The 55,868-nt window shown below is 69.3% G+C and carries 60 protein-coding genes (1 of these 60 only partly in view); 15 read left to right on the forward strand and 45 right to left on the reverse strand.

From position 1 onward, the window contains the following. Positions 1-87: 87 nt before the first annotated feature. Together ABD164_RS11850 and ABD164_RS11855 are read left to right on the forward strand one after the other, a co-directional pair. Complete coding sequence (locus tag ABD164_RS11850; RefSeq protein ID WP_344296378.1) at positions 88-1,704, forward strand: DivIVA domain-containing protein; 1,617 nt, start codon at positions 88-90, stop codon at positions 1,702-1,704. Between the two features lie 26 nt (positions 1,705-1,730). Further along, positions 1,731-2,795, forward strand: coding sequence for an AI-2E family transporter (locus ABD164_RS11855; protein WP_344296380.1), 1,065 nt, complete (start codon positions 1,731-1,733; stop codon positions 2,793-2,795). Between the two features lie 9 nt (positions 2,796-2,804). Here the strand turns inward: ABD164_RS11855 and ABD164_RS11860 are convergent, their stop codons facing one another. The 9 genes from ABD164_RS11860 to rpsB all read right to left on the reverse strand — a co-directional run bounded on the left by ABD164_RS11860 (position 2,805) and on the right by rpsB (position 9,539). After that, on the reverse strand, positions 2,805-3,551 hold the full coding sequence (locus tag ABD164_RS11860) for an alpha/beta hydrolase (RefSeq protein WP_344296381.1): 747 nt from the start codon (positions 3,549-3,551) through the stop codon (positions 2,805-2,807). 5 nt (positions 3,552-3,556) lie between these two features. Then, complete coding sequence (locus ABD164_RS11865; RefSeq protein WP_344296382.1) at positions 3,557-3,865, reverse strand: hypothetical protein; 309 nt, start codon at positions 3,863-3,865, stop codon at positions 3,557-3,559. Positions 3,866-3,958: 93 nt separating this feature from the next. Continuing rightward, positions 3,959-4,624, reverse strand: a complete 666-nt coding sequence (locus ABD164_RS11870) for an aggregation-promoting factor C-terminal-like domain-containing protein (RefSeq protein ID WP_344296383.1) — start codon at positions 4,622-4,624, stop codon at positions 3,959-3,961. A gap of 54 nt (positions 4,625-4,678) precedes the next feature. Continuing rightward, positions 4,679-5,233 (reverse strand): DivIVA domain-containing protein, encoded by a 555-nt coding sequence (locus ABD164_RS11875; protein WP_344296385.1) that lies wholly within the window; start codon positions 5,231-5,233, stop codon positions 4,679-4,681. A 20-nt stretch (positions 5,234-5,253) separates the two neighbouring features. Then, the gene (locus ABD164_RS11880) at positions 5,254-6,240 is read right to left on the reverse strand and encodes a phosphatidate cytidylyltransferase (RefSeq protein ID WP_344296387.1); all 987 of its coding nucleotides are present in this window, start codon (positions 6,238-6,240) and stop codon (positions 5,254-5,256) included. 9 nt (positions 6,241-6,249) lie between these two features. Continuing rightward, positions 6,250-6,804, reverse strand: a complete 555-nt coding sequence (frr, locus tag ABD164_RS11885) for a ribosome recycling factor (protein ID WP_344296388.1) — start codon at positions 6,802-6,804, stop codon at positions 6,250-6,252. A gap of 33 nt (positions 6,805-6,837) precedes the next feature. After that, positions 6,838-7,569: a UMP kinase gene (gene pyrH / locus ABD164_RS11890; protein WP_344296390.1), complete on the reverse strand. Its 732-nt coding sequence runs from the start codon at positions 7,567-7,569 to the stop codon at positions 6,838-6,840. Positions 7,570-7,742: 173 nt separating this feature from the next. Then, positions 7,743-8,573, reverse strand: a complete 831-nt coding sequence (tsf, locus tag ABD164_RS11895; RefSeq protein ID WP_344296391.1) for a translation elongation factor Ts — start codon at positions 8,571-8,573, stop codon at positions 7,743-7,745. Positions 8,574-8,600: 27 nt separating this feature from the next. Next, positions 8,601-9,539, reverse strand: a complete 939-nt coding sequence (rpsB, locus tag ABD164_RS11900; RefSeq protein WP_344296392.1) for a 30S ribosomal protein S2 — start codon at positions 9,537-9,539, stop codon at positions 8,601-8,603. A gap of 262 nt (positions 9,540-9,801) precedes the next feature. Between rpsB and ABD164_RS11905 the strand changes: the two genes are divergently transcribed. Next, positions 9,802-10,422, forward strand: a complete 621-nt coding sequence (locus ABD164_RS11905) for a M23 family metallopeptidase (RefSeq protein ID WP_344296394.1) — start codon at positions 9,802-9,804, stop codon at positions 10,420-10,422. A 45-nt stretch (positions 10,423-10,467) separates the two neighbouring features. On the opposite strand, the gene ABD164_RS11910 is transcribed toward ABD164_RS11905, so the two are convergent. The 10 genes from ABD164_RS11910 to ABD164_RS11955 form a co-directional block, all read right to left on the reverse strand. Beyond that, entirely contained in the window at positions 10,468-11,376 is a 909-nt protein-coding gene (locus ABD164_RS11910) for a tyrosine-type recombinase/integrase (protein ID WP_344296516.1), read from the reverse strand. Positions 11,377-11,451: 75 nt separating this feature from the next. Beyond that, the gene (locus ABD164_RS11915; RefSeq protein WP_344296396.1) at positions 11,452-12,360 is read right to left on the reverse strand and encodes a phosphodiesterase; all 909 of its coding nucleotides are present in this window, start codon (positions 12,358-12,360) and stop codon (positions 11,452-11,454) included. Between the two features lie 98 nt (positions 12,361-12,458). Continuing rightward, positions 12,459-13,697: a DNA-processing protein DprA gene (gene dprA, locus ABD164_RS11920; RefSeq protein WP_344296398.1), complete on the reverse strand. Its 1,239-nt coding sequence runs from the start codon at positions 13,695-13,697 to the stop codon at positions 12,459-12,461. Continuing rightward, positions 13,694-15,244 (reverse strand): YifB family Mg chelatase-like AAA ATPase, encoded by a 1,551-nt coding sequence (locus ABD164_RS11925; protein WP_344296400.1) that lies wholly within the window; start codon positions 15,242-15,244, stop codon positions 13,694-13,696. The genes dprA and ABD164_RS11925 overlap by 4 nt, the downstream gene beginning before the upstream one ends. Beyond that, positions 15,244-15,600: a YraN family protein gene (locus tag ABD164_RS11930; RefSeq protein WP_344296401.1), complete on the reverse strand. Its 357-nt coding sequence runs from the start codon at positions 15,598-15,600 to the stop codon at positions 15,244-15,246. The genes ABD164_RS11925 and ABD164_RS11930 overlap by 1 nt, the downstream gene beginning before the upstream one ends. 114 nt (positions 15,601-15,714) lie before the next feature. Further along, the gene (locus tag ABD164_RS11935; protein WP_231046897.1) at positions 15,715-16,038 is read right to left on the reverse strand and encodes a DUF2469 family protein; all 324 of its coding nucleotides are present in this window, start codon (positions 16,036-16,038) and stop codon (positions 15,715-15,717) included. Between the two features lie 5 nt (positions 16,039-16,043). Next, positions 16,044-16,724 (reverse strand): ribonuclease HII, encoded by a 681-nt coding sequence (locus ABD164_RS11940; protein WP_344296402.1) that lies wholly within the window; start codon positions 16,722-16,724, stop codon positions 16,044-16,046. Continuing rightward, complete coding sequence (gene lepB, locus ABD164_RS11945) at positions 16,724-17,467, reverse strand: signal peptidase I (RefSeq protein WP_344296403.1); 744 nt, start codon at positions 17,465-17,467, stop codon at positions 16,724-16,726. The genes ABD164_RS11940 and lepB overlap by 1 nt, the downstream gene beginning before the upstream one ends. Before the next feature lie 82 nt (positions 17,468-17,549). Beyond that, the gene (gene rplS / locus ABD164_RS11950; protein WP_344296404.1) at positions 17,550-17,897 is read right to left on the reverse strand and encodes a 50S ribosomal protein L19; all 348 of its coding nucleotides are present in this window, start codon (positions 17,895-17,897) and stop codon (positions 17,550-17,552) included. A gap of 208 nt (positions 17,898-18,105) precedes the next feature. Continuing rightward, positions 18,106-18,627 carry a hypothetical protein gene (locus tag ABD164_RS11955; RefSeq protein WP_344296406.1) on the reverse strand — a complete coding sequence of 174 codons (522 nt, stop codon included), beginning with the start codon at positions 18,625-18,627 and terminating at the stop codon, positions 18,106-18,108. An 86-nt stretch (positions 18,628-18,713) separates the two neighbouring features. Between ABD164_RS11955 and map the strand changes: the two genes are divergently transcribed. Genes map through ABD164_RS11970 form a run of 3 tightly spaced genes read left to right on the forward strand, consistent with a single transcriptional unit; the run spans position 18,714 to position 20,112 of the window. Next, positions 18,714-19,484 carry a type I methionyl aminopeptidase gene (gene map / locus ABD164_RS11960; RefSeq protein WP_344296408.1) on the forward strand — a complete coding sequence of 257 codons (771 nt, stop codon included), beginning with the start codon at positions 18,714-18,716 and terminating at the stop codon, positions 19,482-19,484. Then, positions 19,481-19,675: a pyridoxine 5'-phosphate oxidase C-terminal domain-containing protein gene (locus ABD164_RS11965; RefSeq protein WP_344296410.1), complete on the forward strand. Its 195-nt coding sequence runs from the start codon at positions 19,481-19,483 to the stop codon at positions 19,673-19,675. Before map ends, ABD164_RS11965 begins: the two co-directional genes overlap by 4 nt. Further along, a complete protein-coding gene (locus tag ABD164_RS11970; protein WP_344296411.1) occupies positions 19,672-20,112 on the forward strand; it encodes a cupin domain-containing protein in 441 nt (146 codons plus the stop codon). The genes ABD164_RS11965 and ABD164_RS11970 overlap by 4 nt, the downstream gene beginning before the upstream one ends. Positions 20,113-20,175: 63 nt before the next feature. On the opposite strand, the gene nirD is transcribed toward ABD164_RS11970, so the two are convergent. Continuing rightward, on the reverse strand, positions 20,176-20,526 hold the full coding sequence (gene nirD / locus ABD164_RS11975; RefSeq protein WP_344296412.1) for a nitrite reductase small subunit NirD: 351 nt from the start codon (positions 20,524-20,526) through the stop codon (positions 20,176-20,178). A gap of 203 nt (positions 20,527-20,729) precedes the next feature. Here nirD and nirB point away from each other — a divergent pair, with 203 nt between their 5' ends. The 6 genes from nirB to ABD164_RS12005 all read left to right on the forward strand — a co-directional run bounded on the left by nirB (position 20,730) and on the right by ABD164_RS12005 (position 30,589). Then, positions 20,730-23,342 carry a nitrite reductase large subunit NirB gene (gene nirB / locus ABD164_RS11980; RefSeq protein WP_344296414.1) on the forward strand — a complete coding sequence of 871 codons (2,613 nt, stop codon included), beginning with the start codon at positions 20,730-20,732 and terminating at the stop codon, positions 23,340-23,342. Continuing rightward, on the forward strand, positions 23,339-24,115 hold the full coding sequence (cobA, locus tag ABD164_RS11985; protein ID WP_344296415.1) for a uroporphyrinogen-III C-methyltransferase: 777 nt from the start codon (positions 23,339-23,341) through the stop codon (positions 24,113-24,115). Before nirB ends, cobA begins: the two co-directional genes overlap by 4 nt. Then, complete coding sequence (locus tag ABD164_RS11990) at positions 24,112-25,242, forward strand: uroporphyrinogen-III synthase (protein ID WP_344296417.1); 1,131 nt, start codon at positions 24,112-24,114, stop codon at positions 25,240-25,242. The genes cobA and ABD164_RS11990 overlap by 4 nt, the downstream gene beginning before the upstream one ends. A gap of 138 nt (positions 25,243-25,380) precedes the next feature. Then, on the forward strand, positions 25,381-26,784 hold the full coding sequence (locus tag ABD164_RS11995) for an MFS transporter (protein WP_344296418.1): 1,404 nt from the start codon (positions 25,381-25,383) through the stop codon (positions 26,782-26,784). Positions 26,785-26,795: 11 nt separating this feature from the next. Beyond that, entirely contained in the window at positions 26,796-28,946 is a 2,151-nt protein-coding gene (locus ABD164_RS12000) for a molybdopterin oxidoreductase family protein (RefSeq protein WP_344296420.1), read from the forward strand. Next, positions 28,943-30,589 (forward strand): FAD-dependent oxidoreductase, encoded by a 1,647-nt coding sequence (locus ABD164_RS12005; RefSeq protein ID WP_344296421.1) that lies wholly within the window; start codon positions 28,943-28,945, stop codon positions 30,587-30,589. The genes ABD164_RS12000 and ABD164_RS12005 overlap by 4 nt, the downstream gene beginning before the upstream one ends. A gap of 19 nt (positions 30,590-30,608) precedes the next feature. On the opposite strand, the gene ABD164_RS12010 is transcribed toward ABD164_RS12005, so the two are convergent. From ABD164_RS12010 to rpsP, 5 genes are all read right to left on the reverse strand, one after another. Further along, complete coding sequence (locus tag ABD164_RS12010; RefSeq protein ID WP_344296423.1) at positions 30,609-31,382, reverse strand: sirohydrochlorin chelatase; 774 nt, start codon at positions 31,380-31,382, stop codon at positions 30,609-30,611. Positions 31,383-31,505: 123 nt separating this feature from the next. Further along, a complete protein-coding gene (gene trmD / locus ABD164_RS12015; protein WP_344296424.1) occupies positions 31,506-32,195 on the reverse strand; it encodes a tRNA (guanosine(37)-N1)-methyltransferase TrmD in 690 nt (229 codons plus the stop codon). A 7-nt stretch (positions 32,196-32,202) separates the two neighbouring features. Continuing rightward, complete coding sequence (gene rimM / locus ABD164_RS12020) at positions 32,203-32,847, reverse strand: ribosome maturation factor RimM (RefSeq protein ID WP_344296426.1); 645 nt, start codon at positions 32,845-32,847, stop codon at positions 32,203-32,205. Position 32,848: 1 nt separating this feature from the next. Next, positions 32,849-33,085 (reverse strand): RNA-binding protein, encoded by a 237-nt coding sequence (locus ABD164_RS12025; protein ID WP_056651189.1) that lies wholly within the window; start codon positions 33,083-33,085, stop codon positions 32,849-32,851. A 3-nt stretch (positions 33,086-33,088) separates the two neighbouring features. Continuing rightward, a complete protein-coding gene (gene rpsP / locus ABD164_RS12030; protein WP_344296427.1) occupies positions 33,089-33,502 on the reverse strand; it encodes a 30S ribosomal protein S16 in 414 nt (137 codons plus the stop codon). A 231-nt stretch (positions 33,503-33,733) separates the two neighbouring features. Between rpsP and ABD164_RS12035 the strand changes: the two genes are divergently transcribed. Then, positions 33,734-34,672 (forward strand): ornithine cyclodeaminase family protein, encoded by a 939-nt coding sequence (locus ABD164_RS12035; protein ID WP_344296428.1) that lies wholly within the window; start codon positions 33,734-33,736, stop codon positions 34,670-34,672. Beyond that, positions 34,669-35,655, forward strand: a complete 987-nt coding sequence (locus ABD164_RS12040) for a proline racemase family protein (RefSeq protein WP_344296429.1) — start codon at positions 34,669-34,671, stop codon at positions 35,653-35,655. Before ABD164_RS12035 ends, ABD164_RS12040 begins: the two co-directional genes overlap by 4 nt. Before the next feature lie 140 nt (positions 35,656-35,795). Here ABD164_RS12040 and ABD164_RS12045 read toward each other — a convergent pair whose 3' ends face one another. The 15 genes from ABD164_RS12045 to ABD164_RS12115 form a co-directional block, all read right to left on the reverse strand. Next, the gene (locus ABD164_RS12045; protein ID WP_344296430.1) at positions 35,796-36,125 is read right to left on the reverse strand and encodes a hypothetical protein; all 330 of its coding nucleotides are present in this window, start codon (positions 36,123-36,125) and stop codon (positions 35,796-35,798) included. 48 nt (positions 36,126-36,173) lie between these two features. Further along, the gene (locus ABD164_RS12050; RefSeq protein ID WP_344296432.1) at positions 36,174-37,202 is read right to left on the reverse strand and encodes an endonuclease/exonuclease/phosphatase family protein; all 1,029 of its coding nucleotides are present in this window, start codon (positions 37,200-37,202) and stop codon (positions 36,174-36,176) included. A 281-nt stretch (positions 37,203-37,483) separates the two neighbouring features. Beyond that, on the reverse strand, positions 37,484-38,971 hold the full coding sequence (locus ABD164_RS12055; RefSeq protein WP_344296434.1) for an aldehyde dehydrogenase (NADP(+)): 1,488 nt from the start codon (positions 38,969-38,971) through the stop codon (positions 37,484-37,486). A gap of 26 nt (positions 38,972-38,997) precedes the next feature. After that, complete coding sequence (locus tag ABD164_RS12060; RefSeq protein ID WP_344296436.1) at positions 38,998-39,999, reverse strand: proline racemase family protein; 1,002 nt, start codon at positions 39,997-39,999, stop codon at positions 38,998-39,000. Positions 40,000-40,021: 22 nt separating this feature from the next. After that, on the reverse strand, positions 40,022-40,939 hold the full coding sequence (locus ABD164_RS12065; protein WP_344296438.1) for a dihydrodipicolinate synthase family protein: 918 nt from the start codon (positions 40,937-40,939) through the stop codon (positions 40,022-40,024). A 64-nt stretch (positions 40,940-41,003) separates the two neighbouring features. Continuing rightward, positions 41,004-41,255: a hypothetical protein gene (locus ABD164_RS12070; protein ID WP_344296440.1), complete on the reverse strand. Its 252-nt coding sequence runs from the start codon at positions 41,253-41,255 to the stop codon at positions 41,004-41,006. Between the two features lie 91 nt (positions 41,256-41,346). Continuing rightward, positions 41,347-42,717, reverse strand: coding sequence for an FAD-dependent oxidoreductase (locus ABD164_RS12075; RefSeq protein WP_344296442.1), 1,371 nt, complete (start codon positions 42,715-42,717; stop codon positions 41,347-41,349). Further along, on the reverse strand, positions 42,717-42,965 hold the full coding sequence (locus ABD164_RS12080; RefSeq protein WP_344296443.1) for a 2Fe-2S iron-sulfur cluster-binding protein: 249 nt from the start codon (positions 42,963-42,965) through the stop codon (positions 42,717-42,719). The genes ABD164_RS12075 and ABD164_RS12080 overlap by 1 nt, the downstream gene beginning before the upstream one ends. Then, entirely contained in the window at positions 42,962-44,119 is a 1,158-nt protein-coding gene (locus ABD164_RS12085) for an NAD(P)/FAD-dependent oxidoreductase (RefSeq protein ID WP_344296445.1), read from the reverse strand. Before ABD164_RS12085 ends, ABD164_RS12080 begins: the two co-directional genes overlap by 4 nt. Before the next feature lie 25 nt (positions 44,120-44,144). Next, complete coding sequence (locus ABD164_RS12090; RefSeq protein ID WP_344296447.1) at positions 44,145-44,855, reverse strand: ABC transporter ATP-binding protein; 711 nt, start codon at positions 44,853-44,855, stop codon at positions 44,145-44,147. Further along, entirely contained in the window at positions 44,852-45,691 is an 840-nt protein-coding gene (locus ABD164_RS12095) for an ABC transporter ATP-binding protein (protein WP_344296448.1), read from the reverse strand. Before ABD164_RS12095 ends, ABD164_RS12090 begins: the two co-directional genes overlap by 4 nt. Then, positions 45,688-46,866, reverse strand: coding sequence for an ABC transporter permease subunit (locus tag ABD164_RS12100; protein ID WP_344296449.1), 1,179 nt, complete (start codon positions 46,864-46,866; stop codon positions 45,688-45,690). The genes ABD164_RS12095 and ABD164_RS12100 overlap by 4 nt, the downstream gene beginning before the upstream one ends. 1 nt (position 46,867) lies before the next feature. Further along, the gene (locus ABD164_RS12105; protein ID WP_344296518.1) at positions 46,868-47,755 is read right to left on the reverse strand and encodes a branched-chain amino acid ABC transporter permease; all 888 of its coding nucleotides are present in this window, start codon (positions 47,753-47,755) and stop codon (positions 46,868-46,870) included. A gap of 65 nt (positions 47,756-47,820) precedes the next feature. Then, a complete protein-coding gene (locus ABD164_RS12110) occupies positions 47,821-49,002 on the reverse strand; it encodes a branched-chain amino acid ABC transporter substrate-binding protein (protein ID WP_344296450.1) in 1,182 nt (393 codons plus the stop codon). Between the two features lie 144 nt (positions 49,003-49,146). After that, a complete protein-coding gene (locus ABD164_RS12115) occupies positions 49,147-49,812 on the reverse strand; it encodes a GntR family transcriptional regulator (protein WP_344296452.1) in 666 nt (221 codons plus the stop codon). Positions 49,813-49,979: 167 nt separating this feature from the next. Between ABD164_RS12115 and ABD164_RS12120 the strand changes: the two genes are divergently transcribed. Further along, positions 49,980-51,149 (forward strand): glutamate--cysteine ligase, encoded by a 1,170-nt coding sequence (locus ABD164_RS12120; protein WP_344296455.1) that lies wholly within the window; start codon positions 49,980-49,982, stop codon positions 51,147-51,149. A gap of 7 nt (positions 51,150-51,156) precedes the next feature. On the opposite strand, the gene ABD164_RS12125 is transcribed toward ABD164_RS12120, so the two are convergent. The 5 genes from ABD164_RS12125 to ABD164_RS12145 form a co-directional block, all read right to left on the reverse strand. Continuing rightward, positions 51,157-52,590, reverse strand: a complete 1,434-nt coding sequence (locus ABD164_RS12125; RefSeq protein WP_344296457.1) for a GH1 family beta-glucosidase — start codon at positions 52,588-52,590, stop codon at positions 51,157-51,159. Further along, entirely contained in the window at positions 52,587-54,173 is a 1,587-nt protein-coding gene (ffh, locus tag ABD164_RS12130; protein ID WP_344296459.1) for a signal recognition particle protein, read from the reverse strand. Before ffh ends, ABD164_RS12125 begins: the two co-directional genes overlap by 4 nt. Before the next feature lie 13 nt (positions 54,174-54,186). Continuing rightward, positions 54,187-54,666 (reverse strand): hypothetical protein, encoded by a 480-nt coding sequence (locus tag ABD164_RS12135; RefSeq protein WP_344296461.1) that lies wholly within the window; start codon positions 54,664-54,666, stop codon positions 54,187-54,189. 10 nt (positions 54,667-54,676) lie between these two features. Beyond that, the gene (ftsY, locus tag ABD164_RS12140) at positions 54,677-55,552 is read right to left on the reverse strand and encodes a signal recognition particle-docking protein FtsY (protein ID WP_344296462.1); all 876 of its coding nucleotides are present in this window, start codon (positions 55,550-55,552) and stop codon (positions 54,677-54,679) included. 115 nt (positions 55,553-55,667) lie between these two features. Beyond that, positions 55,668-55,868, reverse strand: the 3' end of a protein-coding gene (locus ABD164_RS12145; RefSeq protein ID WP_344296464.1) for a LuxR C-terminal-related transcriptional regulator. 2,295 nt of this gene lie beyond the right edge of the window; only the last 201 of its 2,496 coding nucleotides appear in the window; its start codon lies off the right edge, out of view; it ends in the stop codon at positions 55,668-55,670.

Raw genomic sequence — 55,868 nt, forward strand, 5'->3', positions numbered from 1 at the left:
CTGTGTCGGCGCGCCCGCCGATGCCCCATACAATCGAGGCATCCCGCATGAGCCCCCACAAACGCGGGTCAGACCCCGGAGGAAGAATTGGCCGTCGAAGAGACCGAGTTCACACAGGTGTTCCGCGGATACGACAAGGACGAGGTCGACAAGGCCCTCAACACCCTTCGTCGCGACATCATCAGCGCGAACACGCAGGCCGCTGACAACGCGAAAGACAACAAGCGGCTGCTCGCTCGCATCGAAGAGCTCACCGCCGAGCTCGAAGAGGTCGGCAGCCCCACCTTCTCGGGCCTCGGCACCAAGCTCGAGAACACGCTGCGCGTCGCCGAAGAACAGTCGACCCGCCTCATCGCCCAGGCCGACATCGATGCCGAGAAGCTGCGTCGGGCCGCCGAAGACGAAGCGCACCTCATGCGCTCCGACGCGCACGAACTCGCCGAGCGCACCCTCACCGAGACCCGCGCCCAGGCCAATCGACTGCTCGAGAACGCACGCGCCGAGGCCGACGACATGGTCGCGCGCGCCCACGAGACGAGCGAGCAGCTGCGCCAAGACGCCGCCCGCGATGCCGCGGCGATCCGCGGTTCGGTCGCCACCGAGGCCGCAGAGCTGCGCACCAGTGCCAAACGCGAGTCGACCGCGGCGGTATCCGCCGCCGAGCGCAAGGCATCCGAGATCCTGACCGCAGCCAACACCGAGGCGAACGAGGCCCGAGCGACGGCCGCCGGTCTCACGCAAGAGACCGAGCAGACGCGCGCAGAGGTCGCCATAGAGCTCGACCGCGCCCGGGCCGACCTCGCCCGCGAGACCGAGCAGGCACGCATCGACCTCGCCGCCGAGACCGAGCAGTCCCGCCTCGACCTCGAGCGTGAATCGGCCGAGGCGCGTGCCGCCATCGATGCCGAGATCACCGAACGCCGTGCGGCGCTCGTGCACGAACTCGAGCAGGCCCGCACCGATCTCGAGCGTGAGCTCGAGGCGTCACGCGCCGAACTCGTCGAGCAGCGCGATCAGAACAAGGTCGACCTCGAGCGCGAGGCCGAGGCCGCCCGCCTCAAGCTCCAGCACGAGCTCGAGCGCATCCGCGCGAAGCATGCAGCCGATCTCGACCAGATGCGCGCAGACCTGGCGCTCGAGCAGGAGCAGGCACGCGCCGACTTCGACGCCGAGTCCGAGCAGGCCCGCATCGACCTCGACAACCAATTGACCGCATTGCGCAAGAAGACGACACACGAGGTCAATCGGCAGAAGCGCGAGATCGAGAAGGCCCGCCTCGATCTCGAGTCCGAGCTGACGGCCAAGCGCGACGAGGCCGAGCAGGAGCTGCTCGCGGCCCACCAAGACGCAGTGGCGCAGACCCAGGCGTTCCTCGCCGACGCCAACGCCGAACTCGCCGACGCGGTCGCCCGCGCGGCCGAGAGCCGCGCCGAGGCTGACCGCCTCGAGTCCGAGGGTCGCGCCGAGATCGCCAAGGTTCGCGACCGGGCCGACGAAGAGGCGCGCGAGCGCATCGCGGCAGCGCACGATCAGGCACGCAAGCTCATCGCCGACGCTGAAGAACGCACACGCGCCCTCGTGGCAGACGCCGAAGACCGGCTCTCGCAGATTAGGATCGAGCGCGACGCGGTCGCCGGGTACTTCGAGAGCCTGCGCGGTGTGCTCACGCAGGCTGAGCAGGTGGCGGCAGACACGAAGAAGTAGTCCGGCGAAGGGAGCGCGGCGGTTCCATGAAGATCCAGAACGCGTTCCGCATCGGGCTGCTCGGCACCCTCGGCGTAGGTGTCGGCCTGGTCATCCTCACCTCGATCGCGAGCCTCTCGACGATCATCACGTACATCGGAGCGGCACTGTTCCTGGCCCTCGGCCTCGACCCGGCGATCAGCTGGCTCGAGCGCCGGGGGCTTCCGCGTTGGGCCGCGATCCTCATCGTGATGACCGGAGTCGGCCTGCTTGTCGCCGCACTCGTGCTCGCCGTCGCGCCGATCATCGTCGAGCAGGTGAGCCAGCTCGTCGAAGAGATCCCCCGCATCGTCGAGCGAGTCAACTCGCAGGAGTGGATCGACACTCTCAAAGAGCAGTTCCCGCAGATCCGCGTCGACGAGGTCGTCGAACAGGTCACGACCGGACTCACCGAGTTCGTCACCAATCCCGACAAGCTGAGCGAACTCGCCGGCGGGGTGCTGCTCGTCGCGGTCGCCATCGGCAGCGGCGTGTTCGCCGTCGTCATCGTCTTCATCCTGATGCTGTACTTCACGGCATCGCTCAACGCGATGAAGCGCGCGACCTACCAGCTCGTGCCCGCATCGAAGCGCGAGCGCTTCGCCGACCTCACCGAGCAGATCACGCAGTCGGTCGGGCGATTCGTGCTCGGGCAGACGTCGCTCGCCGCCGTGAACGGTGTGCTCAGCTTCATCTTCCTGTCGATCATCAACGCGCCGTTCCCCGCCGTGCTCGCATTCCTCGCGTTCCTGTTCTCGCTCGTGCCACTGGTCGGCACGCTCACCGGCTCAGTGATCATCGTGCTCGTCTGCTGGATCCCGGGCCTCGGGTCACCGCTCACCGCCCTCGCCGCCGCGATCTACTACATCATCTACATGCAGGTCGAGGCATACGCACTGAGTCCGCGCATCATGAACCGCGCCGTCAAGATCCCCAGCGCCCTCGTCGTCATCGCCGCACTCGCGGGCGGCGCGCTCGGCGGCATCCTCGGCGCGCTCGTCGCGATTCCGGTCGCGGCGGCCGGGCTGCTCATCATCAAGCAGGTCGTGATCCCCCGCCAGAACGAGCGCTGACGCGCCCGGTCAGCCGGTCGGCGAATCGGATGTCGCGGGCCACACCGTCGACAGTGGCAGGGCCGACGGGTTCACCACGGCGACGATCTCGTCGAGCACGCGCTTCGTCTGCGATTCGCCCACCCAGAGGTGCTTGCCACCCGCGACGTCGATGCGCCGCAGCCTCGGCAGGCCGGCGAAGCGCTCGGCGGCCTCTGCGGGCCGCAGGTAGTCATCGTGCTCGGGAATGAGCGCGACGAGTGAGGGAGCGGCAGCGCCGTTCCAGCGGGCGAGTTCCTGCTCGCTCGTGCGATGCAGCGGCGGCGACAGCAGGATCGCTCCGTCGATGCCGTGATCGAGCCCGTACTTCAGTGCGAGCTCAGTGCCGAACGACCACCCGACGAGCCATGGATGCGGCAGTGCGCGGGCCTCGACGAACGACATCGCCGCCGCGACATCCGCCCGCTCATCGATGCCCTGCCCGAACGAACCGTCGCTCGTGCCCCGCGGCGAGGTCGTACCGCGCGTGTTGAACCGCAGCACCGCGAGGTCTGCGAGTGCAGGAAGCCGCGCCGCCGCCTTGCGGATGATGTGGGAGTCCATGAACCCGCCGGCGGTCGGCAGCGGGTGCAGGGTCACGAGAGTGGCCACCGGCGGGCGGTCGACGGGCGTCGCGAGCTCGCCGACGAGCGTGAGCCCGTCTGAGGTGTGCAGCTCGATCTCTTCGCGGACCGCGGGCAGTTCGACACCCGCCCTGATCTCGACCGATTCGTTCATGCCGCTCATCGTTCGCCGATCCTCCAACAGTGGATGTGCCAGTGCCGGCGCGCCGCGAGGTCGGCGGCATCGCCGAGTACGCCGTCGGCGCGCCAGGCCACGAGGTGCGCGACCCCCGGAGCGACGTCGAGTCCGCAACCCGGACAGAGGTACGCCTTGACGGCCTGCACCTCTGAGACGGGCTGCACGTTCCATTCGCGCCCGGCGCGAACCTCGGTGCGCCGCCAGCCGGAAGTCAGCCGATCGACATCGAGTTCGGGATGCTCCTCACGTGCACGAGCTGCCCGACCCCGGGATCGGTTCGCGCGCGCCATGACACCAGTCTACGGGCGCGCGAGGCACGACCAGTCACTGCGACGGCCGCCGCGGCACCGAGCGCTTCGCACACCGAGGCGCTGCACCGAGGCTCAGTACCAGCCGACGGACTCTGAGTGCCCCCACGCGCCGCAGGGCGTGCCGTAGCGGCCCGAGATGTACCCGAGGCCCCATTCGACCTGCGTCGCGGCGTTGGTCTCCCAGTCGGCGCCCGCCGTGGCCATCTTCGAACCTGGCAGAGCCTGGGGAATACCGTAGGCGCCGCTGGAGGCGTTGTACGCGTTGACGCGCCAGCCCGACTCCTTGTTCCAGAGCGCGACGAGGCAGTCGAACTCTGACGAGGCCCAGCCGCGTGCGGCGACGGCGCCGGCGGCGTAGGCCTGAGCGGAGCCGGGATCGGGGGTCACTGCCGGCGGTGCCCAGCCCGAGCCGCTCGACGCCGGCTCGATGACGACCACGGGCTTCTTCTCGACGACGTAGTTCTCGGCGCCGCCGACGGCGATCGAGTAGTCGCCGCCCGCCTCGACCGACTGCGCCTTTTCGCCGCCGAAGCGCTGGCCCTCGGCGGCGAAGTTCGACGATGCCGTCGCACCCGAGTAGGGGTCGACGATGTTCACGAGCAGGAAGCTCGCGGCGGCACAGAACGCGAAGACCACCGTGGCGGCCTGCTTGACGGCGCCGCGGGTGCTCGTGCGGGTGGGCGGAGCAGCCGAGGGCCTCACGACGTCACCGTCGCCTGCGCCTGCATGCCTACCCACAATTCGTAGAGCCTAGCCGACGTCTGTCGCTTGACGCGAACGTCGATCGGCAGGTCACCGAACGGCCAGCATGACGTCGACGACCGCGTCGAGTACGAGGTCGACCTGCGTCTCGCGGTACCCTCCGCGCTGCGTGGCGAAGACCACGGTTCGCACGTCGTCGACCGAGATGGGCCACCCGTCGCGGAAGTACCGGGTGAGCTTGTCGGCGAAGCGGTCGACCTCGCGCACGTTGTACCCGAGCACGAGCGGGTTCATGCGGTCGAATCGCTGCGTCTCGGGCCGCGCGAGTCGGTTCGATACCACTTGGGCCGTCGTGCGCGCCTCACGCAGCCAGGCCTCGTCGCCGTGCAGCCGTGAGGCGACCTGCCGCTCCTGCGCGGCGAACGCGTCTTCGAGGCGCTCGAGCGCGGCATCGACGTGCGAGGTGGAGTACCCGCCCTTCTGCATCGCAAACGCCGTGAGCCGGATCTTCTCGGACGTCAACGGGGTATCGCCGGGCCGCTGAGCCCCGTCGTAGGCGCGGCGCGCGACGGCGAGGAACTCCTCGACCTGGGCGGTGTTGTAGCCGAGGCGGGGCTTTCGCGCGTGCGGGAAGATGGAATCCACCGCACCATTATCGCCGACGCTCACCCGAACACGAGGAAGGCCACGTACGCGACCGCGGCCGACGGCAGGATCGAATCGAGCCGGTCGAGGAACCCGCCGTGGCCGGGCAGCCACGAGCTCATGTCTTTGATGCCGATGTCACGCTTGATGAGCGACTCGGCGAGGTCGCCGAGCGTGGCGCTCAGAAAGATCGCGGCGCCGAAGATGAGGCCGAACCACCAGGTGTTGCCGAGCATCAGCGTCGACAGCAGCACGCCGGCGACGAGGCTCGCACCGGCACCGCCCGCGAAGCCCTCCCACGTCTTCTTGGGGCTGATGATCGGCGCCATCTTGTGCTTGCCGAACATCAGGCCGAACGCATACGCGCCGGTGTCGGCCGCGACGACGATGACGATGAACGCGAGAGTCCACCACTGCCCGCCTTCAGCGGCGGTGAGCACGACGGCGAACGTCGCGAGAAAGGTGACGTACGCCTGCACGAACGCACTCGCCGCGAGGTCGCGTACCAGCCCGCGGGCGCTGCCTGCGCGGTAGGCCGGTGCCGCCTGCTCGGCGAGCCGCCACACGGTGACGATCGCGGTTCCCCCGAGCACGGCGAGCAGTTGGCCACCCGCCCCGCCGTAGTACGCGAGCGGCACGGCAGCCACTGCGACGACGACCGAGGGAATGCGCGGCACATGATACTCAGCCTTGCGCAGGGCCTGCGCGAGCTCATAGCTGCCGAAGCCCACCATGACGGCGGCGAGCAACATGAACAGCTCTTTGATGACCAGCAGGCTCAGCAGCAGCACACCACCGAACGCGAGCCCGATCAGGATCGCGACGATGAGGTTGCGGCCCGTGCGTGCCTCGATCTTCTGCTGCGCCTCGTCGAACTGCGCCTTGCCGACCTCGAACTGGCGCTCGATGTCGGCCCTGCGCGCATGCACCTGGGCCTTGAAATCTTCACGCGCGGTTCGTTCGTGGCCCCCGGCGTCCGACTGTTCCTCTTCTGGGACGCCCGACATGATCGTGCCTCAGACCTCGAGGAGTTCGCCCTCTTTGCGCTTGAGCGCGTCGTCGATGGCGTCGACGTTGGCCTTGGTGATGTGCTCGAGCTCTTTCTCGCCGCGCGCGACCTCGTCGTCGCCCACCTCGCCCTTGAGCGCGTCGAGGTCGTCTTTCGCCTTGCGACGGATGTTGCGCACCGAGACCTTCGCGTCTTCGGCCTTCGTGCGCACGATCTTCACGTACTCCTTGCGACGTTCTTCGGTGAGCTCGGGCAGCGTCACGCGAATGATGTTGCCGTCGTTCGACGGGTTGGCGCCGAGGTTCGGAGTGTCGCGAATGGCCTGCTCGATGTCTTTCAGGGCAGCCTTGTCGTACGGCGTCACCACGAGTGTGCGCGCCTCGGGGTTCTGCAGCGATGCGAGCTGCGCGAGCGGCGTGGGCGTGCCGTAGTAGCTCACCATGATCTTCTGGAAGAGCTGGGGGTTCGCCCGCCCCGTGCGCACGGTTGCGAAGTCGTCTTTCGCGACCTCGACCGCCTTCTGCATGCGAGTTGTGGCATCGGAAAGTACATCCGCGATCACGGGAGCTCCTTTACGGTTCGCTGTTCGTTCAGTCTATCGACTGGAGGGCTCGACGCCGTTGCTCACGACCGTGCCGAGGTCGGCCCCGAGGATCGCGGCGGTCACGTTGCCGGCCGGCTCCATGCCGAACACCTGCATCGGCATGCCGTTGTCCATGCAGAGGCTGAACGCGGTGGAGTCGACGACCTTCAGGCCCCGCTGCAGCGCCTCTTGGTAACTGATGCGGTCGATCTTGTGGGCGTCGGGGTTCGTGCGCGGGTCGTCGGAGTAGACGCCGTCGACGCCGTTCTTCGCGACGAGCACCACCTGTGCGTCGATCTCGAGGGCGCGCTGCGCGGCGACCGTGTCGGTCGAGAAGTAGGGCAGGCCGGCACCGGCACCGAAGATGACCACGCGTCCCTTCTCGAGATGCCGCTCGGCGCGACGCGGAATGTAGGGCTCGGCGACCTGGGTCATCTCGATCGCCGACTGCACGCGCGTCTCGGCACCCGCCTGCTCGAGGAAGTCTTGCAGGGCGAGCGAGTTCATGACGGTGCCGAGCATGCCCATGTAGTCGGCACGGCCGCGATCCATGCCGCGCTGCGACAGCTCGGCACCGCGGAAGAAGTTGCCGCCGCCGACGACGATCGCGATCTCGACCGTGCGCGCGGCATCGGCGATCTCACGCGCGAGTGCGCTCACCACATCGGGGTTGACCCCGAGCGCTCCCCCGCCGAATGCCTCTCCTGAGAGCTTCAGCATCACCCTGCGCTTGCGTTCCGTCATCGCCGACCCCGTTCTTCGCTTGCCCGTGTCAAAACTAGTGGTTCACCCGGTGCGGCGCAGCCGGGTTGCGGATGTCTCGTGCGCTGCCCTGCGGCCGAAGTTCGACTCGCGACATCCGTGCACAGAAAAGGGAGCCCGGATCGCGTGTGCGAACCGGACTCCCTCACGTCGACTTACGCGCCGACCTTGAAGCGAGCGAAGTCGCTCACCGTGAGGCCGGCGTCGGAGAGGACCTTGGCGACCGACAGCTTGTTGTCTTTCGCGTAGTCCTGCTCGAGCAGCGCGACCTGCTTGAAGTAGGCGCCGAGGCGACCCTCGATGATCTTCGGAAGTGCGGCCTCGGGCTTGCCCTCGTCGCGCGAGATCTGCTCGACGATCGCACGCTCCTTCTCGACCGACTCGGCCGGCACGTCTTCGCGAGTGAGGTACTCGGGGTTCGCGAACGAGATGTGCTGGGCCACCGAGCGAGCGGTGTCTGCGTCGGTGCCGGCGTACCCGAGCACAACGCCGACCTGCGGGGGCAGGTCTTTCGACGTCTTGTGCAGGTAGATCGAGAAGTGTTCGCCCGTGACGAGGCGCACGCGACGAAGCTCGACCTTCTCGCCGAGGATCGCCGCCTCTTCGCTGATCACGTCGGCGACGGTCTTGCCGGCCGCGGGGGCAGCGAGACCGGCTTCGACAGTCGCGGCGCGCGCCGCAGCGACGCCCGCGAGCACCTGGTCGGCAAGCGCGACGAACTTGTCGCCCTTGGCGACGAAGTCGGTCTCGCACGCGAGCTCGATGAGCGTGGCGGTGCCGTCGCCGTTGTCGACGGCCGCGACGAGGCCTTCGGCGGTCGAGCGGTCGGCACGCTTCGCGTTGCCCTTCGCGCCCTTCAGGCGCAGCAGCTCGACGGCCTTCTCAAGGTCGCCGTCGGCCTCGACGAGTGCGTTCTTCGTGTCGACCATGCCGGTGCCGAGGCGCTCGCGCAGGGTCTTGACGTCTTCGAGGGTGAAGTTGGCCATAGTGTGAAGTCTCCTGGACTCGTGGGCTTACTTGGACTCGGTGGCCGCGTCGTCGGCGAGAGCCTCGACCTCGGCAGCAGCCTCTTCGACGACCTCAGCGGCAGCCTCTTCGACGACCTCTGCGGCCTCGGCGGAGGCCTCGACCTCAGCGTCGGCGACCTTCTCGGTCTCGGCCGACGACTGCTCGGGGGTGGTCTCGGAACCGGCCTGGAGCAGCTCCTGCTCCCACTCGGCGAGCGGCTCGACGGCCGAGACGTTGCCGGCCTCTTCGGGCTTCTGGTGGCGCTCGATGAGGCCCTCGGCGGCGGCGTCGGCGATGATGCGGGTGAGCAGGCTCACCGAGCGGATCGCGTCGTCGTTGCCCGGGATGGGGTACTGCACCTCGTCGGGGTCGCAGTTGGTGTCGAGAATGCCGATGACGGGGATGCCGAGCTTCTTGGCCTCGTCGATCGCGAGGTGCTCTTTCTTGGTGTCGACCACCCAGAGGGCCGACGGCGTCTTCGACAGGTTGCGGATGCCGCCGAGCGACTTGTGCAGCTTGTCGAGCTCGCGCTTCTTGATGAGCAGCTCCTTCTTGGTGAAGCCACTCGTGGTGCCTTCGAAGTCGAGCTCCTCGAGCTCCTTCATGCGCGCGAGGCGCTTGGAGACCGTCTGGAAGTTGGTGAGGAGGCCGCCGAGCCAACGCTGGTTGACGTAGGGCTGGCCGACGCGGGTCGCCTGCTCGGCGATGGACTCTTGAGCCTGCTTCTTGGTGCCGACGAAGAGGATGGTGCCGCCGTGGGCGACCGTCTCTTTGACGAAGTCGTACGCCTTGTCGATGAAGGCGAGCGACTGCTGCAGGTCGATGATGTAGATGCCGGAACGCTCGGTGAAGATGAACCGCTTCATCTTCGGGTTCCAACGGCGGGTCTGGTGCCCGAAGTGCACGCCGCTGTCGAGCAGCTGGCGAATGGTGACGACGGCCATGAGCCGTACTCCTTTGTTCTCAGTTGTCGCCCCGGCCGGCGGCCTGGAGCCCTGGTGCCCGGCACGGCTCCGCCCACCGCGAGGAGTGGGACTGAGTGGAGTCGTCTGCCGAAATGGCACGCGTAGTCACCCCGGCAGGCCGAGGTGCTCCCGATACTCTACCATCGGCACCCGTCCTCCCCAACCACGGCGGGCGGGCGGGCGCCGCACAGATCTGAGCATCCGATCAGCGGATGTCCCACGCCCGGCCAGCATCTGAAGCATGACCGATTCCGACGCCGTCTCCCGTTCCGTGCATCGCGCACGCCTCGCGCGCCGCCTCGAGTTCGGCGCCGTCGCGGTGCTGATCGTCGCACTCGGCGCCGGGCTGGTCGCGGTCTCGCCATCTGCGGCGAGCGCGCTCGGGTTCGCCCTGGTCGCCGGGTCGTCAACGGCGCCGCAAGCCCGCATCGCCATCGCCGCATCCAGCGCATCCGACGACTGGACCTGGCCCGTGCCCGCGCCGATCCGCGTCATCGCGCCGTTCCGAGCCCCTCCCACCCCGTACAAGGCCGGGCACCGCGGTATCGACCTGCTCGTCGAGCCCCGCGCCGCGGTCGTGGCGGCGGCCCCCGGAACCGTGAGCTTCGCCGGCATGGTCGCCGGCCGCGGGGTCGTGGCGATCGACCACGGCGACGGGGTCGTGAGCGCGATCGAACCGGTGGCGGCATCGGTGGCGCAGGGCGACGCCGTGTCTGCGGGCAGCGCGATCGGCACCGTCACCCAAGGTGGGCACTGCACCGGCGACTGCGTGCACTTCGGGGTGCGCGTGCACGGCGAGTACGTGTCGCCGTTCCTGTTCCTCGGCGGGCTGCCACGGGCCGTGCTGCTGCCGCTGGAGTGACCGATTGCGCCGTCCGCGGGCAGCGGTTGCGAGCACCACCCCGCATCACGCGCGCGGATGCGCCGTGCGATAGCTCTCTTTGAGTCGTTCGGCCGACACATGCGTGTAGATCTGCGTCGTGCCGAGGCTTGCATGGCCGAGGAACTCCTGCACCGCGCGCAGGTCGGCACCTCCGTCGAGCAGGTGCGTGGCGGCGGTGTGCCGGAACGCGTGCGGGCCGCTCGGGCCCGAGCCGGGGATGTCCTCGAGAATCGACGCGACGAGCCGATAGACGCTGCGCGTGCCCATGCGCGCGCCGCGCGCCCCCACGAAGGCAGCCGTTGTCGGCGTGCGACCCTCGAGCATCGCCGGTCGCGCCGACTCCAGGTATCGATCGATCGCGCGGGCCGCGGGCGCGCCGTAGGGCACGACGCGCTCCTTCGAGCCCTTGCCGGTCACGCGCACGGTACGGCGCCGTCGGTCGAAGTCGCCGACGTCGAGTCCGACGAGTTCTGAGACGCGAAGGGCCGACGCATAGAGCAGCTCGGCGATCGCGACGTCGCGCACCGCGACCGGTTCGCCGCCCACAGCCCGAGTCGCCAACCGCGCGAGGGCGGCGTCGAGCGCGGGCGCCCCGACGACTCTTGGCAGCGTGCGCTGTGCACGCGGTGCCCTCAGTCGCGCGCCCGAGTCGCTCGCGAGGTCGCCGCGTCGAGACATCCAGTGGGTGAATCCCCGGGCGGATGCCGCGCGCCGGGCGATCGTCGCACGTGCGAGGCCGCGCTCGGTCGCGGCCCAGAGCCAGTCGCGCAGCATGACGAGATCGATGCCGTCGGGCGTCGTGACGCCGCGCTGCTCGGCGAACGACAGCAGGTCGGCGAGATCGGCTCGATACGCGGCCACGGTGTGGTTCGAGTACCCGCGCTCGGACTTCACGTGCGCGAGGTAGTCGTCGAGGACCGCGTCGAGGTTCACCCCCTCAGGTTGCCCCCTCACGGGCGAGACGCTGCGACGGCACGCTGAACCGGGCGTGCTTCGCGCGTCGGCGGTTCAGTCGGCTGTCGGCTTGCGCGAGAACCGCTCGAGCCGTTCGTCTGGTGAGAGCGCCTCGATCTGGGCGAGGAAGTCGTCATCGAAGTTCGAGACCTGGGGGAATGCACCGACCGGCACGACCGAGGTCACGACGCCGTCGTCGAACAGGTGCACGAGGTTGAACGACCGCCCGCCGTCGACGCCGACGAGTTCGGGCGGCGTCGCCGACACGTCGATCGTGTAGGCGGTCGCGCCGGCGACCGCCACGGGAATACCGGCGAAGCTGCCATTCGTCGGGTAGTGCAGGTGTCCGCCGAGGATGAGCCGCACGTCGCGGTCGCGCACGACCTGGGCGAGCTCGTCTTGGCCGCGCAGTTCGAGCACATCCATGAGCGCGATCGGGGTGGCGATCGGGGCATGGTGCATCGCGAGCACCGTGCCGTTCGGCGCGGGCTGAGCGAGGGCGGCGTCGAGCCAGGCGATCGCCTCGGCGTCGAGCTCGCCGTGGTGGTAGCCGGGCACGGTCGTGTCGAGCGCGATGATGCGCAGTCCGTCGACGTCGACCAGGTGGTGCACCGGTGAACCTTCGGCGGGTGCGTCGAGCAGGTCGCGCCGGAACGGCCCGCGTTCGTCGTGGTTTCCCATGACCCAGACCAAGCGCGCCTCGGCGGCGGCGGCGAGCGGCTCGATCACGGCGCGCACCCTCGCATAGGCGTCGGGTTCACCCAGGTCGGCGACGTCGCCCGTGACGACGATCGCGTCGAGCGCGGTGCCGTATCGTTCGAGCTGTCGCGCGGTCTGCGTCAGTGCGCTCACGGTGTCGGCGACGCCGCCGAGTGGGGAACCGCCATCGAGCAGGTGGGTGTCGCTCACATGCGCGATCACCTGCTTCGCAGCCGGATACCTGCCCAGTTGTGGATGCACCATCTCGCCCTCCCCCAGCCAGAGTAGGGGCGCCACCGATTCACCGGGGCGAGGCGCGCGCTGCACCGTTGCACGGCCGGCGGCAGTGGCGTGCCCGGCCGTCACGCGGTGCGTCGCCGCAGCCAGCGGCCCTCGCGCCGCACGACGACGCCGTCGGCCTCGAGTTCGCCGAGCACCGACATGACCCGCGACGAGACCACACCGCTGCGCTGCACGATCTCACCGAGCTCGCGCGGGGTGCGCGTGCTGAGCTCGTCGAGCACCCGCAGGCCGTCGGGGGTCTCGGCCACTCCGGCCCAGCCCGTTCCGAGCCCGTCGAGGGTGGGCGGCGCCGACCCCACGACCAGCTCGGCCATCTGCGCCGCATCGACGACGCAGACGGCGTCGTACTCGCGGAACAGGCGGTGGCATCCGGCCGAGGCGGGGCTGGTGACCGGCCCCGGCACCGCGCCGAGCGGCCTGCCGAGTGCCGACGCATGGCCCGCCGTGTTGATCGACCCCGAGCGCAGCCCCGCCTCGAGCACGACCGTCGCGTCGCTCGCCGCGGCGATCAGGCGATTTCGTTCGAGGAACCTCCACTTGGTGGGCGCCGTGCCGCACGGCACCTCGGAGAGCACCGCGCCGTTGCTCGATGCGATGCGGGTGAGCAGCGACTCGTGGCCCATCGGATAGAACCGGTCGATGCCGCCCGCGAGGAATGCCACCGTGGTGCCGTCGCTCGCGAGCGCCGCGCGGTGCGCCATGCCGTCGATGCCGTAGGCGCCGCCCGACACCACGACGAACCCGCGGTCGGAGAGCCCCGCCGATGCCTCGCCCGCGACGTGCTCGCCGTACCCGGTCGCCGCGCGAGCGCCGACGAGGGCGATCGACCGTGACCCGCCGGCGAGCGCGTCGAGCCGCCCGCGCACCCACAGCCCGAGCGGTGCATGCCATCCGAGTTGATCGAGGCCGGCCGGCCATTCGGCATCGCCCGGAATCAGGAATCGCGCGCCGACGCGAGCGGCCTGGCCGATCGATCGGGTGAACAGTGCTTCGTCGATGCGCGGGGTCCATCGCTTGATGCCGTCGTCTGCGTCTTTCGACTCGACCGGTTCGCCCGCATCGCCCACGCGCTCGACGAATTCTCGCGGCGAGCATCGCCCGAGCAACAGGTCGGCCGTCGCGACCGGGCCGAGCGCAGCCACCGCCCGGCCGAGCACGCCGTCGCCAGGCTCGGAGAGCACACCGAGCACCATGCGGGCGGCCGGTTCGAGTAGCTCGCGAACATCGGCCGCCGGGCGCGGGCGAAGCGTCGTGAGCAGCTCGCGATGCTCGATGACGAGCCCGAGGATCGTGTTCATGCGTCGATTCCCTTCTTGAAGAACAGCGCTCGGGTCACATGCTCGGCGCGAGGCACGGCCGAGCCGTCGAGATCGGCCAGGGTCCAGGCGACCTTGAGTACCCGGTCATAGCCGCGCATGGTGATGCCCCCACGTTCGAGCGACCGATCGAGCGCCGCGACCGCGCGGCCACCGGGGTGGAGGCCACCTGCACCCCGCAGCCACGGCCCGGGCATCTCGGCATTGGTGCGCCAAGGTGTACCACGAAGGCGCTCACCGGCGACCGCTCGTGCCTCGATGACCTTCGCCCGCGCGTCGGCACTCGAGAGACCGGGCTTCTCGCCGGCGGCACGCAGCGCGGCCAGCGTGATGCGCGGCACCCGCAGCTGTACATCGACCCGGTCGAGAAGGGGGCCCGAGATGCGCCCGAGGTACCGGCGACGTGCGACCGGCGGGCACGTGCACTCGGCGGTGCCGTCGTTGCCGCACGGACACGGGTTCGCGGCGAGCACGAGCTGGAACTTCGCGGGGAAGCTCGCCACGGCATTCGCCCGGTGGATCGCGATGGTGCCCGACTCGAGCGGTTGGCGCAGCACGTCGAGCACGGCGGACGGGAACTCGGGCGCCTCGTCGAGGAACAGCACGCCGTGCGAGGCACGGGCAGCGGCGCCGGGACGGATGAGCCGGCTTCCGCCGCCGACCATGGCTGCCGCGGTGGCCGTGTGATGCGGCGCCTCGTACGGCGGCCGGAATGAGAGCCCCGAAGCGGGCCGCAATCCGGCGAGCGATCGGATGGAGGCGACCTCGAGTGCCGCGTCGGCGTCGAGGTCGGGCAGGATGCCGGGCAACCGAGAGGCGAGCATGGTCTTGCCCGCTCCCGGTGGGCCGAGCAGGTACACATGGTGTCCGCCGGCCGCCGCGACGAGCATGCCCTCGACGGCGTCGTCGTTGCCGCTCACGTCGGCGAGATCGCCCGGCGTGTCGACCTCGGCGCCTGCTGCGGCGGCCGCCGTGCCCGTCGTCGAGGGCACGGTCTCGACCTCGCGTTCGTCGTATCGCCCACCGTGCCAGATGGCGGCCTCGAGCAGTGATGCGACCCCCACCACTCGGATTCCGGGAACGAGCGCCGCCTCGGTCGCGTTGCCGGTGGGCACCATGACGGTGTCATGACCGGCGCGCGCCGCGGCGAGCACTGCGGGGAGGATGCCGTCGATCGGGCGCAGCCGCCCGTCGAGCCCGAGCTCGCCGAGATGCACCACACGGTCGACCGAGCCCGTCGAGAGTTCACCGGATGCTGCGAGGCAGGCGATCGCGATCGCGAGGTCGAACCCCGACCCGTGCTTGGGCAACGCTGCCGGCGACAGGTTGACGGTCAGCCGGCGTGACGGCAGGGGGCAGCCGGCGTTGATCGCGGCCGAGCGCACGCGGTCACGCGCCTCGCCGAGGGCCGCGTCGGGCAGGCCGATGATGATGAAGGCGGGAAGCTGAGGCGAGAGGTCGGCCTCGACCTCGACGATCGAGCCGGTGAGCCCGAGCAGGGCGACTGAGCGGGTGCGGGCGACGGGCATCAGCTGATGCCCTCGAGGTGCTCGATGAGCGCCGGAGACTCGGCAGGCACGAGCACGGCGACCGCGTCGATGCGGATGCGCGCCGTCGTCGACTCGCTCGCCTCGCACCAGGCGATGGCCAGCCGCCGCAGCCGGGCGAGCTTGATCGGCGTGATCGCCTCGAACGGATGACCGTAGTCGCCGTTCGAGCGCGTCTTGACCTCGACGAAGACGAGGTCGCCGCCATCTCGGGCGACGATGTCGATCTCACCGAGCCGGCATCGCCAGTTGCGCTCGAGCACGGCCATGCCCCGTGCCTCGAGGTGGTCGACCGCGAGCTGTTCGCCTCGCCGACCGAGTTCTTCGTTGTGCGCCATGTGCACCTCCGCGAACAGCGTCGCGGAGGGACATCCGTCGAACGTCGCGCAGCGGCGTCACGGTGCAGAACGGGAACCCGGCCCTCGTTGTCGAGGACGAGTCGGTGGCGGGCGCTACTCGTCGAGCGCGAGCTCTTTCGGGAGCTCGAACTCGCGCGTCGCGAGCTCTTCGACATTGACGTCTTTGAAGGTGAGCACGCGCACTGCCTTGACGAACCGGTCGGCACGATAGACGTCCCAGACCCAGACGTCTTTCATGGTGAGCTCGAAGTAGAAATCGTGCTCGGTGTCGCGCCGCACGAGCTCGACCTCGTTCGCGAGGTAGAACCGTCGCTCGGTCTCGACCACATACTTGAACTGCGCGACGATGTCACGGTATTCGCGGTACAGGGCCAGCTCGACCTCGCGGTCGTAGTCTTCGAACTCGTCCTCATCCATCGGACTCATCCTACGCTGAGGTCGAAGAGCGTCGGCGCCTCGGGCGGCCGCTCGTGCAGCCAGGTCTTGCGGTGCAACTCGCTCACGCCGTGGTCGTCGATCGCCGCGAAGTGGGCGCGGCTCGAGTAGCCCTTGTTCTCGTCCCAGGAATAGAGCGGGGTGGCCTCGTGAGCGCGGCGCATGCCGCCGTCGCGGTGCACCTTGGCGATCACGGATGCCGCTGCCACGGACGCACAGTCGCGGTCGGCCTTGATGCGGGTCGTGACCCGGGCCCGATGCTCGATGGCCCCGCTCAGCCAGTCGTGATTGCCGTCGAGGATGAGCGGCAGGTCGGCGACGTCGACGGGCAGGTCGAGCATCGCGAACGCCCGCGCGCCCGCGAGACCGAGGCAGGCCATGATGCCGAGGTCGTCGATCTCGGCTGCGGTCGCCTCGCCGACGGCCCACGACCGCACCCAGCCGGCCGCCCGGGGGGCCATGGCCTCGCGGCGCGGCTCGGTCATGAGCTTCGAGTCGCGCAGGCCCGCCGGCATGCGCCGGACGCCCGGGTCGATGACCACCATGCCGACGGCGACGGGGCCGGCGAGCGCGCCGCGCCCCACCTCGTCGCACGCGAGCACGAGCGGCGCCCCCTCGTCGAACAGCACGCGTTCGACGCGCAGGTTGGGGATCACCGACGGCGACATCAGCCCGCTGCCTCGTCGACGCCCTCGAAGACCGACGGGTAGTTGTCGAGCCAGGCCCAGTGCGAGATCGGCCAGCTCACGACGAAGGCCCGACCGACCACGTTGTCGACCGGAACGTAGCCCTCGAGCGGCGTTCCGCCGTTGTAGCGCGAGTCTTTGGAGTTGTAGCGGTTGTCGCCCATGACCCAGAGCGAGTCGTCGGGCACCGTCACATCGAAGTCGAGCTCGGAGACCTTGGTCGTGCCCGGAGGGAGGGCCACGTAGGGCTCGTCGAGCGGAACCCCGTTGACGCTCATCTGCCCGAGCGCGTTGCAGCACACGACGTGGTCGCCGGGCATGCCGATGACACGTTTGACGAGGTGGTCGTTCGAGTCGGGCGCAGAGAGGCCCACGAAGGCGAGGAACCAGTCGACCGCCGCGATGAGGGGCGGCTGTGAGGGATCTTCGCGCGCCGGCAGCCACCCGCCGGGATCTTTGAAGACCACGACGTCGCCGTGCTCGATGGGTGCGAGGTCGGGCACGAGCTGGTTGACGATGATGCGGTCGTCTTGCACGAGGGTCTGTTCCATCGACGCCGACGGGATGAAGAACGACCTGATGAGGAACGTCTTGATCATGAACGAAACCAGCACCGCCACCACGAAGATGACGAGCAGGTCGCGCAGGAACAGCAGCGTGCTGCGCTTTCTGCGTGCCGATGGAGAGCCCGCGCGATCGATACGCGTGCTTGTGTCTTCTGTCATTTAACCGCCCGAGCTCCCCACCAGTCTAAAGGTGGGGAGCTCGGTTCGAGTTCGCGTCTCGACGCGATCTGCGTGTCGCGGATCAGCTGTCGCGCTTCTCCTTGATCTTGGCCTTCTTGCCGCGCAGCTTGCGCAGGTAGTACAGCTTCGCGCGGCGCACGTCACCGCGGGTGACGATCTCGATGTGGTCGATGACCGGCGAGTGAACCGGGAACTTGCGCTCGACGCCGACCTGGAAGCTGACCTTTCGCACTGTGAAGGTCTCGCGCACGCCCTCGCCCTGGCGGCCGATGACGACGCCCTGGAAGACCTGGATGCGCGAGCGCGTGCCTTCGATGATGTTGACGTGCACCTTGACGGTGTCGCCGGGGCGGAAGTCAGGAACGTCTGACCTCAGGCTCGCGGCGTCGACATGGTCGAGGATGTGCATGATGGTTCGCTCTCTGCGCCCGCAACCGGTCGAACGCGGATCTGAAAATGGAAGTGTCTGGTGCCGCCCGCGCGAACACTCGATGAACGTTCGCGCTGTGCGTGCTCCCCGGAGGCAGAGCTCTGCGGCGGCACAATCGTCTATTCTGCCATGCCGGGTGCCTGTCAGGCAAAGTGAACGAGCGGATGACCCGTGCGCGACCCTGCGGTCAGTCGCGCACCTCGTGCACGATGATGACGTCGCCGTCGTCATCGCCGCGGCCCGATGCATGCGGCTGGTCGTCCGTGCCGGTCCCGGCAGCGCCGCCCTGTCGGCCCTGCGGTTGGGCGAGTCGCTCGAACTCGTCGATCGAGGCCCTCATGCGCTTGGCGCCGTCGGAGATGAGCTGCCACAGCGAGACCCAGAAACCCGCGATCGCGAGAATGACCGCGAACACCGCGAACCAGGCGCCGCCCGGACCGTAGAAGCCCGTGCCGATGATCGCGAGGTGCCAGGCGCCGAGCACCGCGACATCGAGCCATGACGTCGCACGCTCGGCCCGAACCGTCGGGCGGGCGTTGACGAGCAGGGCGATGATGCCGAGCGCGATGAACGCCACGGGCACGACGAGGGCGAGGCCGAGGGTGCCCCAGCCGCCCGAACCGAACACCGCCCAGCCCACGAGAAGCCACACCGGCAGCGCGATGACCGCGATGAACTGCCAGCGGTAGAAGAGGCGCCGGAGGAGCATGAGCCAAGGCTAACGGCCGCAGCTTCGAGCGAGCCGGGTGTTCACTCAGGGCGGAGCCGACAGAATGTACTGCGGAGAGGATGGGCATGATCGAACTGAGGACCCCTGCCGAGATCGAGGAGATGCGGCCTGCGGGCCGTTTCGTCGCGAGCGTGCTCGAGGCCACCGCGGCCGCGGCCGACGTCGGCGTGAACCTGCTCGAACTCGATGCGCTCGCGCACGAGTTGATCCGCAAGGCCGGCGCCGAGAGCTGCTACATCGACTACCACCCCTCGTTCGGCGCGAGTCCCTTCGGCAAGGTCATCTGCACCTCGGTGAACGACGCCGTGCTGCACGGCCTGCCGCACGACTACCGGCTGCGCGACGGCGACCTGCTGAGCCTCGACTTCGCGGCATCCGTGAACGGCTGGGTGTCGGACTCGGCGCTGTCGATCGTCGTCGGCACGCCGCGCGACGGCGACCTGCGGCTCATCGACACGACGCAGCGCGCGCTCGAGGCCGGCATCGCGGCCGCCCGGGTCGGCAATCGCATCGGCGACATCTCGCGTGCCATCGGCGATATCGCCAAGGCCGGCGGCTACACGGTCAACACCGACTTCGGCGGGCACGGCGTGGGGCGCACGATGCACGGCGACCCGCACGTGCCCAACAGCGGGCGCCCGGGGCGCGGCCTGCCGCTGAAGGCCGGGCTCGTCATCGCGATCGAACCGTGGTTCCTCGAGACGACCGACCGCATCTTCACCGATCCCGACGGCTGGACCCTGCGCAGCGCCGACGGCTCGCGCGGCGCGCACTCCGAGCACACGATCGCGATCACCGACGGCGACCCGATCGTGTTCACGCAGCGCGCGTCATGACCGGCGTCGCAGACTGGCTGCGAGCGCAACCCTCGCTCAGCGGCACTGCACCCGAGCTCGAGTTCTGGCAGGGCTCTCCCGCCCGCCGGCACGCGCGGATCGTGTATGTCAACGATGATGGCGCATGGTCGGTGGTGCCACTCGGCGGCGAGCGCGCGAATGGAGCCGAGGCAGAGAGGGGTTCGCTGTGAGCGACTACCAGGTGACGCAGATCGGTGATCTCGACGAGTGGCGCGACCACTTCGGCGGATTCGACGCGGCACGGTCACGCGACGGACGGCGGATCATCGATCACGAACTGACGATGCAATACATCGGTCTTTCGGCGAACGCGCTCGAACCGGGCGAATCGGCGGGGTATTGGCACACCCACACGCGAGTGGAGGAGCTATACGTCTTCCTCGAGGGGCGCGGGCAGATGGGCCTCGGTGATGACGTGGTCGAGGTCGGCCCCGGCACGGTCGTGCGAGTCGCCCAAGACGTGTGGCGCACGTGGCGGGCGCGGCCCGACAGTCCGGGGCAACTGCGCTGGCTCTGCATTCGTGCCGGCGGCGAGCAACTGCCGCACTTGCCCGACGACAGTACCCGCGACCCCGAGCGGCCGATGCCGTGGTACGCGGCGCCGTGACGGGCCGGCCGGTTGCATTTTCTCGAGCGGGGCGCCTGATCGTGCCGGCGCTCTGAACCGCGTTCAGCCGTCGATCTCGACCTCGATCATGCCGCCCACGACGCGCGTGCGATACGTGCGCAGCGCGAGCGACGCGTCGGTGAAGCACTCGCCCGTTCCCAGGTCGTAGACCTGCTTGTGCAGCGGCGACGCGATGGTCGGTCGCTCGCCGCGCGAGCCGACGATGCCGCGGGCCATGACCGGCGCACCGGTGTGCGGATCATGGTGATCGACCGCGTACACCTCGTCGTCGGCGACGCGCACGAGCGCGACCTGCTGCGCTCCGATGAGGGCGACCTCGCCCCAGCCGTGCTCGAGGTCGTCGACCTCGCAGGTGGTCTGCCAGGTGGCTGTGCGTTCGACGGTGAGTGACATCTCGGCTCCTCTTCGTGTCGTGGCTGCGACGCTACGGCGCGCGTGTTTCCCCCGGGGCATCCGTCTGTTTCATCGGTGTGAAAGCCCCCTCACAGGCGGGTTCGGCAGGCGTGCGACTGAGGTGCGCCGCAGTTACGTGCCCGTAACAGGGCCGAAACGGCCCGGCCGTACGCTCGCAGCCAATCGAGCCACGGAGGGCCGCCATGACTCAGACCACTCACACCGCAACCGAGGTACGCGACGTCGTCGTGGTGGGCGGCGGGCCCGCCGCACACCGCCTCGCCGACAGCCTGCACGCCCGCGATGGCGGCCGCACCATGCGCGTGACGGTCGTCGGCGAAGAGGTGCACGCGCCATATGACCGGGTCGCGTTGAGCACCAGGCTCGCGGATGTCGCAACCGACCTCACCCTGCAGCCGATGTCGATGTGGCACGAGGGCGGCGTGCGGTTGCTCACCGGCGAGCGGGTCGTCGCCGTCGATGCGCACGCGCAGACCGCGACGACCTCGGGTGGCGAAGTTCTGCCGTGGGACGACCTCGTGCTCGCGACCGGATCGAGCGCGCCGGTGCCCGAGATTCCCGGCAGCGATCACGCCCGCGTCTACCGGACGATCGACGACGTCGACGCGCTCGTCGCCGAGACACATGCGCTCGCCAAGACGCTCGGGCGATCCGCACAGGTCGTCGTCGCCGGCGGCGGGCTGCTCGGACTCGAGGCGGCGGGCGGACTCGCGAAACTCGGCGCGCACGCGGCGATCGTGCACTCGGGCGGCTGGCTCATGTCGGCCCAGCTCGACGAGGGCGCCGGACGCGCCCTCGGGCGCATCATCGCGGGGCAGGGCATCGGGCTGCACCTCGGCGCCCGTCCGTCGGCCATCGTGGTCGACGACGACGCCGTGGTCGGCGTCGACCTCACGAACGGCCGGCACATCGAGGCCGACCTCGTGGTGTTCGCGATCGGCATCACCCCCCGCGACGAGCTCGCCCGCGACCTCGGGCTCGACCTCGGCCCGCGCGGCGGCGCTGCGATCGACACGTCATGCGCGACCTCGACCCCCGGCATCTGGGCGATCGGCGAGGTCGCGAGCTTCGAGGGGCGGTGCACCGGGCTCGTCGCTCCGGCGAACGCGATGGCCGAGGTCGTGGCCGACCGCCTCCTCGGCGGCTCGGCCGAGTTCACCAGCGTCGACGATGCGACGAAGCTGAAGCTCTCGGGGGTCGACGTCGCGAGCTTCGGCGACGCGCTCGCCCGCACCGACCAGGCGCTCGAGATCGTGTACGCCGATCCCGCGCGCGGCCTCTACCAGAAGCTCGTCATGACCGATGACGCGAAGACCCTGCTCGGCGGCATCTTCGTGGGCGACGCCTCGCCCTACGCCTCGCTGCGGCCGATGCTCGGCACGCAGCTCTCGAGCGAGCCCGCCGCGTACCTCTCGGCGTCGGGCATCGAGGCGCCCGCGGGCGACGAACTGCCCGCGACCGCACTGGTGTGCGCGTGCAACAACGTGACCGCCGGCACGATCCGTGACGCCGTCACCGGCGCCCACGCGGCGCACGACGACGGGTGCACCGAGCTCGGCACGCTGAAGGCGTGCACGCGAGCGGGCACGCAGTGCGGCTCGTGCGTGCCGCTCGTGAAGAAGCTGCTCGAATCCGAGCTGACGAAAGCGGGGGTCACCCCGTCGCGTGCCCTCTGCGAGCATTTCGAACTGAGCCGGCAGGAGCTGTTCGAGTCGGTGCGCGTGCTCGAGCTCACTTCGTTCGACGAGATCATCGCGCGTCTGGGCACCGGTCGCGGCTGCGACGTGTGCAAGCCCGTCGTGGGCTCGATCCTCGCGACGCAGCACGGCTCGTACATCCTCGACGGCGGCCGCGGCGGCCTGCAGGACACGAACGACCGCGCCATGGCGAACATGCAGAAGGACGGCACCTACTCGGTCGTCCCCCGCATCCCCGCGGGCGAGATCACGCCTGACAAGCTCGCCGTCATCGCCCAGGTCGCGCTGGACTACGGCCTGTACACGAAGATCACCGGCGGCCAGCGCATCGACCTGTTCGGCGCGCGGCTCGACCAGCTGCCCGAGATCTGGAAGCGGCTCGTCGACGCCGGGTTCGAGTCCGGCCAGGCGTATGGCAAGGCGCTGCGCAACGTGAAGAGCTGCGTCGGCTCGACCTGGTGCCGCTACGGAGTGCAGGACTCGGTGGCGATGGCCGTGCAGCTCGAACTGCGTTACCGGGGCCTCAGATCGCCGCACAAGCTCAAGTTCGGCGTCTCGGGCTGTGCCCGCGAGTGCGCCGAAGCCCGCGGCAAGGACGTCGGGGTCATCGCCACCGACCAGGGCTGGAACATGTACGTGGGCGGCAACGGCGGATTCCAGCCGGCGCACGCGCAACTGCTCGCGAGCGACGTCGACGACGAGACGCTGCTGCGCTACATCGACCGCTACATCATGTACTACGTGCGCACGGCCGACCGCCTGCAGCGTACGGCGCGCTGGATCGAGGACCTCGAGGGCGGCCTCGACCACGTGCGCGACGTCGTCGTGCACGACTCCCTCGGCCTCGCCGACGAGCTCGAGCAGGCGATGGCCAGACACGTCGACACCTACGAGGACGAGTGGGCGGCGACCCTCGCCGACCCCGAGCGGCTGCGCCGGTTCCGTTCATTCGTGAATGCGCCGAACGTGCCCGACCCGTCGGTCGCACGCGTTGCCGAGCGCGGTCAGATGCGCCCGGCGACTGCTGAGGAGCGCGAGCGCGGCGAGGCCGTGCTGGTCGCCGGAACCACGATCCCCGTGCGGGGGGCCGGCGCATGACCGGCCGGGTGACGCTCGTCGGCGGCGGGCCGGGCCGGGAGGACCTGCTCACGCTCGCGGCCGTCCGCGCGCTCGCGGCGGCCGATGTCGTGCTCTACGATCGGCTCGCGCCCCACGAGCACCTCGCGGAGTTCGCCCCCGATGCCGAGCTCATCGACGTGGGCAAGCGACCGGGCCATCACGCGATTCCGCAGCATGAGATCGAGGAGCTGCTCGTCGAGTATGCGGTCGCCGGCCGGCACGTCGTGCGCCTCAAGGGCGGCGACCCGTACGTGCTGGGTCGCGGGGGCGAAGAGGTGCTCGCATGCCACCGTGCCGGCATTGCGGTCGAGGTCATCCCCGGTGTGACGAGTGCCGTGGCCGTCCCGGGCGCCGCCGGAATCCCGCTCACCCACCGTGGCATCAGCCACCTGTTCACCGTGGTGTCGGGTCACGCGCCGCTCACCGACGACGAGCTGACGCATCTGGCGGGGCTCGGCGGCACGATCGTCGTGCTCATGGGCGTGAACTCGCTTCCCTCGCTCTCGGCAGGGCTCGCCCGGCAGGGCATGCGGGTCGACATGCCCGTCGCCATCGTCGAGCGCGGATTCCAGCCCGGCCAGCGCACGACGATCGGCACCCTCGCCGACATCGTATTCACGGCTGGTCGCGCCCAGGTCGCCTCACCCGCGATCATCGTCGTCGGCGAGGTCGTGCGCCTCGCCCACGACGGCGACGCCGAGGCATCCGATCTCATGCGACGAGCGGCGGCATTCGCGGCGGTGACCACGTGACCGACGTGATCGAGGCACCGCCCGCATTCAGGCCCGACCAGCTCGAGGGATTCCGTATCGGCGTCACCAGCGATCGCCGCTCGGCCGACCTCATCGACGCGCTCGCACGTCGCGGCGCCCAAGTCGTGCACGCCCCGACGCTGCGCATGGCGAACGCGATCTCCGATGATCCGGTGATCGCCGACACCCGCGCGATCATCGAGGCGCGACCCGACGTGCTGCTCGCGACCACCGCGTACGGAGTGCGCCGCTGGTTCGAGGTGGCGGATGCCGCGGGCCTCGGTGAAGACCTCGTCGACGCACTCAGCGACACGGCGATCCTGGTGCGCGGGCCGAAGGCACGCGGCGGCATCCGCGCGGCCGGCCTCAACGACGTAGGCATGAGCGCCGAGGAGACCACCGAATCGCTCATCGACGCGGTGCTCGCGAACTACCCCGAAGGGCTCACCGTCGCCGTGCAGTTGCACGGATTCCTCAATCCGGCGCAGCTCGTGCGCCTGCATGAAGCGCACTCCCGCGTGCTCACCGTCGAACCCTACCGGTGGATCGAGACCGACGAGACCGACGGCCGGGTCGACCGTCTCATCGAGGCCGCGTGCTCGGGCGGACTCGACTGCATCACCTTCACGAGCGCCCCCGCGGTGCACGCGCTGTTCATCGCGGCCGAGGCTCAGGGTCGCTACGACGACCTCATCGACGCGATGTGCGGGTCGGTCGTGGCGGCCGCGGTCGGCCCCGTCACGGCCGCACCGCTCATCGATGCGGGGGTGATGCCCATCCAGCCCGAGCGCTTCCGCATGGGCGCGCTGATCCGCCTCGTGTGCGAGCACCTCGAATCGGCGCGGGTCGTACGCCTCGACACACGGTATGGACCGCTCGCGCTTCGCGGGTCGATGGTCGACGTCGACAACCGACGCGTGACGCTCGCGCCCGTCGCCCTCGGGATCCTGCGCACGCTCGTGCGGGCGGGCGGGTCTGTCGTCGCCAGAGACCGGCTCGCCGCCGGGCTCCCGGGCTCGAGCGACGAGCACGCACTCGAGGTCGCGCTGAGCCGGCTTCGCCAGACCATCGGGGTACCTGGCCTCATCGCAACAGTCGTCAAGCGCGGATACCGCATCGATGTCTGACCACGACCTCACACGACCGGCCCCCACGGGTGAGCAGGTCGAGACGCAGGGTTTACGACCCGGCCGAGTCGCGGAAACACGGCGCGAATAGCGTCGCCAGCACAGCTCCACCCGTGACCGACACTCCCGGAGGCACCGATGACCGAGACCCTGAGCACCGCTCCCCCGCAGATCGACCCCGCCCTCGCACCCGAGCCGACGACGACACCCGCCCTCGCGACCCGGTCGGGTCGCTGGATCGACCACTGGAACCCCGAAGACGAGGGGCAGTGGCGCACCGAGGGTCGGGCCATCGCCCGCCGCAACCTGCGCTGGTCGATCTTCGCCGAGTTCCTGGGCTTCGTCGTCTGGCAGCTCTGGTCGATCGTCGCGGTGACGCTTCCGGCGGCCGGGTTCGAACTCAGCACCGGCGAGATCTTCTGGCTCATCTCGATACCGAGCCTCGTGGGCGCCACCCTGCGCATTCCGTACTCGTTCCTCGTGCCGAGGTTCGGCGGCCGCAACTGGACGATCATCTCGGCCGGCCTGCTGCTGGCCCCCACGATCGCCCTCGCCGTCTGCGTTTCGAACCCCGAGACCCCGTTCGGTGTGCTGCTCGCGGCGGCAGCGCTCGCCGGCTTCGGCGGCGGCAACTTCGCGAGCTCGATGTCGAACATCACGTACTTCTTCCCCCAGAAGGAGAAGGGGTGGGCGCTCGGCCTGAACGCCGCCGGCGGCAACCTCGGCGCGTCGATCGCGCAGTTCGTGGTGCCGGTCGTCATCACGATCGGCGCAGGCGCCACCCTGAACCTTCCATTCGCCGGATGGATCTGGATCCCCTTCATCGTGCTCGCGATGGTCGGCGCCGCGCGCTTCATGGACAACCTCTCGAACGCCAAGGCCGACTTCGCAGGCTCGGCCGCCGCGCTCAAGGAGCCGCATCTCTGGCTGCTGTCCCTGCTCTACATCGGCACGTTCGGCTCGTTCATCGGCTTCGCGAGCGTGTTCCCGAAGCTCATCGCCGACCAGTTCCCCCAGTTCTCTGCGATCGCCGTGGGCGGGGCATCCGTCTCGCTCGCCTTCCTCGGTGCCCTCGTCGGCTCGCTCGCTCGTCCGTACGGCGGCCGCCTCTCCGACCGCTTCGGCGGCGCGCGCATCACGATGCTCGCGTTCGCGGCGATGGGTGCGATCACGCTCGCCGTGGTGCTCACCCTGCCGGTGGCGGACTTCTGGCTCTTCCTCGGCCTGTTCCTGCTGCTCTTCGCCTCCGCCGGCATCGGCAACGGTTCGACCTACCGCATGGTGCCGGTCGTCTTCGCGGTGCGCGGCGGCGGTACGGGCGACGTGTCGACGCAGCGCAAGGCTGCGGCGGCGCTCGGCCTGATCTCGGCGATCGGCGCCTACGGCGGGTTCCTGATCCCGCAGGCCCTGAACCTCTCGTTCCAGGCCACCGGTGGCTACGCGGGGGCGTTCCTCGGGTTCGTCGCCGCCTACGCGGTGCTGCTCGTGCTCACCTACGTCGTCTACGTGCGTTCGGGTCGCCTGAGCTCGCACAAGATCTGAAACGAGACCGGATGACCCGCCCCGCCGACACCCACTGCCCGTACTGCGCGCTGCAGTGCGCGATGACGCTCACCCCCACGGTGCTCGCTGAGCCCGCCGAAGGTGCCCCTGGGACGCCGGTGACGGTCTCGGGCCGCGACTTTCCCACGAACCGCGGCGGGCTGTGCAAGAAGGGGTGGACCTCGGCGGAACTGCTCCGGTCCCCCGCCCGCCTCGCCGCCCCGCTCGTGCGGGGCGCCGACGGCGCATTCCACGAGGCGTCGTGGGAAGACGCCCTCGATCTCGTCGCGGGCGCGCTGCGCGACATCCGTTCGGAGTCGGGCGCCGACGCGGTCGGCGTGTTCGGCGGCGGCGGACTCACCAACGAGAAGGCCTACCTGCTCGGCAAGTTCGCCCGGCTGGCGCTCGGCACGAGCCGCATCGACTACAACGGGCGGTACTGCATGTCGTCGGCCGCGGCCGCAGGCAACCGGGCATTCGGCGTCGACCGCGGTCTGCCGTTCCCGCTCGACGACCTCGACGGGGCCTCCACGATACTGCTCCTCGGCACGAACGTCGCCGAGACGATGCCGCCCTTCATCGGGCACCTCGCGGGTGCGCAGGCCGCCGGCGGCCTCGTCGTCGTCGACCCGCGCCGCACGGCGACGGCTCGACTCACCGACGAGGGGCGGGGCCTGCACGTGCAGCCCGCGCCGGGCACCGACCTGGCGCTGCTGCTCGGACTCATCCACATCGTCATCGCCGAGCAGCTCGTCGACATCGACTACGTTGCCGCTCGCACCGTCGGGTTCGACGCGGTGCGCCGTAGCGTCGCCGCGTGGTGGCCCGAGCGCGTGCAGTCGGTCACCGGCGTGCCGGCGCTCACGCTGCGGCGGCTCGCGCGACGGCTCGCGTCGGGCGCGGGCACCTACATCCTCACGGGGCGGGGCGTCGAGCAGCACGTCGACGGCACCGACACCGCGACGGCCGCGATCAACCTCGCCCTGCTGCTCGGCCTGCCCGGCCGGCCGGGCAGCGGCTACGGCACGCTGACCGGCCAGGGCAACGGACAGGGCGGTCGTGAGCACGGCCAGAAGTGCGACCAACTCCCCGGTTACCGCAAGATCGTCGACCCCGAGGCCCGCGCGCACGTGGCCCGCGTGTGGGGCGTCGATCCCTCGGACATTCCGGGGCCCGGCGTGCCTGCGGTCGAACTGCTGCAGTCGCTCGGGCGGCCCGGCGGCGTGCGCGCGCTGCTCGTGCACGGCTCCAATCTCGTGGTGTCCTCGCCCGATGTCGCGGCCGTACGCGAGCGCATCGCCGCGCTCGACCTGCTCGTCGTGTGCGACTTCTTCCTCTCCGAGACCGCGGCCCTCGCCGACGTCGTGCTGCCGATCACGCAGTGGGCCGAAGAGGAGGGAACCATGACCTCGCTCGAGGGCCGCGTCATCCGCCGCCGCCGCGCGATCACTCCGCCGGCGGGCGTTCGCGACGAGCTCTGGATCCTCGCCGAACTCGCGCGCCGCCTCGACTGCCGTGCGACCTTCGACACCGATCCCGAGCAAGTCTTCGAGGAACTCCGCCTCGCCTCCGAGGGCGGCATCGCCGACTACTCGGGCATCGACTACGCCATGCTCGATCGCGGGGAGGCCGCCTACTGGCCGTACCCGCGCGGCAGCGCCGGCACGCCGCGGCTCTTCGCCGACCGCTTCGCCCACCCCGACGGGCTGGCACGGCTCGTCGCCGTCTCGGTGCGGGCGTCCGCCCGTCCTTCTGCAGACGACGGGGAGCTCACGCTCGTCACCGGTCGCCTGCTCGAGCACTACCAGAGCGGGGCGCAGACCCGGCGTGTCCCCGAGCTCGCGGCCGCGCAGCCCGAAGCGCTGGCGTCGCTGCATCCGGCCACCGCCGAGCGACTGGGCATCGCCGACGGCGACGACCTCGAACTCCGCAACGATCGCGGCACCGTGCGCTGTCGCGCCCGCCTGACCCCCGACATCCGGCCCGACGCCGTGTTCCTGCCGTTCCACTACGGCGACGAGCAGGCGGCCAACCTGCTCACTTCCGACGCGGTCGACGCGATCTCGGCGATGCCCGAGTTCAAGACCAACGTCGTGCGCGTGACTCCGCTCGCCGCGCGCACCCGACGCACCCGCCGCGCAGTAGCCGGAGTCCCCGCATGAGCGCGCTCAGGATCGTCCTCGTCGGGTACGGGCCCGTCGGCGCCCGATTCGTCGACGAACTGCTGCCCGCCGTTCGTCACGGTGCGGTCGAGCTCACGGTCGTCGCCGGCGAAGACGTCGAGGCGTACAACCGGGTGCTCGTCGCCGAGTACGCCGTCGGCAACACCGAGCTGGAGTCGATGACGGTCGGCGACCGCGTGGCCGCCGAACAGGCGGGCGCCCGCGTGCTGCTGGGCGTCGCGGCGACCTCGATCGACCGCGACGAGCGGATGGTGCACCTCAGCACCGGCGACGCCGTCGGCTACGACCGACTCGTGCTTGCGACGGGTTCGCGGGCCAACGTTCCCACGCTCGACGGCGTCGAGCGTCACCGCCGCGACCTCGCCTCGCTCGAGAAGTATGCGGCCTCCCTCGTTGCGCGCGACGACGAGCTCCCCGAGGGCATCACCGCACTGCGCGACCTCGCCGACGCCGAGCGCGTGCTCGAGGCCGTTCGAACCCGTCGTCGCATCATCGTGCTCGGCGCGGGCGTGCTCGGTCTCGAGCTCGCGCTCGCTGCCGCCCACGCCGGTGCCCAGGTGTGCGTCGTGCACCACGGCCCGCACCCGATGCCGCGCAACCTCGATCGCGGCGGCGGGCAGGTGCTGCGCGCCGCACTGCGCCGCACCGGCATCACCGTCATCGCGCACAGCCGTGCCGAGGCGGTGGCGTTCCGCACCGACGACGAGGGGAACCGCCGGTTCGACATGCTCGTCACTGCCGACGGCAAGCAGTTGCGCGGCGACCTGCTCGTACTCTCGTGCGGCGTGAGCCCGCGAAACGAACTCGCCACGCTCGCCGGACTGCGCACCGCCGTCGGTGTGGTCGTGCACCCTTCACTGCAGTCCTGGAGCGACCCGAACGTCTACGCGATCGGCGACTGCGCCCAGGTCGTCGAGCGCACCGAAGAGCTCGCGAGACAGCGAGCATTGCCCGGAGCCCCGTCGGGGCTCATCGGCCCAGGATGGCGGCAGGCGGACTGGCTGGCGGCAGCACTGACCTCCGAGGCCGGCTGGGTGGTCGGCACCGGCGCACACGACCGTGCCGGCACATCCGATCGCTCGACCGGCGGGGTACCGGCCGAGCGCGAGCCGATCGTCATGCTGAAGGCCGAGCACATCGACGTCGTCGCGGTCGGCGACGTCGCCGCCGACCCGTGGGACGACGACACGATGCATCCCCGGCGGCACATCGCGCAATGGGCCGACCCCGAGCACCTGCGGTACGTGAAGATGGTCGCCGAAGACGGCATCCTCACCGGCTTCGTGTCAGTCGGCATGCCGCGCACCGCGGCCGAGCTCACCCTGCTCTTCGAGCGGCGCGGCGAACTTCCGGCCGACCGCTCGCTGTTGCTTCGCTTCGACGGCCCCGACTACGACCCCGCGGAAGACGCCGATGCATTCGCGCCGACGAGCACGGTGTGCTGGTGCAACGGCGTCACGGTGGGCCGCATCGAGGAGTCGGCGAAGTGCGGCCACACGACCGTCGAGTGCGTGGGCCGCGACACCCGTGCGGGCACCGGCTGCGGCGGATGCAAGGGTCGCATCGCCGAGGTGCTCGCCCGCGCCGCCGAGACCGACGGCACGCCGACCCTCACCGCGTGACACCGATCAGCCCTTCGGCTCAGGCGCGCTCCCAGTGGCTCGCGTCGACCGCGGCGAAGCGCTCGAGCACGAGCTCGACCAGCTCATGCGGGGCGGACTCGCCCGGGAGCAGGAGCGGATCGGCGATGAGGTCGCCACCCGAGGCGCCGGCCGCATCGTAGAACGTGCCCGGCGCGAGCAGGTATGCACCGACGACCACTCGCGAGCCCGGATGCACCTCGCGAATCATCTCGATCGCGTCGGGCAGTCGCGGGATCGCCGCCGCGATGAACCCGACGGTCACCGGGCGCCCGAGCCGATGTGCCAGCCGCCGGGCGGTCTCGAAGCACTCGCGCACGGCGCGCGGATCGTTCGATCCGGCGGCGGCGAGCACGACGGAGTCGTCGTCGTCGAGCCCGAGGGTCCGCAGGCGGTGTGCGAGCACTGCGACGATGCGATCGTCGGGGCCGAGCTCGCCGGCCAGCTCAGCAGCGTCACCGAGGCGGTCGAGCCCGAGCGAGAGCCCGGTGCGAACATGGAACCCGGCCGAGAGCACGAGCGGCACGATGACCGCGTCGGGCTCGGCCGCGGCAGCCAGCGAGGCAGCGACGTCACGGTTCGCAGCGTCGACGAAGCTGATCGAGACGTCGAGCTCGGGTCGCTCGGACGCGACGCCGTCGACGAGGCGGATCACGGCCTGGCGGTTCTCGGCCGATGGTGCACCGTGGGTGACCGCGACCAGGCGGAGTGGGCGCGCGCCCGAGTCATCCGCCTGGATCCCGACATCTGTCGACCCGACCATCTCAGCGACCACGATCCTTCCGGCGGCGCCCAGTGTCGGTCGCCGGTTTCGACGGTATGCACGACGTGTTTCACGGTTCGCACCCGCGTGTTTCGGGGAGGTGAAGACTCCCTCACGCGGCGAAGCGGTCGCGGTTCAGTCGTCGAGCAGCTCGGGCCGCACCCGGCGTGTGCGGTCGACCTGCTGCTCGTGCCGCCATGCGGCGATCGCGCCGTGGTTGCCCGAGAGCAGCACGGGCGGCACGTCGAGACCCCGCCAGGCGGCCGGCTTCGTGTAGCTCGGATACTCGAGCAGTCCGTTCTCGTGCGACTCCTCGACGAGGCTCTCGGGGTTGCCGACGACTCCGGGCACGAGTCGCCCGGCAGCCTCGATCATGGCCATGACGGCGACCTCACCGCCGTTCAGCACGTAGTCGCCGAGGCTGATCAGGCGCACGCGCATGCGGGCGGAGTAATGGTCGACGACCCGCTGGTCGATGCCCTCGTAGCGGCCGCATGCGAACACGAGGTGCGCCTCGGCGGCGAGTTCGCGGGCGATGGCCTGCGTGAACGGCTCACCCGCGGGCGACGGCACGACGAGCAGGGCGTCGGATGACCCGTCGCCGACGATCGCGTCGAGGGCTTCGCCCCACGGCTCGGGTTTCATGACCATGCCTGCGCCGCCGCCGTACGGCGTGTCATCGACGGTGCGGTGGCGGTCGTGGGTGAAGTCGCGCAGGTCGTGCGCAGTGACGTCGATGAGGCCCGACTGGCGGGCCTTGCCGAGCAGCGACAGGTCGAGCACGTCGAAGAACGACGGGAAGATCGTGACGATGTCGACGCGCACGACGGGTCTACCCGTCGCGATCGTCGGCGGTGTCGGATGCCCCGGACTCGCCGTCGGCGGCGCCCTCGGCCGGGTCGGCGTCGGGTTCGGCGACGACCTCGTCGGGGAGCTCTTCGAAGAGCCCGGCCGGTGGCGTCACGGTGAGGGTGCCTGCCTCGACATCGACCTCGGGCACGATGGCGCCGACGAAGGGCACCATGACCTCACGGCCCTTCGCCCCCTCGCGGTCGACGCGCACGATAAGCAGGTCTTGGGCGGGAAGGTGGTCGACATGCGTGACCTCGCCGATGCGCACGCCGTCGCGGATGACCGAGAGGCCGATGAGCTGGTGGTCGTACCAGGCGTCGGGCTCGGCGGTCTCGTCGTCGGTGTGCGACACCCAGAGGATGGCCTTCGCGAGGCTCTCGGCGGCCGTGCGGTCGTCGACCCCCTCGAAGAACCCGACGGGGTGGCCGTTGTACCAGCGCAGCTCGCGCAAGGTGAGGTGCTTGCCGTGCCACGGCGAGCTCTCGGGCACCTGCAGCGAGAACTCGGCGCCCGGCACGAATCGCCGCTCGGGGTCGTCGGTGAAGAGCTCGAGCTTGATGGCGCCCTTCAGGCCGTGCGCCTTCGTGAGGCGGCCGACCCGCAGTTGCGTACCTGCGTCGGCCACGTCAGTCGTCGGTGTCGACGACGTCGACCCGCACGCGGCGCCCGTCGGCGAGGGCCGTGACGAGCGTGCGGAGCGCCTTCGCGGTGCGGCCGGCGCGGCCGATCACGCGACCGAGGTCCTCGGGGTTCACGTGAACCTCGAGGACCTCGCCGCGTGCGCTCGACGCGGAGACGACCTTCACGTCGTCAGGGTGATCGACGATTCCCTTGACGAGGTGTTCGAGCGCGGACTGGAGCAAGGCTTACGCCTCGTCCGTCGCGGCCTCAGCCTCGGCCGGGGCCTCTTCGGCCTTGGGGGCCGGCTTCTCGGCCTTGGGCTTGAGCACCGGCTTCTTCTTCTCGTCGGCGACGAAGGCAGCCTTGGCCTCTTTCACCTGCACCTTCGAGACGGCGTTCTCGTCACCCTTGAACTTGCCCCAGTCGCCCGTGAGCTTGAGGATCGCCGCGACCTGCTCGGTCGGCTGCGCACCGACCGAGAGCCAGTACTGGGCACGCTCGGAGTCGACCTCGATGAACGAGGGCTGCTCGGTGGGGTGGTACTTGCCGATCTCCTCGATGACACGACCATCGCGCTTGGTGCGTGAGTCGGCGACGACGATGCGGTAGTAGGGCGCACGGATCTTGCCGAGGCGCTTGAGACGAATCTTGACAGCCACAATTCTCCTGAAAAATGTTGTGAGTAAGCGAACTGACAGCCGTGAGCGTGGGGTGCACACTCGGCGGAAGCTCTATGGGGTTCTGCACGCCGGATAGAGGGTCGGGCAGTACGGAACTCGACTGACCATTCTTGCAGATTTCGCGGCGAAACGAGAATCGCGCGGAATGTCGAAGGTTCGACCCCATTCGCAGTGTGTGACATGTTACGTAGCGCGGTTAGGCTATGGGCCATGTCCGGGATCTTCGATTCGATACGCCTCATCGATCAGGCGGCGCTCGCCGAGCGCGTCAGCATGCACTCCGCGATCCGCGCCCTGCAATCCGCGATCCGAGAGGGTTTCGACCCCGACGACGACCTGCCGCGCTCGATCGTCGACGTTCGCCACGGGCAGCTGCTGCAGATGCCGGCAGACCTCGGCGGATACACCGGCCAGAAGTTCGCCACCGTCGCCCCCGGCAATCCCACGCGCGGGCTCGAGCGCATCCAGGCGATCTACGTGCTGCTCGACGCCGAGACCCTGAGCCCGCTCGCACTGCTCGACGGCACCGAACTCACTTCGATCCGCACCCCGGCCGTGTCGGCCGCTGTCGCTGACGTCGTGGCGACGCCCGACGCGTCGTCGCTCGTCGTGTTCGGCACCGGCCCGCAGGGAGTACGACACGTCGAGGCGATGAGAGCGATCCGTGACATCCGACGCGTTCGTTTCATCGGTCGCGACGCCGAGAAGACGCAGCGCGCGGTGGAACAGGCGTCGGCCGCCGGCCTCGAGGTCGCCGCGGGCACCGTTGCGGATGTCGCATCCGCCGACATCATCGTCGGTGCGACGACGGCGCAGACCCCGCTCTTCGAGCCCGACCTCGTCGCCGACCACGCGACCGTGATCGCGATCGGATCGCACGAGGCCGACCGACGCGAGCTCCCTGCGGGCCTCCTCGCCCGAAGCCAGGTGATCGTCGAGACCGAGCGCGTCGCCCGCACCGAGGCGGGCGACGTGATCATGGCCATCGAGGAGGCGGCGGTCTCCCCCGCCGCGCTCGTGCCGATGGCGCGCATCATCACTGGCGCGACCGCTGTCGCCGCCGACCGGCCGCGCGTGTTCAAGACCTGCGGCATGGGCTGGGAAGACCTCGCGGTCGCGCAGCTCGCGCTCGAGAATGCGGCGGCATGATGCGCTGGGACACCGAAGACTGGCACACCGCCGGCGAGCCGTTCCGCATCGTCGAGGGAGTCGAGACGCACGGAGCGACTGTCGCCGAGCGCCGCGTCTACGCCCAACAGCACGGGCCAGACGCAATCCGTCGATTCCTCTGCCTCGAACCGCGCGGTCACGACGACATGTACGGCGGGTTCATCACTCCGCCCGACGACGAAGGGGCCGACCTCGGCGTACTGTTCTGGCATAAGGACGGCTTCTCGACCGCCTGCGGTCACGGCACCATGGCGCTCGGTGCGTGGGCCGTGCGTCACGGCCTCGTGCCCGCGCCTGACGACGGCGAGGCGCTCGTCACGATCGACGTGCCGAGCGGTCGCGTGCAGGCCCGGGTGCTCCGCACGGCGGGGCGCACCACGGCGGTGGTGTTCCGAAACGTGGCCTCACGGGTGCTCGCGACCGCCATCCCGCTCTCCACGAGCGCCGGCGACGTCGAGGTCGACCTCGTCTTCGGCGGCGCGGTGTACGCGACGCTGTCGGCCTCGTCGGTGGGGTTCGAGGTCACGCCCGAACACACCACCGAGCTCATCCGCCTCGGCCGCGAGATCAAATGGGCGCTCGACGAGCATCCCGCCGCGCAACTCGCCGACGACCGCCTCTCGGGCGTGTACGGCACAATCCTCTTCGACGATCTCGGGCGCTCCGATTCCGGCCTGTGGCAGCGCAACGTCACCGTCTTCGCCGACGGCGAGGTCGACCGCAGCCCATGCGGATCGGGCACGGCCGCGCGCGTCGCACTGCTGGCGCACACGGGTGCGCTCGGCGACGACGAGATCCTGACGCACGACTCGATCATCGGCACCCGGTTCACCGCCCGCGTGGTCGAGCACACCTCTGACGGGGTGATCCCCGAGGTCACGGGCCAGGCGCACCGCGTGGGCTTCTGCTCGTTCGAACTCGACGAGGGCGACCCGCTCGCTGACGGCTTCAGCCTGCGTTGACCGCCTCCCGTACTGATCCACTCCATCGTTCCCAATCTGAATCCGTGATCTGGTAGGGGGCCCGCTGTCAGGCGCGACGTCGGCAACAAGCTGCGCGTCGGCAAGAAGTCGGAGAGCAGGCCGCCGCCAGCTCGCAGGCCTCACTCCTCGCGGCGGCGTGCGAGCTCGATCGGCGCGGTTCCGGGGCGAGCCTCACGGCAGACCTGCAGCGGCGCGTCCACGAGCAGTGTCATGTGGTCGCCGAGATGCGCGATCGCCCGCTCCCAACCGTCGGCGTCGTCGGGGATCTCGAAAAACTCGCCCGAGACATGGTCGAACGTGACCGTGCGCTGAACCTCGCCCATGACGTCATCGACGTCCACGGCAACAGAGACGATTTCGCCCCAGGGCACGAGCAATTCGGGTGAATCCCCGGCGGCGATGGTCAGTCCCTCGGCGGACAAGGCGATCCGGCCGTTCGACGCTGTCATGGCATCGATCGTCTCATGCGGCGGCGATCGGGTCCTTGGACATCGCACCTAGTCGAGGTTGATGTCGACGAAGAGTGCGGCGTGATCGGACGCGGCCTCGTGGTCGGCTTCGATGGTGTCGAAGTGGGGGAACAAGGTTCCGTTGACGCCGCCCCACACGCCCTTGCGGAAGATGCCCGCGCCAGTGGCGCGCGCGAACAGACTGGGTGAGAGCAGCACGTAGTCGATCTTGTTGGACTTGGTCCCATTGCCGAACGTGCCCGGCCTGTCCTCGTCGGGGTCGCCATCGTCGAACGGCCGCACGGACGCGACGTCTGTCAGGTCTGTGTCTGAGAGCAGCGGCTGCAATGCCTCGCTGTCGGGTGTGTCGTTGAGATCCCCGAGTACCACGACATGGTCGACGCCGGCGGCGCGGAGGTCATCGTAGATTTCAGCGACTCGTTTCGACTGTCGCTTTCGCCTGGCGATGCTCGCGGGGTTGTTGCCGCCGAACTTGCTCTTGAAGTGATTGACGAGCATGACCAATCGCTGCCCGGCCAGGGCGGATCCCGGTGGGAAGGTGAACCAGTACTCAGGGCAATCGCGGCTGAACACCCGATCGCCGAATGTGCCGTCATCGATGTGAGACCGCATCATGCTCAGCGGGTACGCGTTCGTCGCGAGGACGCCGACGTCGATGCCACGGGGATCGTTTCCGTCGACCACCATGACGTGCGGGTACAGCGGTTGTGCGTCGACCGGGTTCAGAAGCAAGGAGTCGGTGAATCGTGCGAGGGTGATGCGGTCCTCGGCTTCGACGACGCCGACGATGTCGGCCGCGACCTCGCGGATGACACGGGCGGTGTTGGTGATCGCCTTCTCTTCGATGCGGTCCTTGATCAGGTCGACCCATCCCGTCCAGGCACCTCGCCCGCTCGCGACCACCGTCACCTGCGACCCGTCGGGGTCGTTCCGAGGTCGCAGCAGCAGCCGCCCGCGAATGCGCCGCAGGATGGCGAACGACGATGTCCGTGTCACATCGCCGTCGTCGCGCAGCAGCTTGAGTTCCTTGAGCAACACGAGGATCTCAGCCTTCACCTCAGGTGTGTACACCCTTGTTCGAACAACTCATTCACTCGCGCATGCGCTCGCAACACCGCTGCGGCGACCGCCACAGGGCGATTCATCGCGCGTGGACGGGAGAACAGGTTCTCGACGTTGTACGCCGCGATCCTGATCGTGTGCTGCACCATGGCTACCCCCTCGTGCCAGTACACGACAAGTGTGACAACAATGCCCGCCGCCGTAAATGAACACCATGTGGCAGATCGATATGTCGCGTGGCCGATGTCGCCCGGCCACGCGACATCCGGCCGCTGTCAGTGCTCGCCCGTGAGGCTCCCCCACCCGGCCGACTTGCCCGCGCTGCTGCGCCGCTGCGGTACGCCCCACGGGTTGTCGTCGCGCAATGGCATCGGCAGCAGTTGCTGCGGGGCCGACTGGTAGGCGACGCCGCGCAGGAATCGCGCGATCGCCGCCGTGCCGACGCTCGTGGCGTCGGTCGTCGTGGCGGGGAACGGTCCGCCGTGCTGCATGGCGCTCGTCACCGAGACTCCGGTCGGCCACCCTCCGAAGAGCACCCGACCGCTCGTCTCGGCGAGCGCCTCGACGAGGGGGGCGACGGCGTCGGCGTCGGCGTCGGTCGAGTGCAGCGTGGCCGTCAGGTTGCCGGGGAACAGCTCGCGATGCAGCTCGGGCAGCGCAGCGACATCCGAATATCGAACGATCACTGACAGCGGCCCGAACGATTCCTCGAGCAATTCGTCGCGATGCTCGCGCAGGGTCTCGACATCGACCTCGACAACCGTGGGCGTCGCGAATCGCTGGTCGTCGTCACCGACTCGCACGGCGCCTGCCGCCAGCGCAGTCACACCTACAGCGCCCAGCACCGTGTCGCGGCGCTGCTCGAACGCGCGCCCGATGCCGGGATTCAGCAGGCGGTGCTCGCCGACCAACGCCGCGGAGCCTCCGACGGCGCCGAGGTCGGCGCCCTCGGGCACGAACAGGAAGCCGGGCTTCGTGCAGAGTTGCCCGGCCGAGCCCGATACCGACGCGACGAAGCCCGCCAGCAGGTCGTCTTCGGCCTCGACCGCGGCCGACGTCGCGTAGACGGGGTTCACACTGCCGAGTTCGCCGTAGAACGGGATCGGCCGCGGCCGCGCGGCGGCCAGATCGGCGAGCAGGCGGCCGACGTGCGTCGAGCCCGTGAACGAACCCGCGCGGATGCGGTCATCCTGCAGCAGGTCGACGCCGCGCTGCTGCCCCTCGACGAGCTGGAAGACGTTGTCGGGCATTCCCGCCGACGCCAGCGCCGCGATCACGATGTCAGCCGTGCGTCGAGAGAGCTCGGGATGGCCCGAATGCGCTTTGACGATGAGGGAGCAGCCCGCGGCGAGCGCCGCAGCGGAGTCACCGCCGGCCACCGAGAACGCGAACGGGAAGTTCGAGGCTGCGAAGTTCAGCACCGGACCGACCGGCGCGAGCATGCGTCGCACGTCGGGCCTCGGCCCGATGACGTAGTCGGCATCGGCCTCGTCGATGCGAACGTCGAGGTAGGCGCCGTCGACGATCGCCTCGGCGAACAGGCGCAGCTGGTTCGACGTGCGGCGCACCTCACCCTGCAATCGCGGCCGCGTGAGCCCGGTCTCGCGGATGGCGATGTCGATCAGTTCGTCGGCCGCCGCGTCGATGCCATCGGCGACGGCGACGAGCGCGGCGGCGCGGTCTTTCGGGGCGGTGTCGGCGAATAGGCCCGCAGCGGCCGCTGCCCGCGCAGCGATGAGGTCGATTTCGGTTTCGGTATGCATGATGCTCCGTGGTTCTCGCGTGGTGGTCAGAAAACGAACCCCTCGGGGAACGGATCGTCGTCGTCGAGGAAGTACTGTCCGATTCCGGTCACCCACGCGCGGCCCGAGATCGTCGGAACCACGGCCGGCACGTCGCCGACAGCAGCCTCGCCGACGAGCCGGCCGGTGAACTCGGTGCCGATGAACGACTCGTTGACGAACTCGGTGTGCAGCGCCAGCTCGCCGCGCGCGTGCAGCTCGGCCATGCGCGCGCTGGTTCCGGTACCGCACGGGGACCGGTCGAACCAACCCGGATGGATCGCCATCGCGTGCCGCGAATGCGCCGCATCAGAGCCCGGGGCGATGAACTCGACGTGGTGCACGTGATTCACGCCCTCGAGTTCGGGATGCACGGGCGGCGCGGTCTCGTTGATCGCGTTCATGATCGCGAGCCCTGCGCTCACGATGTCGTCCTTGCGGGAGCGGTCGAAGGGCAGCCCTACGTCATCGAGCTCGACGAGGGCATAGAAGTTGCCGCCGAACGCGATCGAGTACGGCACGAGCCCGTAGCCCGGAACCTCGATCGAGGCATCCAATCGCTCGACGAAACTCGGTACGTTCTCGATCGTGACCCGCTTGGCGCGCCCGCCCTCGACGTCGACCCGGGCGACAACGAGGCCGGCCGGCACATCGAGCCGGATCTCGGTCACCGGTTCGGTCACCTCGACCATGCCCGTCTCGACGAGCACGGTGGCGACGCCGATCGTACCGTGGCCGCACATCGGCAGGAATCCGCTCGCCTCGATGAAGACGACACCCCAGTCGGCGTCGGCGCGGGTCGGCGCCTGCAAGAGCGCCCCAGACATCGACGCATGCCCGCGCGGCTCGTTCATGAGCAGACCCCGCAGCCCGTCGAGGTGTTCGATCGCGTATTGCCGCTTCTCGTTCATGGTGGCGCCGGGGATCTGGCCGACGCCGCCGGTGACCACTCGGGTCGGCATTCCCTCGGTGTGGGAGTCGACGGCCGAGATGACCCGGCGCGCACGCATCAGCGCACCGCCTTCGCACGCATCAGCGCACCGCCAGCGCCGCGAGCGCTCGCTCGGTATCGGCGGTGACCTGGGCGCGCTGCTCGTCGCTGAGAGGTCCGCGCGGGGGGCGGGTCGGGCCGCCGTACGAATTGCCGCAGATGTCCATCGACAGCTTGATGGCCTGCACGAACTCGGTGCGGGTGTCCCAGCGGAACACCGGGACGAGCTGCTCGTACAGGCGACGCGCCTGCTGCCAGTCGCCGTTCGCGAGCAGGTTGTAGAGTTCGACGGCTTCACGTGGGAACGCGTTCGGGTAGCCCGCGAACCAGCCGACGGCGCCGTTCACCATGGACTCGAACAACACGTCATCGGCGCCGGCGATGACGTCGATGTCGCACAGTTCCCTGATCTCGTAGACCCGGCGCACGTCGCCCGAGAACTCCTTGATCGCGACGACCTCGGGAATCTCGGCGAGCTTCGCCACGAGTGACGGAACGAGGTCGACCTTCGTGTCGAACGGGTTGTTGTAGGCCATGATCGGCAGGCCGACCTTCGCGACCTCCTCGAAGTGCGCGATGACCTCGCCCTCGTTGGCGCGGTAGAGCGTCGGCGGCAGCAGCAACACACCGTCTGCGCCGTCTTCGCGCGCCAATTCGGCCCACGTGCGAGCCTGGTGGCTGCCCACGCCGTGCACGCCCGCGATCACGATGCCGCGACCGTCGACGGCCTCGACCGCGACCTGGATCACCTTGCGTCGCTCTTCATCGGTGAGTGACGAGTACTCGCCGAGCGATCCGTTGGGGCCCACGCCCCGGCATCCGTTCGACATGAGGAAGTCGACGTGCTCGCCGAACCTGTCGTAGTCGACGGCGAGGCCCGCCGGGGCCGAGGCGTCTTCCTTGAAGGCGAGAGTCGTCGCGACGACCACACCGCCGAGGTCGATGTTCTGCTGGGTCATTGTGGTTCCATTCTGTCGGTTCAGGGGTGGATCTGCGGGGATGGGTTCGGGAGCCGGCGACGTGTCAACGTCGGCCGGCGGGCACGACCGGCGCCTCGGAGGGTGCCTGGTCGCGCCTCGATCGCCGGTTCGTCTCAGGCATGCCGATCATGACGACGAGCGCGAGCGACGACTGGAGGCGCGGAGGCGTAGACCGCGAAGCCGAACCATCGACGAAGTGGCCGATGGCGGCGGCGGTCATGACCTTGCGGAAACGACGGGCTTCGCCGCCGTCAACCGGGGTTCGCGTGCGGTTGTCGGTGATTGTGCTGCTCACTGCGGCTCCTTCGACGCATCTGTAGTGTGTAACATATCACACACTACCGTTTGGGATGACTCGACGAGAAGCTGCGGCCGACAAGCGACGTTCAGCCCTCGCGTGCGGCGATCTCGCCCAACCGCACGGGCGCGAGCAGCGGACGACGCTCGAACCCGCCGTCGACCGGGCCCCCCGCGTCGGCGACGATCGCCTCGATGGCCCGGCCGCAGGTGCGCGCCTGGCACGGTCCGAGCCCTGCGCGCGTCGCCAGCCGCAACGCGCGCAGCGGCACATCGGCACGTTCGGCGATCGCCCGCTTCGTGACGGCCTCGCACCGGCACACGATCGTGTCGTCGTCGAGCCACGCCGTCCAGCCCGGGCGGATGCCATGCGCCGTCTCGAGCCGGCGCGCGAAGCCGCGCATCCGCGCGCGCGTAGCGACGGGCTCCCTCAGCCGTGGATCATGGAGCGGCACGCCGGCCGCCGAGAACCCCGCGATCGAACCCTCGGCGAGCGCGGCGTCGGCACCGCCGATGCCGGTGAGCTCGCCGGCCGCGTAGACGCCCGCCCTGGTCGTCAGCTGCCGGTCGTCGACCACGACGAACCGGCCACGCCGGCCGCCTGCGACCGCGCAGCCGAGCATGATCGCCGCCTCCAGCCGCGGCGTGAAGCCGTGGCCGAGCGCGACGGCATCACAGTCGATCTCGCGCTCGGTGCCGGCGATCGGCCGCCACTCGGCGTCGAGCGACGCCACGACCGCGCCCTCGACACGTTCGTCGCCGAGCACTCGGACGACCCCGCTGCCCATGCGGTAGGGGATGCGGTGACGCGCGAGTGCGCCGATGTACTCGGCGAGCTCGCCGGCCTTGCCGGCGAGCTGCCACGGTCTGGGCAGCCAGCCGCGCGCGAGCGATCCGGTTCGGGATGCCTCGTGCACGCCCACGACCGTGGAGCCCACGAGTGCGAGCGACTGCGCGACGGGCAGCAGGAACGGGCCGGCCCCGGCGACGAGGGTGCGACGCCCGACCGACACACCGTCGCGCTTCGCGAGGGCCTGCGCTGCGCCCGCCGTGATCACGCCCGGCAGAGTCCAGCCAGGCACCGGGAGCGCGAGGTCGTGCGCCCCTGTGGCCACGACCAGGGCGTCGGCCTCGATGTCTACGGCACGTCGATCCGGAGCATCCGCCCCGCCGACGAAGGCACGCAGGACGGCGCCGGGCGCGCCGTCAGCGCGCCGCTCAGCTGACCACACGGCGGCCCCCGAATGCACGCGCGCACGCCCGAGCGCGTCGCGCAGACGCTCGAACCGCGCGAAACCGTGCTGCATGCGTGGGTCGGTGATGCCCGGCTGATGCCGCCAGAACTGCCCGCCGAGCAGGCCGCCTTCGTCGAACAGAGTCACCTCGGCGCCCGCCGCGAGTGCGGCCTCCGCCGCCGCGAGGCCGGCCGGTCCGCCGCCCAGGATCGCGACGTGGGTCATCAGCGCACCTCCCGCTCGACCAGGTCTCCGTCGACCGCCTGGCGCTGACATGCCCGCACCCCTTCGACACCGTTCACGGTGACCAGGCAATCGTGACAGATGCCGATGCCGCAGAACACCCCGCGCTCGCCGTGCTGTGCGCCCCGCCACGCGACGCATCCGGCGCCGAGCAGCACCCCGGCGATGGTCTGGCCGTCGCGACCGATGACCTGCTCGTCGTCGACGATGATGGTGATCGGGTCGTTCATGCGACCGCCCCGAGGCCCTTGCGTCCGGGTAGGAACGGCGTCGGGTCGAGCTCCGTCGGCGCGCCGAGCACCGCGTGGGCGATGAGTTCGGCGGTCGCCGGCGCAAGGCCGATGCCCGCCCCCTCGTGCCCGGTTGCGTGGTACAGCCCGGCGAGACGGGGGTCTTCGCCGATCACCGGCAGGTGATCCGGTGCGTACGGCCGAAACCCGAAGTAGGTGCGCAGCAGCGTGATGCCGGCCAGGAACGGGAACAGCCTGATCGCCTTCGCGGCGATCGCGGTCGTCGGGCCGACACCGGGGTGGTCGTCGAAGCCGACGCGCTCGCGGCTCGAACCGATGAGCACGGTGCCCCCGGGCGTGGATTCCACGACGGTCGAGGTCTGCAACGCGGCATCCCCTGACCCGACGGCGCCCACGTAGTCGGCGTCATACACCTTGTGGAACACCCGCTGCGGCATCGGCGTCGTGACGAGGATCACACCCCGTCGTGGGCGGATGGCGAGGGGGGCGCCGAGCCGCTCGGCGACCTGGCCGGCCCACGGCCCTGCGCAGTTGACGACCGCGTCGACGTCGATCGGCCCCGCCGTGGTCTCGAGCACCGCGACGCGGCCGCGCGCCGTGCGTGCGCCCGTGACGTCTGCGACGACGAGCCGCGCGCCGCGCCGCACCGCGGTCGCCAACAGCGCCTGCGTCGTGTTGGAAGGTTGAAGCTGGGCGTCGTCGGGATAGTGGATCGCGAGCGCGACCTCTGGCGAGAGGTGCGGTTCGGCGGCAAGCAGTTGATCTGCGTCGAGCACCTCGGCCCTGATGCCGATCTCGCGCTGGGTCGCCGCGAACCGGCGAAGCGGCTCCTCACCACCCCGGAAGGCGACCACGACGCCGCCCTTCGCCTCGAACTCGGTCGCGGGCTGCCCGTCGGCTCGCCCCTCGTCGAGCCGCGCGGCGAGCGCACGCCAGCGTGCGTTGGAGTGGATCGCGAGGTCGGCCTCGGGACCGGGCTGCTTGTCGCTCACGAGGAGGTTCCCCTCACATCGGCTCGAGGTCTCAGCGGCCACGCCGACCCGATCGACGACGACCACCTCTGCGCCACGCTCGGCGAGTTCGAGGGCACACGCCGCTCCGATGATGCCGGCGCCGATCACCGCGATCCGCATCGAATTCCCATCTCCACTTCGCGCTTCATGCTCCCAGATATGCCTCGACGACGCGTGGATCCTTTGCCAGTTCGGCGGCAGTCCCCGAGAGCGTCACCTCGCCGGTCTCGACCACGTACGCCCGGTGCGCCACCTTGAGGGCGGCCCGGGCGTTCTGCTCGACGAGCAGCACGGTCGTGCCGTGGGTATTCACCGCCGAGATGATGTCCATGACCTGCTTGACGATGAGGGGCGCAAGCCCCATCGACGGTTCGTCGAGCAGCAGCAGCTTCGGGCCGCCGATGATGGCCCGGCCGATCGCGACCATCTGCTGCTCGCCCCCTGAGAGCGTGCCGCCCTGCTGTCGTCGTCGCTCGGCGAGGCGCGGCATGAGCTCGTAGACCTGGTCGAGTCGCTGGTCGATCAATCGCTTGTCGCGCACCGTGTAGCCGCCGAGCAACAGGTTCTCGTGCACGGTCATCGTCGAGAAGATGCGCCGACCCTCAGGAACGTGGATCAAGCCCGCCGACACGATGTCCCACGGCTTCGCGGTGGTGAGATCGAGGTCGTTCCAGCGAGCCGCGCCTGAGCGGGGCCGCACCAGCCCCGACAGCATGTTCATCGTCGTGGACTTGCCCGCGCCGTTGTTCCCGAGCAGGCACACGATCTCGCCCTCTTCGACGCGGAAGCTCAGGTGCCGCAGGGCATGCACCCGACCGTAGTAGACATCGGCCTGGTCGACTTCGAGCGAACTCATCGCGCCTCCTCCTCGACCCCGAGGTACGCCTCGATGACCAGTGGATCGCGGGCGATCTGCTCGGGCGTGCCGTCGGCGATCTCCTTGCCGTAGTTCAACACCACGATGCGCTCCGCCAGCTTCATCACGAGCCCCATGTCGTGTTCGATCAGCACGACCGCGACCCCGAGGTCGCGGATGCGACGGATCAGCGCCATGAGCGCCTGCTTCTCATTGAAGTTGAGGCCGGCGGCCGGCTCGTCGAGCAGCAGCAGTTGCGGACTCGTGGCCAGCGCCCTCGCGATCTCGACGCGTCGCTGCTCGCCGTACGGCAATTGTGTGACGTAGAGATGCTCGCTGCCCTGATAGCCGACGAAGTCGAGCCATCCGCGTGCTTCGCGCACACACGCCTCCTCGGCGCGACGGTACCCCGGCGTATGCAGCAGCGTCGACCAGAACCCCTCCCGAAGGCGCGCGTGCAATGCGGTCTTCACGTTGTCGAGCACTGACATCTCGCGGAACAGCCGTAGGTTCTGAAAGGTGCGGGCCATGCCCCACTTCGTCACGCGCGAGGGAAGCACCCGGAAGAACCCGAAGCTCTGCAACAACGGCACGAGGCGCAGCGCGTGCCAGAAGTCGGGAGCCGGGCGCACGATGTTGCGGCCGTCGAAACGCACCGAACCCGACGTCGGCAGGTAGAAACCCGAGATGCAGTTGAACGCGCTCGTCTTGCCCGCCCCATTGGGACCGATCACTGCGAGGATCTCTGCGGCATGCACCTCGAAGCTGAGCCCGTCGACGGCCTTCACGCCACCGAATTGCAGGCGCAGGTCGCTGACCTCGAGCAGCGCGCTCATGATCGATCCCCTTCGTGAACATCGGCGTGCGGAACGCCGTCGACCGACTCCATGACGCTCGCCTCGACGGACGAGATCGAATCAGTGAACGCAGGTGGTGTCGGGCGGTTGCGCTTCAGCCACGGCAGCACCGCCGTTGCCGGCCACAGCCCTGCCGGGCGGAACAGCATGACGACGACCAGCAGCACGCCGAAGATGAGGTAGCGCCACTCGGCGAAGTCGCGCAGCAGCTCCGGTGCGAGTGAGACGAACAGCGCACCGATGATCACGCCGGGCGTCGACCCCATGCCACCGAGCACGACCGCCATGAGGATCAACGCCGAGTAGAGGAACTGGAAGCTATTGGGACTGATCGCCGACAGGTGCGTCGCCATGAGCTGGCCGGCCATGCCCGCCCAGACCGCGCCGATGATGTATGCCGAGATCTTCGCGATGTAGGTGTTGATGCCCATCGCCTCTGCAGCGTCCTCATCGTCGCGAACGGCCTTCCAGGCGCGGCCGAGCTTGCCCTTCGCGAGCCGTCCGGCGCCGATCACGCCGACCACGATCACGACCGCGGCGACGAAGTAGTAGAACACCACGCGCTCTGGGAACTCGATGCCGAACAGGTTGAACCCGTCGTTGAAGCTCCAGCCGCCGAAGTCCCAGCTGGGAATGCCGTGGATGCCCGAAGGTCCCCCGGTGATCTCGAGGTTGTTCGCGGTGATGCGAATGATCTCGCCGAATCCGAGCGTGACGATCGCGAGGTAGTCACTGCGCAGCCGCAGGGTCGGGGCGCCGATGATGACACCCGCGATGATGCAGGCGAGCACGGTGGCGGGCAGCGCCGCCCACATCGGCCACCCGAGCACGGTCGTGAAGATGCCCGAGACATAGGCTCCGACGGCGAAGAACGCGATGTACCCGAGGTCGAGCAGCCCTGCGTAGCCCACGACCACGTTGAGACCCATGCACAGCATGATGTAGATCAGCGCGCTCGTCGCGATCGACATCGTGTACAGCGACGCGTCGAGGAACGGCAGCACGGCGATGACGAGCACCGAGACGAGTCCGAGTGCGAGCATGAAGCCGCGCTGCGAAGTGAACACCCCGCGAGGCTGGGGCTGCCGCTCGAAGAGCGGTGCGGGTGCCCGCAGCGACATGTCCTTCAGCGCGACGTCGAGTCGGAGCGCCATGTCACATCCTCTCCACGACGCGAGCGCCGAGCAGGCCGGTGGGTTTGAAAGTGAGGAACAGGATGAGGAACGCGAACGCGAAGACGTCGCGCCACTCGCCCCCGAACCACGCAGAGCCGAACGATTCGAGCAGTCCGAGCAGGAGGCCCCCGAGCATGGCGCCGTAGAGGTTGCCGATGCCGCCGATCACAGCGGCGGTGAACGCCTTCAATCCGATGATGAAGCCCATCAGGAAGTCGATCGATCCGTAGTACGCCCCGGCCATGACGCCCGCTGCGCCGGCGAGGGATGACCCGATGAAGAACACGATCGAGATGACGCGGTTCACATTGACGCCCATGAGCTGGGCACCCTGGGGGTCGAGGGCGATCGCGCGCATCGCGCGTCCCTGCCTCGTGCGTTCGACGATGTGCGCGAGCACGAGCATGAGCGCCGCCGCGATGACCACGAGCACGATCTGCGATGCCGTGACCCGCACACCCGCGACGTCGAAGCCCGACGATTCGAGGCGAATCGGGAAGGCCTCGGGATTTGGCCCGAAGATCTGGCGCACCCCGTATTCGAGCGTGAACGACACGCCGATCGCGGTGATGAGCACGGCGAGCCGTGGGCTCTTGCGGAGTGGTCGGTACGCGACGCGTTCGATGCCGACGCCGATGAGTCCGGTCGTCACCATCGACAACAGCAGGATGACCAGCAGCAGCGGGATCGACGTCTCGTTCGAGATGCCGAACGCCGAGAGCGTGAAGAACCCGACGAAGGCGCCGAGCATGTAGATGTCGCCGTGCGCGAAGTTCAGCAGCTTGATGATGCCGTAGACCATGCTGTAGCCGAGCGCGACGAGTGCGTAGAACGAGCCGACGATGAGGCCGTTCCAGATGAGCTGCATCACGAGTGATGGAGTCCTTTCGTGAGGAACAGGGCGGGGCGCATGCGCGCCCCCGCCCGCTCGCATCAGCCCTGCAGATCGTCCTTGAGCACGAAGGCGCCGCTGTCGGGGTCGATCGACACGATCACGAACCCGCCGCCCGAGAGCGTGTGGTCGTCGGTGAACGTCAGCGGACCCGCGAAGGTGTCGAAGTCCGCCAGGCCTTCGAGACCGCCGACGACCGAGTCGAATTCCGTGCTGCCGGCGTCGTCGATCGCCTGCGCCATCACGCGCACCGCGTCGTACGACTGGGTCGAGTACGGCCCCGGAGCGTCACCGGCCAGCTCCGTGTAGGCGGCGATCCATGCATCGGCGCCGTCGATCATGTCGGGTGTCTGCGTGAAGGTGCCGACGACGTTCTCGGTGTAGCCCTGGCCGGCGATCTCGGCGAACTTGGCGTCGACCGATCCGTCGGCGACCATGAGCACACCGGTGAAGCCGGCGTCGGTCGCCTGACGCGCGATGAGCCCGCCCTCCTGGTAGTAACCGGTCCAGTAGGCGAGGTCGGGCTTCACGTCTGCGAGCTGTGTCGCGACCGCCGAATAGTCGTTCTCACCCGGCGTCACCGTGGCAGTTACCTCTACGGTGAGACCTGCCTCCGTCGCCTGCGTCGTGAATGCGTCGGCGAGGTCGGCCGAGTAGCTCGTGGCGTCATCGATGACGGCGACGCGGGTCGCTCCGATCTGCTCGGCGTACTGCACGGCCGCGGCGGCCTGCTGATCGCCGGTGCCGTTGATGAGGAAGACACCGGGCAGCCCCTGATCGACGAGCTCGTTCGAGTTCGCAGCGGGGATCACCATCGGAATACCGGCTTCGTCGAAGATCGGCAGTGTGGGCAGAGTAGCGCCCGAGCAGTAGCCGCCGACCGAGGCGACGATGCCATCGGTGACGAGCTTGTTGGCCCCCGAGACCGCGGTGGTCGCGTCGCACGCGTCGTCTTCGACGACGAGCTCGAGCTGGCGTCCGAGCACACCGCCCGCTTCGTTGATCTCGTTCACGGCGAGCTGGGCGCCGTTCTCCATGTACGAGCCGAATGCGGATTCGCTGCCCGAGAACGGCGCGAGCATGCCGAACTTGATCGGCCCGTCACCGGAATCGGCACTGTCGCCGCCGGCAAGACCACTCGAACAACCCGCCGTGAGCGCGAGCACGCTCGCGGCGACGGCGACCTGGAGAAGGCGGCTGCGACGTCTGGATCCGAACTGCATGTGGGACTCTCCTCGTATGCGACACTGCATGGGCCGCCGAGTGGCGGTACGTGACATATTACACATGACGCGCCGCGACACAAGAGCTACGCAGGTTGCGAACGCAACGCGCGACGCGGTTCCAGGCGAGGTCGTTCGCCGAGGTCAGCCCACCTCGTCGCGCCCGCTCCAGACGCCCTCGACGTGCCCGATATGGCGTCGCATGAGCGCCTCCGCAGCCGCTCCGTCACCGGCGATGAGCAGTGAGAGGAGTTCCTCGTGCTCGAGCGACGACTGAGTGAGCGCGTCTGTGCCCGCAACCTTGACGAGACCGATGAGCCGCGTCTGCGCGCGAAGTTCACGCACGACCGCAACGAGATGCCGGTTGCCCGTCAGCTCGAGCAGCGACAGGTGGAACGCGGTGTCGGCCTCGAGATAGTCCTGGAATCGCTGCTCACGGGCTGCCTGCACAATCTCGTCGGCCAGCACGTGCAGCCGCTCGGCGACATCGCCGGGAACCCGGCCGGCGATCTGCTGCATGGGCGGCGCCTCGAGCAGCACACGAACCTCGCCGAGCTGATGGAGTTCATCGGGTGAGACTTCGGTCACGCGGAAGCCGCGATTGCGGATCGGGCTGAGGAACCCTCGCCTCGCGAGATTGAGCATCGCCTCGCGCACCGGCGTAGCACTGACTCCGAACTCCGCAGCGAGTGTCGGGACGGTGAGCACTGCGCCCGGGGCGAACTCCCCGGCGACGATACGTGATGCGAGGGCGCGCTCGACTTGCTCGCGAAGGCTCACGACCTCGAGAAGCTTGGTCGGCTGGATCATCGCGCACTGCCCGGGTGATGTGTCATGCGGCACAGCGTACCGCCAACGCCGCACGGCATCGAGGCGCATCGCCGCACGTCTCCCAGTGACACCAACTCTCCACGCAGCGCCGCGCTCGTGCCATGATGTCCCCACATCGGCTCGCGCAGAGGGAACGGGGGCTCGTCATGTCCATCGAGTTCGCGCAGTCGGCGCGCTCCACCGTCGGCATGGAATGGGAGATCGCCATCGTCGATCGCGCCACCGGCGAATTGGCCTCGGTGGCTGATCGGGTGCTCGAGGTGCTCGATGCGGGCAGCACGGGCGAGCATCATCCGTTCATCACCTCCGAACTCCTCACGAACACCGTCGAGCTCGTCAGCGACGTGCACACGACCGTCGCCGCGACGGTGGCCGACATCGAGGGACAGCTCGCCGAGGTGCGGGCCGTCATCGACGAGCTCGGCGACTACGAGCTGATCTGCAGCGGCTCGCACCCGTTCAGCCAGTGGTACCACCAGCAGCTCACCGACAAGGCCCGGTACCACAAGCTCATCGAGCGCACCCGGTGGTGGGGGCGCAACATGATGATCTGGGGCGTGCACGTGCACGTCGGCATCGAAGACCGCGCCAAGGCATTGCCGATCCTCGACGGAATGCTCTCGTACGTGCCGCACCTGCAGGCGCTGAGCGCCTCGAGCCCGTTCTGGGCGGGCGTCGAGACGGGCTACGCCTCCAATCGCGCCCTGATGTTCCAGCAGCTTCCCACCGCGGGGCTTCCCTACCCGCTGGCCGACTGGGCGGCATACGAGCGCTACGTCGACGACCTCATCAGAACCGGCGTCATCGAGGACCACAGCGAGGTGCGATGGGACATCCGGCCGTCGCCGAGGTGGGGCACCGTCGAGGTGCGGGTGTGCGACGGCGTGTCGACCGCCACCGAGATCGGCGCCATCGGCGCGCTCGTGCAGTGTCTCGTCGAATGGATGAGCACCAGGCTCGATGAGGGCGGCACGCTCACCGTGCTGCAGCCCTGGTACCTGCGCGAGAACAAGTGGCGTGCGGCCCGCTACGGCATGGATGCCGAGGTGATCACCGATGTGGCGGGCACTGAGCGCCCGGTCGCGGACGACCTTCGCGAGCTGCTCATCACATTGGCCCCGGTCGCCGAGCGGCTCGGCTGCGCGGCCGAGTTGCAACAGGTGCGCGCCGTGCTCGACGGCGGCGCGAGCTACCAGCGCCAGCTTCAGGTGGCGCACGATGCCGACGGCGACCTCACCGCGGTCGTGGCGCACCTTGCTCGCGAACTCCGCGAGGGTCTTCCACCGATCCGAGGCACCGCCTCGCCGGCGGGCTGACCGGGCTCTACGCAGGAATCGAACGGGTGCGGATCAGCTCGGCGTACCACTTGGCGCTGTCTTTCGGCAGCCGCTCGAGCGTGTCGTAGTCGACGTGCACGATGCCGAAGCGCTTCGAGTAGCCGTAGCCCCACTCGAAGTTGTCGAGCAGCGACCAGACCTGGTACCCGCGCAGGTCGACGCCGCGGGCCATCGCCCGGTGCGCCGCCGTGAAGTGCCGGCGCAGGTAGTCGATGCGTTCGAGGTCGTGCACGGCGGGGCCGTCGGGCGTCTCGGTGACGACGTCGTCGAAGGCGGCGCCGTTCTCGGTGACCATGAGCGGCAGCGCCGGATACGCCTCGTGGAGCGCCACGAGCAGGTCTTCGAGGCCTGACGGGTCGATGTTCCAGCCCATCGCGGTATACGGCCCGGGCTGCACGAGGAACTCGACCTGCTCGGAACCCGGCCAGGGCGTGCCGCCCATGTCTTTATGGCCGTCGGCGTGCGATCGCGGCGAGCGGCCGTCCCACATCTCGACCGTGACCGTGGAGTAGTAGTTGACGCCGAGCAGGTCGATGGACTGGCGGATCAACTCGGTGTCACCCGGTCTCACGAACGACCAGTCGGTGACATCGGCGGTGTCGGCGATGACGTCGGCCGGGTACTCGCCGTCGAGCAGCGGCCCGAGGAACACCCGGTTCGCGAGCCCGTCGATGCGCCGCGCCGCCTCGGCACCGGTCGGACCCGACGGCCGGATCACGTGCAGGTTCAGCGTGATCGAATACCCGGGGTCATTCGTGACGACCGCACGCAACGCGCCGATCGCGAGCCCGTGCGCGAGGTTCAGGTGGTGCACGGCGGCGAGCGCCTTGGCGCCGTCCATGAGCCCGGGGGCGTGCGCGCCCGACCCGTAGCCGAGATACGCGCTGCACCAGGGCTCGTTGAGCGTCGTCCACACGGCGATGCGGTCGCCGAGCCGTTCGCCCACGATGCGGGCGTACTCGGCGAACGCCTCGGCCGTCGCGCGGTTGGCCCAACCCCCCTCGTCTTCGAGCGCCTGGGGAAGGTCCCAGTGGTACAGCGTCGCGATGGGTCGGATGCCCCGGGCGATGAGCCCGTCGACGAGGCGTTCGTAGAACGCCAGTCCCGCCGCGTTGGCGGGACCCCGCCCGCTCGGCTGGATGCGCGGCCAGGCGATCGAGAAGCGGTAGGCCTCGAGCCCGAGCCCGGCCATCAGGTCGAGGTCGTGCTCGAGGCGGTGGTAGTGGTCGTCGGCGACGTCGCCGGTGTCGTCGTTCCAGATCTTGCCCGGCGTGTGGCTGAACGTGTCCCAGATCGACGGGCCGCGACCGTCTTCGGCGACGGCACCCTCGATCTGGTACGAAGCGGTGGCGGAGCCGAACAGGAAGTCGGCGGGGAACTCGAGGCCGGCGTCTCGGTACCCGGCGTCGCCCCTGGTCATCGACCGAGGAACTTCTGCAGCGACGCGAGCTCTTCTTCGGTCGGGGCGTTCTTGGAGCCCTCGCCGGCGCCGAGGCCGAAGCCCGAACCGGCAGGTGCCGAGCCGTGACCGGTGGGAGCAGCGCCCGACGCGATCGCCGCGTTCTCGGCGGCGCGCTTGGCGGGATTGCCCGAACGCGAGCCCGACGACTTCTTCTTGCCCTTCGACGCCTGCCTCTTGCCGCCGCCGTAGCCGCCACCGCCGGGCATCGGACCCATGCCGGGGATCTGCGGCATGCCGCCGCGAGCGACTGTCTTCATCATCTTCGCGGCCTGCTCGAAGCGTTGCACCAGCTGGTTGACGTCGGTGACGGTCATGCCCGACCCCTTCGCGATGCGCAGACGCCGCGAGCCGTTCAGAAGTTTGGTGTTCTTGCGTTCGGCGGCGGTCATCGACTGGATGATCGCCTCGGTGCGCACGATCTCGCGCTCGTCGAAGTTCTCGAGTTGCTGCTTCATGCCGCCCGCACCCGGCAGCATGCCGAGCATTTTCTTTATCGAGCCTGCACCACGCAACTGCTGCATCTGCGCCAGGAAGTCGTCGAGGGTGAACTGCTCGGTGGCGAGCTTCTCGGCGACTTTCAGCGCCTCTTCTTCGTCGAAGGCCTGCTGGGCCTGCTCGATGAGCGTGAGGATGTCACCGAGGTCGAGGATGCGGCTCGCCATGCGGTCGGGGTGGAACGGCTCGAAGTCGTCGAGGCCCTCACCGGTCGACGCGAAGATGATGGGGCGCCCCGTGACCGACGCCACCGAGAGCGCGGCGCCGCCTCGTGCGTCGCCGTCGAGCTTCGACAGCACGACGCCGGTGAAGTCGACGCCCTCTTGGAATGCCTTCGCCGTGGTGACGGCGTCTTGGCCGATCATCGCGTCGATGACGAACAGCACTTCGTCGGGGTTGGTCGCCTTGCGGATGTTCGCGGCCTGCTTCATCATCTCGGCGTCGACGCCGAGGCGGCCGGCGGTGTCGATGATGACGACGTCGTGCTGGGCGCGCTCGGCCTGCTTCACCGCGTCTTTCGCGACGCGCACCGGGTCGCCGACGCCGTTGCCCGGCTCTGGTGCGAACACCGGCACGCCGGCCTGCCCGCCGACCACCTGGAGCTGGTTCACGGCGTTCGGACGCTGCAGGTCGGCGGCGACGAGCATCGGCGTGTGGCCGTCTTTCACGAGCCACTTCGCGAGCTTGCCCGCCAGTGTCGTCTTTCCGGCACCTTGGAGGCCGGCGAGCATGATGACCGTCGGCGGGTTCTTCGCGAACTGCAGGCGGCGCTGCTCGCCGCCCAGGATGCGCACGAGCTCTTCGTTGACGATCTGCACGACCTGCTGGGCCGGGTTCAGCGCCTTGTTCACCTCGTCGCCGAGGGCGCGCTCGCGCACGTGCGCGGTGAACTGCTTGACCACGTCGAGTGACACGTCGGCGTCGAGCAGGGCGCGACGGATCTCACGCACGGTGCCGTCGACGTCTGACGCCGAGAGCTTGCCCTTGGTGCGAAGGTTCTTGAACGTCTCCGCGAGGCGGTCAGACAGGTTTCCGAATGTTGCCATGGTGCCTTCGATTCTAAGCGTCGAACCGCAGGTCGACGATCTCGCGCCCCATGTCGATCGAGGCGACGAGCCGGGCCTCAGTGTCTTCGGGCGCGAGCCCGTACTCGAACTCGGCGAACACGTCGCCGTCGCGATCGGCGTCGGGACGAAGGTCGACCCGCACGAGGCTGAGCGACCGCAGCGCGTCGATCTGCCGATCGCCCGACTCCCGCGTGATGGCCACATCGGCGGCATCGGCCTCGTCGCCGTCGAGAACGGCGGTGAGGAAGTCGGCGACGGGTCCGCGCCCATCGAGCTGGCCGACGAAGACGCTGCGTAGTTCGTCGTCGACGAGCTCGAGCTCGCCGACCATCGTGGCGGCGGCGTCGAGCGCGACCGTGGAGACGAGGTCGGCGTCGGCATCGAGGACGACCTCGACGTCTTGGTCGCCGTACTCTTTGCGTTCGGCCCAGTAGTCGCCGATGAGTCCGAAGTAGTCGTGTTCGATCGACATGCGATACCCCCTAGCCCACGAGTTTCTGTGCGAAGACGTGCGGGGTGAAACCGGTGAGGTCGCCGATTCCCTCGCCCTGGCCGATGAGCTTGATCGGAAGGCCGGTCTTCTCTTGCACGGCGAGCACGAAGCCGCCCTTGGCGCTGCCGTCGAGCTTCGTGAGCACGAGGCCTGTCACTCCCCCATGCTCGATGAACGCCTCGGCCTGCGCGAGCCCGTTCTGGCCGGTGGTCGCGTCGAGCACGAGCAGCACCTCGCTGATGGGCGCCTGCTTCTCGACGACACGCTTGATCTTGCCGAGCTCGTCCATGAGCCCGCCCTTCGTGTGCAGGCGGCCCGCCGTGTCGATGATCACGATCTCGGTGCCGTCCTGCTTCGCCTTGTCGACCGTCTGGAACGCGACCGATGCCGGATCTTGACCCTCGCGCTCGGGGCGCACGATGCCGACGCCGGCACGCTCGGCCCAGGTCGCGAGCTGGTCGACCGCCGCGGCGCGGAACGTGTCGGCGGCGCCGACCACGACCGAGCGGTCGTAACTGCGCAGGAACCGTGCGAACTTGCCGATCGTGGTCGTCTTGCCGACGCCGTTCACGCCGACGACGAGCACGACCGCGGGCCGCTCGGTGAGTTTGAGCGTCGGGTCGTACTTCGACAGCCGCTCTTCGACGTTCTCGCGAAGCATGCGCTGCACATCGCGCGGATCGGTGGTCTTGTAGCGCTCGACCTGCGCCTTGATGGCGTCGACCATCTCTTCGGTGACCGCGGGCCCGAAGTCGGCGCGGATCAGCGCCGACTCGAGGTCTTCCCACGTGTCATCGTCGATCGCCTTCGCCCCGAAGACCCCGCGAAGAGCCGCGCCGAGCGACCAGGATGCGCGTTCTGCCATGCGTCCAGCCTACGGCGCGGGTCGGGTGAGCGGATGCAGGGGCCCGCCCGGTACACCGAGGACTCCGGACTGGCTCATGGGTTGCCGCCCCGCGCCTGCCGCGGGAGCCTCGGGCTCAGCCTTGCCCAACGATGAACGGCTTCACGAGCCCGCGCCGAATGCCCTCTGTCGCGATTTCAACTCGACTTCCGACCCCGAGCTTGTCCTTGATGTGCGCGACATGGACGCTGGCCGTCTTCTTGCTGATGTACAACTCCGTCGCGATCTCACCGTCGGATCGGCCGTCAGCGATCAGGCCGAGCACTTCGAGCTCCCG

This window comes from Agromyces neolithicus, assembly GCF_039529735.1.
GTDB lineage: Bacteria > Actinomycetota > Actinomycetes > Actinomycetales > Microbacteriaceae > Agromyces > Agromyces neolithicus.

Coding starts and splice junctions, on each gene's coding strand:
- ABD164_RS12075 (WP_344296442.1), bottom strand. CDS start 42,717: ATGACCCACGTCGCGATCCTGGGCGGCGGACCGGCCGGCCTCGCGGCG.
- rplS (WP_344296404.1), bottom strand. CDS start 17,897: ATGCACATCCTCGACCATGTCGACGCCGCGAGCCTGAGGTCAGACGTT.
- pyrH (WP_344296390.1), bottom strand. CDS start 7,569: ATGACGGAACGCAAGCGCAGGGTGATGCTGAAGCTCTCAGGAGAGGCA.
- ABD164_RS12090 (WP_344296447.1), bottom strand. CDS start 44,855: ATGAGTTCGCTCGAAGTCGACCAGGCCGATGTCTACTACGGTCGGGTG.
- ABD164_RS11995 (WP_344296418.1), top strand. CDS start 25,381: ATGACCGAGACCCTGAGCACCGCTCCCCCGCAGATCGACCCCGCCCTC.
- ABD164_RS11940 (WP_344296402.1), bottom strand. CDS start 16,724: ATGTCGCCGTCGGTGATCCCCAACCTGCGCGTCGAACGCGTGCTGTTC.
- ABD164_RS12055 (WP_344296434.1), bottom strand. CDS start 38,971: ATGCATACCGAAACCGAAATCGACCTCATCGCTGCGCGGGCAGCGGCC.
- ABD164_RS11880 (WP_344296387.1), bottom strand. CDS start 6,240: ATGTCGGGCGTCCCAGAAGAGGAACAGTCGGACGCCGGGGGCCACGAA.
- rpsB (WP_344296392.1), bottom strand. CDS start 9,539: ATGGCCGTCGTCACCATTCGCCAGCTGCTCGACAGCGGCGTGCACTTC.
- tsf (WP_344296391.1), bottom strand. CDS start 8,573: ATGGCCAACTTCACCCTCGAAGACGTCAAGACCCTGCGCGAGCGCCTC.
- nirD (WP_344296412.1), bottom strand. CDS start 20,526: ATGTCACTCACCGTCGAACGCACAGCCACCTGGCAGACCACCTGCGAG.
- ABD164_RS11905 (WP_344296394.1), top strand. CDS start 9,802: ATGACCGATTCCGACGCCGTCTCCCGTTCCGTGCATCGCGCACGCCTC.
- dprA (WP_344296398.1), bottom strand. CDS start 13,697: ATGAACACGATCCTCGGGCTCGTCATCGAGCATCGCGAGCTGCTCACG.
- ABD164_RS12135 (WP_344296461.1), bottom strand. CDS start 54,666: ATGTCGATCGAACACGACTACTTCGGACTCATCGGCGACTACTGGGCC.
- cobA (WP_344296415.1), top strand. CDS start 23,339: ATGACCGGCCGGGTGACGCTCGTCGGCGGCGGGCCGGGCCGGGAGGAC.
- ABD164_RS12100 (WP_344296449.1), bottom strand. CDS start 46,866: ATGGCGCTCCGACTCGACGTCGCGCTGAAGGACATGTCGCTGCGGGCA.
- ABD164_RS12085 (WP_344296445.1), bottom strand. CDS start 44,119: ATGCGGATCGCGGTGATCGGCGCCGGCATCATCGGAGCGGCGTGTGCC.
- ABD164_RS11955 (WP_344296406.1), bottom strand. CDS start 18,627: ATGCTCCTCCGGCGCCTCTTCTACCGCTGGCAGTTCATCGCGGTCATC.
- ABD164_RS11930 (WP_344296401.1), bottom strand. CDS start 15,600: ATGGCGCACAACGAAGAACTCGGTCGGCGAGGCGAACAGCTCGCGGTC.
- ABD164_RS11860 (WP_344296381.1), bottom strand. CDS start 3,551: ATGAACGAATCGGTCGAGATCAGGGCGGGTGTCGAACTGCCCGCGGTC.
- ABD164_RS11925 (WP_344296400.1), bottom strand. CDS start 15,244: ATGCCCGTCGCCCGCACCCGCTCAGTCGCCCTGCTCGGGCTCACCGGC.
- ABD164_RS12080 (WP_344296443.1), bottom strand. CDS start 42,965: ATGAACGACCCGATCACCATCATCGTCGACGACGAGCAGGTCATCGGT.
- ffh (WP_344296459.1), bottom strand. CDS start 54,173: ATGGCAACATTCGGAAACCTGTCTGACCGCCTCGCGGAGACGTTCAAG.
- ABD164_RS12125 (WP_344296457.1), bottom strand. CDS start 52,590: ATGACCAGGGGCGACGCCGGGTACCGAGACGCCGGCCTCGAGTTCCCC.
- lepB (WP_344296403.1), bottom strand. CDS start 17,467: ATGACAGAAGACACAAGCACGCGTATCGATCGCGCGGGCTCTCCATCG.
- ABD164_RS11965 (WP_344296410.1), top strand. CDS start 19,481: ATGACCGGCGTCGCAGACTGGCTGCGAGCGCAACCCTCGCTCAGCGGC.
- ABD164_RS12060 (WP_344296436.1), bottom strand. CDS start 39,999: ATGCGTGCGCGCCGGGTCATCTCGGCCGTCGACTCCCACACCGAGGGA.
- ABD164_RS12095 (WP_344296448.1), bottom strand. CDS start 45,691: ATGAGCGCGCTGCTCGAGGTCAGCGACCTGCGCCTGCAATTCGGTGGC.
- ABD164_RS12120 (WP_344296455.1), top strand. CDS start 49,980: ATGTCCATCGAGTTCGCGCAGTCGGCGCGCTCCACCGTCGGCATGGAA.
- ABD164_RS12000 (WP_344296420.1), top strand. CDS start 26,796: ATGACCCGCCCCGCCGACACCCACTGCCCGTACTGCGCGCTGCAGTGC.
- ABD164_RS12040 (WP_344296429.1), top strand. CDS start 34,669: ATGATGCGCTGGGACACCGAAGACTGGCACACCGCCGGCGAGCCGTTC.
- ABD164_RS12045 (WP_344296430.1), bottom strand. CDS start 36,125: ATGACAGCGTCGAACGGCCGGATCGCCTTGTCCGCCGAGGGACTGACC.
- ABD164_RS11865 (WP_344296382.1), bottom strand. CDS start 3,865: ATGGCGCGCGCGAACCGATCCCGGGGTCGGGCAGCTCGTGCACGTGAG.
- ABD164_RS11855 (WP_344296380.1), top strand. CDS start 1,731: ATGAAGATCCAGAACGCGTTCCGCATCGGGCTGCTCGGCACCCTCGGC.
- ABD164_RS12005 (WP_344296421.1), top strand. CDS start 28,943: ATGAGCGCGCTCAGGATCGTCCTCGTCGGGTACGGGCCCGTCGGCGCC.
- ABD164_RS12115 (WP_344296452.1), bottom strand. CDS start 49,812: ATGATCCAGCCGACCAAGCTTCTCGAGGTCGTGAGCCTTCGCGAGCAA.
- map (WP_344296408.1), top strand. CDS start 18,714: ATGATCGAACTGAGGACCCCTGCCGAGATCGAGGAGATGCGGCCTGCG.
- nirB (WP_344296414.1), top strand. CDS start 20,730: ATGACTCAGACCACTCACACCGCAACCGAGGTACGCGACGTCGTCGTG.
- ABD164_RS11915 (WP_344296396.1), bottom strand. CDS start 12,360: ATGGTGCATCCACAACTGGGCAGGTATCCGGCTGCGAAGCAGGTGATC.
- ABD164_RS12035 (WP_344296428.1), top strand. CDS start 33,734: ATGTCCGGGATCTTCGATTCGATACGCCTCATCGATCAGGCGGCGCTC.
- ABD164_RS12065 (WP_344296438.1), bottom strand. CDS start 40,939: ATGACCCAGCAGAACATCGACCTCGGCGGTGTGGTCGTCGCGACGACT.
- ABD164_RS12110 (WP_344296450.1), bottom strand. CDS start 49,002: ATGCAGTTCGGATCCAGACGTCGCAGCCGCCTTCTCCAGGTCGCCGTC.
- ftsY (WP_344296462.1), bottom strand. CDS start 55,552: ATGGCAGAACGCGCATCCTGGTCGCTCGGCGCGGCTCTTCGCGGGGTC.
- ABD164_RS12105 (WP_344296518.1), bottom strand. CDS start 47,755: ATGCAGCTCATCTGGAACGGCCTCATCGTCGGCTCGTTCTACGCACTC.
- ABD164_RS11935 (WP_231046897.1), bottom strand. CDS start 16,038: ATGGATGAGGACGAGTTCGAAGACTACGACCGCGAGGTCGAGCTGGCC.